The sequence below is a fragment of the Pseudomonas sp. ICMP 8385 genome (genome assembly GCF_002699915.1).
Taxonomy (GTDB): domain Bacteria; phylum Pseudomonadota; class Gammaproteobacteria; order Pseudomonadales; family Pseudomonadaceae; genus Aquipseudomonas; species Aquipseudomonas gessardii.
In genome coordinates this window covers 55,986-113,656 of the sequence record NZ_LKBY01000001.1, presented here as the reverse complement: position 1 = coordinate 113,656, position 57,671 = coordinate 55,986, and the positions used below count along the sequence as shown (strand labels likewise).

Annotated in this window: 48 protein-coding genes and 1 pseudogene (2 of these 49 cut by a window edge); 26 read left to right on the top strand and 23 right to left on the bottom strand. The window is 60.9% G+C overall.

Translation table 11 applies throughout. From position 1 onward, the window contains the following. Positions 1-29, top strand: the 3' end of a protein-coding gene (locus tag AO268_RS00565; RefSeq protein ID WP_076964022.1) for a carboxymuconolactone decarboxylase family protein. The gene continues 355 nt to the left of window position 1, outside the view; 29 of the gene's 384 nt are visible here — the last part of the coding sequence; its start codon lies beyond the left edge, outside the window; it ends in the stop codon at positions 27-29. Between the two features lie 110 nt (positions 30-139). Here AO268_RS00565 and AO268_RS00560 read toward each other — a convergent pair whose 3' ends face one another. Continuing rightward, positions 140-1,081 carry an AEC family transporter gene (locus AO268_RS00560; protein WP_076964023.1) on the bottom strand — a complete coding sequence of 314 codons (942 nt, stop codon included), beginning with the start codon at positions 1,079-1,081 and terminating at the stop codon, positions 140-142. Between the two features lie 261 nt (positions 1,082-1,342). Between AO268_RS00560 and AO268_RS00555 the strand changes: the two genes are divergently transcribed. Together AO268_RS00555 and AO268_RS00550 are read left to right on the top strand one after the other, a co-directional pair. Then, the gene (locus tag AO268_RS00555; RefSeq protein WP_099167571.1) at positions 1,343-2,500 is read left to right on the top strand and encodes a phospholipase; all 1,158 of its coding nucleotides are present in this window, start codon (positions 1,343-1,345) and stop codon (positions 2,498-2,500) included. Positions 2,501-2,689: 189 nt separating this feature from the next. Next, the gene (locus AO268_RS00550) at positions 2,690-2,902 is read left to right on the top strand and encodes a hypothetical protein (RefSeq protein ID WP_076964025.1); all 213 of its coding nucleotides are present in this window, start codon (positions 2,690-2,692) and stop codon (positions 2,900-2,902) included. Between the two features lie 16 nt (positions 2,903-2,918). On the opposite strand, the pseudogene AO268_RS00545 reads toward AO268_RS00550, so the two are convergent. The 8 genes and pseudogenes from AO268_RS00545 to rplM all read right to left on the bottom strand — a co-directional run. Beyond that, positions 2,919-3,101 (bottom strand): annotated as a pseudogene (locus tag AO268_RS00545) (GntR family transcriptional regulator); the annotation flags it as partial. Between the two features lie 105 nt (positions 3,102-3,206). Next, entirely contained in the window at positions 3,207-3,620 is a 414-nt protein-coding gene (locus AO268_RS00540; protein ID WP_057438071.1) for a ClpXP protease specificity-enhancing factor, read from the bottom strand. 17 nt (positions 3,621-3,637) lie between these two features. Continuing rightward, positions 3,638-4,255 (bottom strand): glutathione S-transferase N-terminal domain-containing protein, encoded by a 618-nt coding sequence (locus AO268_RS00535; RefSeq protein ID WP_027604841.1) that lies wholly within the window; start codon positions 4,253-4,255, stop codon positions 3,638-3,640. A gap of 150 nt (positions 4,256-4,405) precedes the next feature. Further along, positions 4,406-5,185: a cytochrome c1 gene (locus tag AO268_RS00530; RefSeq protein ID WP_076964027.1), complete on the bottom strand. Its 780-nt coding sequence runs from the start codon at positions 5,183-5,185 to the stop codon at positions 4,406-4,408. Next, positions 5,185-6,396 carry a cytochrome b gene (locus tag AO268_RS00525; RefSeq protein ID WP_076964028.1) on the bottom strand — a complete coding sequence of 404 codons (1,212 nt, stop codon included), beginning with the start codon at positions 6,394-6,396 and terminating at the stop codon, positions 5,185-5,187. Before AO268_RS00525 ends, AO268_RS00530 begins: the two co-directional genes overlap by 1 nt. Continuing rightward, the gene (gene petA / locus AO268_RS00520) at positions 6,396-6,989 is read right to left on the bottom strand and encodes a ubiquinol-cytochrome c reductase iron-sulfur subunit (protein ID WP_076964029.1); all 594 of its coding nucleotides are present in this window, start codon (positions 6,987-6,989) and stop codon (positions 6,396-6,398) included. The genes AO268_RS00525 and petA overlap by 1 nt, the downstream gene beginning before the upstream one ends. Before the next feature lie 267 nt (positions 6,990-7,256). After that, positions 7,257-7,649 carry a 30S ribosomal protein S9 gene (gene rpsI, locus AO268_RS00515; protein ID WP_003171743.1) on the bottom strand — a complete coding sequence of 131 codons (393 nt, stop codon included), beginning with the start codon at positions 7,647-7,649 and terminating at the stop codon, positions 7,257-7,259. Positions 7,650-7,663: 14 nt separating this feature from the next. After that, positions 7,664-8,092, bottom strand: coding sequence for a 50S ribosomal protein L13 (gene rplM / locus AO268_RS00510; protein ID WP_029291908.1), 429 nt, complete (start codon positions 8,090-8,092; stop codon positions 7,664-7,666). A gap of 248 nt (positions 8,093-8,340) precedes the next feature. On the opposite strand from rplM, the gene AO268_RS00505 reads away from it, so the two are divergent. Beyond that, a complete protein-coding gene (locus AO268_RS00505) occupies positions 8,341-9,381 on the top strand; it encodes an NADP(H)-dependent aldo-keto reductase (protein WP_099167569.1) in 1,041 nt (346 codons plus the stop codon). A 112-nt stretch (positions 9,382-9,493) separates the two neighbouring features. Here AO268_RS00505 and AO268_RS00500 read toward each other — a convergent pair whose 3' ends face one another. Next, positions 9,494-10,630 (bottom strand): acyl-CoA dehydrogenase family protein, encoded by a 1,137-nt coding sequence (locus tag AO268_RS00500; RefSeq protein WP_076964031.1) that lies wholly within the window; start codon positions 10,628-10,630, stop codon positions 9,494-9,496. A gap of 220 nt (positions 10,631-10,850) precedes the next feature. Here AO268_RS00500 and AO268_RS00495 point away from each other — a divergent pair, with 220 nt between their 5' ends. Continuing rightward, positions 10,851-11,771 carry a GlxA family transcriptional regulator gene (locus AO268_RS00495; RefSeq protein WP_169866093.1) on the top strand — a complete coding sequence of 307 codons (921 nt, stop codon included), beginning with the start codon at positions 10,851-10,853 and terminating at the stop codon, positions 11,769-11,771. 129 nt (positions 11,772-11,900) lie between these two features. On the opposite strand, the gene zapE is transcribed toward AO268_RS00495, so the two are convergent. From zapE to AO268_RS00480, 3 genes are all read right to left on the bottom strand, one after another. Then, positions 11,901-12,995 (bottom strand): cell division protein ZapE, encoded by a 1,095-nt coding sequence (gene zapE / locus AO268_RS00490; protein WP_099167567.1) that lies wholly within the window; start codon positions 12,993-12,995, stop codon positions 11,901-11,903. A 79-nt stretch (positions 12,996-13,074) separates the two neighbouring features. After that, positions 13,075-14,430 carry a tryptophan--tRNA ligase gene (locus AO268_RS00485; protein ID WP_099167565.1) on the bottom strand — a complete coding sequence of 452 codons (1,356 nt, stop codon included), beginning with the start codon at positions 14,428-14,430 and terminating at the stop codon, positions 13,075-13,077. 24 nt (positions 14,431-14,454) lie between these two features. Beyond that, positions 14,455-15,084, bottom strand: coding sequence for an alpha/beta hydrolase (locus AO268_RS00480; protein WP_076964035.1), 630 nt, complete (start codon positions 15,082-15,084; stop codon positions 14,455-14,457). Positions 15,085-15,231: 147 nt separating this feature from the next. Here AO268_RS00480 and AO268_RS00475 point away from each other — a divergent pair, with 147 nt between their 5' ends. Next, on the top strand, positions 15,232-15,669 hold the full coding sequence (locus AO268_RS00475) for a YhcB family protein (RefSeq protein ID WP_076964036.1): 438 nt from the start codon (positions 15,232-15,234) through the stop codon (positions 15,667-15,669). 212 nt (positions 15,670-15,881) lie between these two features. Here the strand turns inward: AO268_RS00475 and AO268_RS00465 are convergent, their stop codons facing one another. Together AO268_RS00465 and AO268_RS00460 are read right to left on the bottom strand one after the other, a co-directional pair. Further along, complete coding sequence (locus tag AO268_RS00465; protein ID WP_029291924.1) at positions 15,882-16,442, bottom strand: response regulator transcription factor; 561 nt, start codon at positions 16,440-16,442, stop codon at positions 15,882-15,884. Further along, a complete protein-coding gene (locus tag AO268_RS00460) occupies positions 16,435-17,697 on the bottom strand; it encodes an ATP-binding protein (RefSeq protein WP_076964037.1) in 1,263 nt (420 codons plus the stop codon). The genes AO268_RS00465 and AO268_RS00460 overlap by 8 nt, the downstream gene beginning before the upstream one ends. A 226-nt stretch (positions 17,698-17,923) precedes the next feature. Between AO268_RS00460 and AO268_RS00455 the strand changes: the two genes are divergently transcribed. From AO268_RS00455 to AO268_RS00410, 10 genes are all read left to right on the top strand, one after another. Next, complete coding sequence (locus AO268_RS00455; protein WP_099167563.1) at positions 17,924-18,640, top strand: SIMPL domain-containing protein; 717 nt, start codon at positions 17,924-17,926, stop codon at positions 18,638-18,640. Positions 18,641-18,726: 86 nt separating this feature from the next. Then, positions 18,727-20,328 (top strand): ABC transporter substrate-binding protein, encoded by a 1,602-nt coding sequence (locus AO268_RS00450; protein ID WP_076964039.1) that lies wholly within the window; start codon positions 18,727-18,729, stop codon positions 20,326-20,328. A 258-nt stretch (positions 20,329-20,586) separates the two neighbouring features. Further along, positions 20,587-22,212, top strand: coding sequence for an ABC transporter substrate-binding protein (locus AO268_RS00445; protein ID WP_076964040.1), 1,626 nt, complete (start codon positions 20,587-20,589; stop codon positions 22,210-22,212). Between the two features lie 365 nt (positions 22,213-22,577). Beyond that, positions 22,578-24,122: an ABC transporter substrate-binding protein gene (locus AO268_RS00440; protein ID WP_373562104.1), complete on the top strand. Its 1,545-nt coding sequence runs from the start codon at positions 22,578-22,580 to the stop codon at positions 24,120-24,122. 170 nt (positions 24,123-24,292) lie between these two features. Then, positions 24,293-25,696 (top strand): OprD family outer membrane porin, encoded by a 1,404-nt coding sequence (locus AO268_RS00435; protein WP_099167561.1) that lies wholly within the window; start codon positions 24,293-24,295, stop codon positions 25,694-25,696. 80 nt (positions 25,697-25,776) lie between these two features. Further along, positions 25,777-27,372, top strand: coding sequence for an ABC transporter substrate-binding protein (locus tag AO268_RS00430; protein WP_099167559.1), 1,596 nt, complete (start codon positions 25,777-25,779; stop codon positions 27,370-27,372). Between the two features lie 72 nt (positions 27,373-27,444). Next, positions 27,445-28,455: an ABC transporter permease subunit gene (locus AO268_RS00425; RefSeq protein WP_076964044.1), complete on the top strand. Its 1,011-nt coding sequence runs from the start codon at positions 27,445-27,447 to the stop codon at positions 28,453-28,455. A gap of 10 nt (positions 28,456-28,465) precedes the next feature. After that, on the top strand, positions 28,466-29,377 hold the full coding sequence (locus AO268_RS00420) for an ABC transporter permease subunit (RefSeq protein WP_038443398.1): 912 nt from the start codon (positions 28,466-28,468) through the stop codon (positions 29,375-29,377). A gap of 10 nt (positions 29,378-29,387) precedes the next feature. After that, positions 29,388-30,356 carry an ABC transporter ATP-binding protein gene (locus tag AO268_RS00415; protein ID WP_099167557.1) on the top strand — a complete coding sequence of 323 codons (969 nt, stop codon included), beginning with the start codon at positions 29,388-29,390 and terminating at the stop codon, positions 30,354-30,356. Further along, the gene (locus tag AO268_RS00410; protein WP_076964046.1) at positions 30,356-31,327 is read left to right on the top strand and encodes a peptide ABC transporter ATP-binding protein; all 972 of its coding nucleotides are present in this window, start codon (positions 30,356-30,358) and stop codon (positions 31,325-31,327) included. The genes AO268_RS00415 and AO268_RS00410 overlap by 1 nt, the downstream gene beginning before the upstream one ends. A gap of 412 nt (positions 31,328-31,739) precedes the next feature. Here AO268_RS00410 and AO268_RS00400 read toward each other — a convergent pair whose 3' ends face one another. Next, positions 31,740-32,198 (bottom strand): hypothetical protein, encoded by a 459-nt coding sequence (locus AO268_RS00400; protein ID WP_099167553.1) that lies wholly within the window; start codon positions 32,196-32,198, stop codon positions 31,740-31,742. Positions 32,199-32,554: 356 nt separating this feature from the next. Here AO268_RS00400 and AO268_RS00395 point away from each other — a divergent pair, with 356 nt between their 5' ends. Continuing rightward, on the top strand, positions 32,555-34,813 hold the full coding sequence (locus tag AO268_RS00395; RefSeq protein WP_099167551.1) for a TonB-dependent siderophore receptor: 2,259 nt from the start codon (positions 32,555-32,557) through the stop codon (positions 34,811-34,813). 79 nt (positions 34,814-34,892) lie between these two features. Here AO268_RS00395 and AO268_RS00390 read toward each other — a convergent pair whose 3' ends face one another. Next, the gene (locus AO268_RS00390; RefSeq protein WP_076964048.1) at positions 34,893-36,476 is read right to left on the bottom strand and encodes a peptide chain release factor 3; all 1,584 of its coding nucleotides are present in this window, start codon (positions 36,474-36,476) and stop codon (positions 34,893-34,895) included. Positions 36,477-36,805: 329 nt separating this feature from the next. Here AO268_RS00390 and AO268_RS00385 point away from each other — a divergent pair, with 329 nt between their 5' ends. The 5 genes from AO268_RS00385 (at position 36,806) to AO268_RS00365 (ending at position 41,847) form a co-directional block, all read left to right on the top strand. Then, on the top strand, positions 36,806-37,522 hold the full coding sequence (locus AO268_RS00385; RefSeq protein ID WP_076964049.1) for an ABC transporter permease: 717 nt from the start codon (positions 36,806-36,808) through the stop codon (positions 37,520-37,522). A gap of 20 nt (positions 37,523-37,542) precedes the next feature. Then, positions 37,543-38,436 carry a glycine betaine ABC transporter substrate-binding protein gene (locus AO268_RS00380; protein WP_076964050.1) on the top strand — a complete coding sequence of 298 codons (894 nt, stop codon included), beginning with the start codon at positions 37,543-37,545 and terminating at the stop codon, positions 38,434-38,436. Between the two features lie 13 nt (positions 38,437-38,449). After that, a complete protein-coding gene (locus AO268_RS00375) occupies positions 38,450-39,103 on the top strand; it encodes an ABC transporter permease (RefSeq protein WP_076964051.1) in 654 nt (217 codons plus the stop codon). Next, positions 39,100-40,257 (top strand): osmoprotectant ABC transporter ATP-binding protein OsmV, encoded by a 1,158-nt coding sequence (locus tag AO268_RS00370; RefSeq protein ID WP_076964052.1) that lies wholly within the window; start codon positions 39,100-39,102, stop codon positions 40,255-40,257. Before AO268_RS00375 ends, AO268_RS00370 begins: the two co-directional genes overlap by 4 nt. 426 nt (positions 40,258-40,683) lie before the next feature. Then, complete coding sequence (locus AO268_RS00365) at positions 40,684-41,847, top strand: type III PLP-dependent enzyme (protein WP_032861941.1); 1,164 nt, start codon at positions 40,684-40,686, stop codon at positions 41,845-41,847. A gap of 27 nt (positions 41,848-41,874) precedes the next feature. On the opposite strand, the gene AO268_RS00360 is transcribed toward AO268_RS00365, so the two are convergent. Continuing rightward, complete coding sequence (locus AO268_RS00360; protein ID WP_099167549.1) at positions 41,875-42,621, bottom strand: tetratricopeptide repeat protein; 747 nt, start codon at positions 42,619-42,621, stop codon at positions 41,875-41,877. 2 nt (positions 42,622-42,623) lie between these two features. Further along, a complete protein-coding gene (locus tag AO268_RS00355; RefSeq protein ID WP_099167547.1) occupies positions 42,624-43,304 on the bottom strand; it encodes a Fe2+-dependent dioxygenase in 681 nt (226 codons plus the stop codon). Between the two features lie 216 nt (positions 43,305-43,520). Between AO268_RS00355 and AO268_RS00350 the strand changes: the two genes are divergently transcribed. Both AO268_RS00350 and AO268_RS00345 read left to right on the top strand, forming a co-directional pair. Beyond that, the gene (locus tag AO268_RS00350; RefSeq protein ID WP_099167545.1) at positions 43,521-45,800 is read left to right on the top strand and encodes a TonB-dependent receptor; all 2,280 of its coding nucleotides are present in this window, start codon (positions 43,521-43,523) and stop codon (positions 45,798-45,800) included. A 136-nt stretch (positions 45,801-45,936) separates the two neighbouring features. Beyond that, positions 45,937-48,459 carry a PepSY domain-containing protein gene (locus AO268_RS00345; RefSeq protein WP_099167543.1) on the top strand — a complete coding sequence of 841 codons (2,523 nt, stop codon included), beginning with the start codon at positions 45,937-45,939 and terminating at the stop codon, positions 48,457-48,459. A gap of 321 nt (positions 48,460-48,780) precedes the next feature. Here AO268_RS00345 and AO268_RS00340 read toward each other — a convergent pair whose 3' ends face one another. From AO268_RS00340 to ptsP, 4 genes are all read right to left on the bottom strand, one after another. Beyond that, the gene (locus AO268_RS00340) at positions 48,781-50,322 is read right to left on the bottom strand and encodes an alkaline phosphatase D family protein (protein WP_099167541.1); all 1,542 of its coding nucleotides are present in this window, start codon (positions 50,320-50,322) and stop codon (positions 48,781-48,783) included. Between the two features lie 78 nt (positions 50,323-50,400). Further along, positions 50,401-52,107, bottom strand: coding sequence for a PTS fructose-like transporter subunit IIB (locus AO268_RS00335; protein ID WP_099167539.1), 1,707 nt, complete (start codon positions 52,105-52,107; stop codon positions 50,401-50,403). 11 nt (positions 52,108-52,118) lie between these two features. Next, complete coding sequence (pfkB, locus tag AO268_RS00330) at positions 52,119-53,060, bottom strand: 1-phosphofructokinase (RefSeq protein ID WP_099167537.1); 942 nt, start codon at positions 53,058-53,060, stop codon at positions 52,119-52,121. Beyond that, positions 53,061-55,919 (bottom strand): phosphoenolpyruvate--protein phosphotransferase, encoded by a 2,859-nt coding sequence (gene ptsP, locus AO268_RS00325; protein ID WP_099167535.1) that lies wholly within the window; start codon positions 55,917-55,919, stop codon positions 53,061-53,063. 283 nt (positions 55,920-56,202) lie between these two features. Between ptsP and cra the strand changes: the two genes are divergently transcribed. Both cra and AO268_RS00315 read left to right on the top strand, forming a co-directional pair. Beyond that, positions 56,203-57,198, top strand: coding sequence for a catabolite repressor/activator (gene cra / locus AO268_RS00320; protein WP_099167533.1), 996 nt, complete (start codon positions 56,203-56,205; stop codon positions 57,196-57,198). A gap of 2 nt (positions 57,199-57,200) precedes the next feature. After that, on the top strand, positions 57,201-57,671 hold the 5' portion of the coding sequence (locus tag AO268_RS00315) for a TatD family hydrolase (RefSeq protein ID WP_099167531.1). Its footprint extends 333 nt past the window's final position; only the first 471 of its 804 coding nucleotides appear in the window; its start codon is at positions 57,201-57,203; its stop codon lies off the right edge, out of view.

Here is a 57,671-nt window from a genome sequence, read left to right as displayed (position 1 = left end):
TTGAGGCGTATCAGCCGGCCCCGCAGTGACTGTTAGATTGCTATCGCGGGCAAGCCCGCTCCCACACTTGAAGGTGTTCACCGCTCAAAAATGTGGGAGCGGGCTTGCCCGCGATTGGCCCTGAAGAACACTACTGATTTCAGATCCAGCCACCCGCCTGCAACACGAAAATCCCGATATTGGTGGTCAGCGCCGCCATCAGTGTGGTGATCACGATAATCGCCGCCGCCAACTCATGGTTGCCCTGGGCCGCACGGGCCATGACAAAACTGGCAGCGGCCGTCGGCGCGCCGAAATACAAAAACAGGATCCCCAATTCCGGCCCGCGGAACCCGTACAGCCAAGCGCCGGCAGTCGCCAACAGGGGCAGCCAGATCATCTTCATCAGGCTGGCGCTCAGGGCAATGTCGCCGCTTTTACGCAGGGCAGCCATGGACAAGGTGCCGCCGATGCAGATCAACGCCAATGGCAATGTGGTATCTGCCAGGTATTGCCCGGACTTTTCCAGCCAGCCGGGCAAGCCAATCTGGAAATACGCGAAGGGCGTGGCCGCAATCACGCTGATGATCAATGGGTTGGCCAGCACGCTTTTGCAGATACTCCACGGATCGGACTTGATCACCGGGCTGTAGACCGCCAGCACGATGGTCGACAAGGTGTTGTAGAACAGGATCACCAGGGCGGCGAGGATCGCGCCAAGGGAAATCCCGTAGTCGCCGTACATACTGGCCGCCAGTGCCAGGCCAATCACCCCGTTGTTACCGCGAAACGCACCCTGGGCATAAATGCCCCGGTCCTCACGCGGGCAACGGAAAATCGCCCAGCCCCAGGCCAGGGCAAAGCCGACCAACGTCGCAACAGAGAAATAGATCAGCAGGGCGGGCTTGAGCGCCGAATGCAGGTCGGCGTGCAGAATTCCCAGAAACAGCAACGCCGGCATGGTGACGTTGAACACCAGGGCCGATGCAGTGTGGATAAAGTTGTCGTTGATCCAGTTGATGCGCTTGAGCAAGGCCCCCAGGAACAGCATGGCAAACACCGGGGCGGTGATGGTCAGGGTTTGCAGGAAGATTGCCAGCATGCCGGGGAGAACCTTGGGTGAGCGTCGGTAGGTGGCTAATGATAAGCCATACAGCCAAGCGCCGCCTGAGAGAGCGCTTTCGCGAGCAAGCCCGCACACATTTTGACCGTATTCCTACAGGGTAGACGCGGTCGAATGCAGGCATCTCGAAGTCATTTTTAGCAAGCGCCTTGACGTAGGAAATTATTCCTCTACTCTCTCAATAACTGTATATACATACAGTTATCAAGGAAGATTCCTACGACATAGCAAGGAGCTAACATGTCAGAACTTGAATCGGTCATTACCCGCAAAACCCTCCCCTCCCTGCGCTTTGAAGGCGGCGAGCACACCGCCATTGGCGATGACACCCAGCTGCGTTTCGTGCAGGGCGCGCCCGCTATTCCGGGCGCGCAAGTCCAGCTTCACCTGCCCAACGGCCTGGCCCTGACCTATGGCCAGATCATCTCCCTGGGCGGTGACTTCTACGGGATTCCCGGCCAACCCATCAGTGACGGTGCATCACCCGCCGAGCGCGTGCAGCGTTTCACCGCCGCCTTCAACTCGCTGGCAACTTTGCCTGCGTCGCGCGAGGAAGCGGGCAAAATCCTCGCGGTGATGCAAAAGGAGATCAACGCGGTGAAGCAGGCCATCCAGGAGGGCAAGCAGCCTCATGAGGCCTATGACGCCCTAGGAGATACGTTGTCCGAAGAGTGGAACCGCATCACCGGCGGCGGTAGCGTCGTTTCCGCGATGGTTCCGTTGGGGCGCTACCTGAAGCTGGCGGCCGACAATGCCGACCATTTTGGCGAATGGGCACTGTCTGCCTATCTGGCCGGGCATACCGCCGCCCTGCAACAAGCGGTGGTAGCTCACCAAAGCGGCAGTGGCCAGCAACTGGAGCTGGCTTATGCCATGAACAGCTTTGCTGATCACTTCTTGACCGACCTGTTTTCCGCCGGGCACCTGCGCGTGCCGCGCAAGCAACTGGCCGCGGTGGTGACACCGGGTGAACTGGGGTCGTTGATCAGTCGCTTTATGCATGATGAAGACAGCAAGTTCGGGCTCAATGTACGCAATGCCCTGGGCGACCAATGGCATGCCTATGGCGACAAGCGCTATTTCGATAGCAACGACGCCGCCAACCGCACCCAGGTCAAACGTGCGGTGCAGGCTTCGGCTGATGAGATTTTCGAGGCGTATACCAGCGGTATCGCGCCCTCCCCGGCCACGTTCAAGGCACCGCTGCATGTGCCGGACCTGAATGCAGCGAACAATCCGGCGAATAACTTTTCGCCGCTGTTCAAGGCCGAGGGCGACAAGGTGTTGCGGCGCAAGGACGTCAACAACCTGAATGACAAGCAGTGGACCAATGATTGGTGGGGGTGGAGTACGTATTTGTTGCTTAAGGATTACACGCCAAACAAGCCGCAGCCCTAACTAAACAACAGGAAAACAGGCGCGACGAACTCCATACCGTTCGTCGCTACTGTTAATTCTGACAGTAGCCCATTTTTGCCCCCCCTCCTACCGTGCAGTTGATCCCCAGAAACCAGCTGAGCCTGCATCCAGGTGCGCTGGCAGGCCGGGAATCCCGCTACAACTTTTTAATTTTTATTGAGGTGCACTATGGCGAACAAAGTAAAAGTTGGAATTGCCCACAAGAAGGGGGAAAAGCGTCATTTCGAGAGCGATTGTAGCTGCCTTCCCAATATTGGTGACGAAATAGTGGATCCTATCGCGGGCTTGGTAATCGTCCGGCGCAAGATTTGGAATTTCGACGACCCGGATGCCAACCTTGTTACTTTTGATACAGAAGCGTCCCCATATCCCCCCATTTAAATAATCTGGTCCCTGCTTACCCCCGCTGCGCCTGCGCCTCTTCATGAGCCTGGCGTAGCCGCTCCCGACTATTGGTCAAATGCAGCTGCATCGCCGCCCGCGCCACCTCCGAATCCTGGCAGGCAATCGCCTCATCAATCTCTTCGTGCTCGCGGCTCAGGCGGCTTATGTAATGCTGCAGGTCAGCATGGGCCAGTTGTACAACCATCGTTCTGCCGGCCTTTCCCGTGCTTTAAATCGCGCAAAAAAATACCCCGGCCAAGGCCGAGGCATTTTCAACACTCACCCGTAGGCTTGTGTTCCGTTACTTCACCACTTTCAAGCTCGGCCGGCCGCTAGGGCGCGGTGGCTCGGAATCAGGTGGCGGCAGATCATCTTCAATTTCAATCGCTTCGTCGTCTTCAAGGGACGACTCCAGATCAAACACCATGCCCTGGCCATTCTCCCGGGCATAAATGCCCAGGATCGCGCCGATGGGCACATAGAGCGTATGGGGTACCCCACCAAAACGCCCTTCAAAGCTGACCGCTTCATTGTCCATGTGCAGTTGACGCACGGCACTGGGCGAAACGTTCAGGACAATCTGCCCGTCACTGGCAAAACCTTGTGGCACCTGTACCGCAGGGAACTCGGAATTGACCAGCATGTGCGGGGTGCAATCGTTGTCCACAATCCACTCGTAGAGCGCGCGGACCAGGTAAGGTCGACTGGAGTTCATCAACGGCTCCTTAAGCCTTAGCGCATATCGCGTTCGACGCCAGACAGACTTGCCTGGAAAGCCTCACGCGCAAACTGGCGCTCCATGTAATCAAGCAGCGGCTTGGCAGGCCGCGGCAGTTCAATGCCCAGAATCGGCAAACGCCAGAGTATGGGTAATAGGCAGCAATCCACCAGGCTTTGTTCCTCGCTGAGGAAAAAAGGTTTATCGGCGAACAATGGAGAAACGCCGGTCAGGCTCTCGCGCAATTCCTTACGCGCCTGCACACGGGCAGCTTCTTTGCTGCGTGTATCCAGAATCAGATCCACCAGCCCACACCAGTCGCGCTGGATCCGATGGATCAGCAGGCGGCTGTTGGCACGCGCCACCGGATACACCGGCAGCAAAGGTGGATGGGGGTAACGCTCATCCAGGTATTCCATCACCACGGTTGACTCCCACAACGCCAGGTCACGATCGACCAGGGTGGGCAAGCTGCCGTAAGGGTTCACTTCGATCAGTTTCGGTGGATGACGCCCCACCTCCACACTGATGATCTCGGCGCTGACACCCTTCTCTGCGAGCACGATGCGTACTCGGTGGGAATAGTGGTCGGCGGGGTCGGAGTAACAGGCCAACCGGTTGGTCACGCCCATGGCGGTCCTCCTCGCTTGTTGAAATTATCGAAAGCTCAAAAACGAGCGCGCCCAGAGGGCATCTCTCGTAACACCTGGATCAACCAGAGCGTTACCCGTTCAGAGACGTCGCTGGGCGCGCAAGATTAACAGCAATTGCCTAAGGTTGGATCAATGCACATCCTTCCAGTATTCACGCTTGAGCAAATAAGCGAATACGAAGAAGAAAGCCAGGTACAACAACACATAGGTGCCGATGCGCTGGTGTTCCAGTTTGACCGGGTTGGCGGAGTACGCCAGGAAGGTCACCAGGTTCTTGACCTTCTCGTCGAACTGCTCCTCGTTCAGCGCGCCGCTCTTGGGCACGATGGTCAGTTGATCACAGGCCTCATGGGTCAACGGCGTGCCGGTCAGTGGGTCGTATTGCTTCTTGCCGTTTTCAACGACTTGAACCTGTTTGCAGCCTACCACCTGGCGCCCTTGCAGGCCGACCAGCACGTTAGGCATACCCACGTTAGGGAAGACCTTGTTGTTCACGCCCCAGGGGCGCGTAGGGTCTTCGTAGAACGACTTCAGGTAGCCATACAGCCAGTCGGTGCCACGGACGCGCGCCACCAGGGTCAGGTCAGGCGGTGCAGCCCCGAACCAGGCCTTGGCATCGGCCGGTTGCATGCCGATGTTCATGTGGTCGCCAATCTTGGCACCGGTGAACACCAGGTTGCTGAGCATCAGGTCGTGAGGGATGCCCAGGTCATCGGCAACGCGCTCGTAACGCTGGAACTTGGCGCTGTGGCAGCCCATGCAGTAGTTGGCGAACGTACGGGCGCCGTCTTGCATGGCAGCCTTGTCAGAAACGTCAATGTCGACTTTTTCCAGCTCGGCGCCTGCACCGGACGCCAGGGACAGGGCCGGCAGGGCAGCAAGAATCAATGCAGCGAATAATTTTTTCATCAGCCAGTCACCCTTTCCGGAACCGGTTTTGTCTTCTCGAGCCGGGTGTAGAACGGCATCAGAATGAAGTAGGCGAAGTACAGGAAGGTGCAGACCTGCGACAGCAACGTACGGCCAGGGGTCGGCGCCAGTACGCCCAGCACGCCCAGGATCACGAACGAAATGCAGAACACCCACAGCCAGATCTTGCTCAGCCAGCCCTTGTAGCGCATGGACTTGACCGGGCTACGATCGAGCCACGGCAGCACAAACAGCACGGCAATGGCTGCCCCCATGGCAATGACGCCCATGAGCTTGTCGGGGATCGCCCGCAAAATGGCGTAGAACGGCGTGAAGTACCAGACCGGGGCAATGTGTTCCGGGGTCTTGAACGCGTTGGCCTGCTCGAAGTTAGGTTTTTCGAGGAAATAGCCACCCATTTCCGGGAAGAAGAACACGATCGAGCAGAAGACGAACAGGAACACCACAACGCCGACGATATCTTTCACGGTGTAGTAAGGGTGGAATGGAATGCCGTCCAGCGGAATGCCGTTCTCGTCCTTGTGTTTCTTGATGTCCACGCCGTCCGGGTTGTTTGAACCCACTTCGTGCAGCGCCAGGATGTGCAGCACCACCAGGCCGAGAATCACGATCGGCAAGGCCACCACATGCAAGGCAAAGAAGCGGTTCAGGGTGATGCCCGAAATCAGGTAGTCACCACGGATCCACTGGGTCAGGTCGTTACCGATGACCGGGATCGCACCAAACAGCGAGATGATCACCTGGGCGCCCCAGTAGGACATCTGGCCCCACGGCAGCAGGTAGCCCATGAAGGCCTCTGCCATCAGCGCCAGGTAGATCAGCATGCCGAACACCCATACCAGCTCACGCGGCTTCTGGTACGAGCCGTAGAGCAAGCCACGGAACATGTGCAGATAGACCACGATAAAGAACGCCGAAGCGCCGGTGGAGTGCAGCAGGCGCAGGATCGAGCCGTACTCGACGTCGCGCATGATGTATTCGACGGAGGCAAACGCTTCTTCCGCCGACGGGGTGTAGCTCATGGTCAGCCAGACACCGGTAACGATCTGGTTGACCAGAACCAGCAATGCCAGGGAGCCAAAGAAATAGAAGAAGTTGAAGTTCTTCGGCGCGTAATACTTGCTGAGATGGTCTTCCCACATTTTGGTGGCGGGGAAGCGCGCATCCACCCAATCCATGAACTTGCTCATTACGCGCTCTCCTTATCGACACCAATGACAATAACGTCGTCAGATTCGTAGTTGTGCGGCGGAACCGGCAGGTTCAACGGGGCAGGCTGGGACTTGTAGACGCGACCGGCCAGGTCGTAGTGGGAACCGTGGCAAGGGCAGAAATAGCCGCCAACCCAGTCCTTGCCCAAGTCCACAGGCGCGACTTCCGGGCGGAAGGTCGGCGAGCAGCCCAGGTGGGTGCAAAGACCGACCAGCAGCAGAATCTCTGGCTTGATCGAACGCGCTTCGTTTTGGGCGTAGGCGGGCTGGTCGGAATTCTTGGACTCGGGGTCAGACAACTGGCCCTCGATCTTCTTCAGATTCCCCAGGATTTCCTCGGTACGACGAACGATGAATACTGGCTGGCCGCGCCACTCAGCAATCATCTGCTGGCCTGGCTCGATCTTGCTGACATTCACCTTCACCGGTGCACCTGCGGCTTTCGCCTTGGCACTGGGAAACCATGACCCCACGAACGGGACCGCAGCCCCCACCGCTCCTGCAGCACCCACCACGGATGTGGCTGCTACCAAGAAGCGACGCCGGCCTGCATTCACGCCGTCATTGCTCATTCAGTCCTCTCCCATCAGCTTTTTGGCCTGTTAAATCAGGCGTCTACTAAGTATTAAATCTGAACTTATAAAAATTTTGCCGAATGGTAATGAAAAGCCCCACCTCTGACAAGGTAATTACCCGCAGCCTAGCCTCCAAGCCTTGTAGTATAGGGGGTCTACGGATGTGGCAAGTTGTCACACAGAAAAAACCTACATAAAACACGGACCATAAAAAACGCCCAGCTCCGTGAGGAGGCTGGGCGTTTTTGTGGAACGTAAAACGAATTAACGCTTCGAGTACTGCGGACGCTTACGCGCTTTACGCAGACCGACTTTCTTACGTTCAACTTCACGGGCATCACGAGTCACGAAGCCAGCTTTGCGCAGAGCGCCGCGCAGGGTTTCGTCGTACTGCATCAGAGCGCGAGTGATACCGTGGCGGATTGCGCCAGCCTGACCACTTACACCGCCACCGATAACGGTGACGTAGATGTCGAACTTTTCAACGGTCTCGGTCAGTTCCAGCGGCTGACGAACTACCATGCGGGCAGTTTCGCGGCCGAAGAAGTTGTCCAGAGTGCGGTTGTTGATCGAGATGTTACCAGTGCCCGGACGCAGGAAAACGCGTGCGGTTGCGGTTTTGCGACGGCCAGTGCCGTAATTTTGAGTCGCCGACATAATGAACTATTCCGTTAAAACTTCAGTTCTTGGGGCTGCTGAGCAGCATGAGGGTGAGCAGCGCCCGCATAGACTTTCAGCTTGCGATACATGTCGCGACCCAGTGGGCCCTTCGGCAGCATACCTTTAACCGCGATCTCGATCGGGGCTTCAGGCTTCTTGGCAATCAGGCCTTCAAAGTTCGAAGACTTGATACCGCCTGGGAAACCGGAGTGACGGTAGTACATTTTGTCGCTTGCTTTGTTGCCGGTTACACGAACCTGCTCGGCGTTGATGATTACGATGTAGTCACCGGTATCAACGTGAGGGGTGTACTCAGGCTTGTGCTTGCCACGCAGACGGCTGGCGACTTCAGTGGCCAGACGACCCAGGGTCTGACCAGCGGCGTCGACGACAAACCAGTCGCGCTGAACTGTTTCCGGTTTTGCAGTAAAAGTTGTCATTCTTTAATAGCCTCAGGGGCCGCCCTGTAAATTAGACGGCGGATCTTACTGAATAGTGCGTACTTTGACAAGTCAAAGGCAGCCGGATACAGACGCTATCGGGGGCTCGGGTCAGCGCGTCCGTTCAACGGCAAGATTCTTCGGCAGGCGGCGCATCACTTCCACTGCAGAAAGAGGTGGGCAATTATGCAGATTGCGAAAAAAAATTCAACCTGCTTTTATGATTGTTTTCCCCAAAGGAGTACCCGATGGATTATCGAAAGCTGGGCCGGACCGATCTGAACGTGAGCGCGATCTGCCTCGGGACCATGACCTGGGGCGAGCAAAACACCGAGGCAGAGGCCTTCGCCCAGATTGAGCGGGCCAAAGGCGCAGGGATCAACTTCCTCGATACCGCAGAAATGTACCCGGTGCCGCCCAAGGCCGACACCTACGCCACCACCGAGCGCTACATCGGCAATTACTTCAAGAGCCGTGGCGACCGCGCCGACTGGATCCTCGCCAGCAAGGTCGCAGGGCCCGGCAACACCATCGACTATATCCGCGACGGCCAGCTCAAGCACAACCGCAAGCACATCGTCGACGCGCTGGACGCCAGCCTCAAGCGCCTGCAGACCGACTGGATCGACCTGTACCAGTTGCACTGGCCGGAGCGCAGCACCAACTTCTTCGGGCAACTGAGCTACAAGCACCAGGAAGAGCCCGACCTGACGCCGCTGGAAGAAACCCTCGAAGCCCTCGACGAGCAGGTCAGGGCCGGCAAGATCCGCCATATCGGCCTGTCCAATGAAACGCCGTGGGGCACCATGAAGTTCCTGGCGCTGGCCGAGGCCCGTGGCTGGACCCGCGCGGTGTCGATCCAGAACCCCTACAACCTGCTCAACCGCAGCTTTGAAGTGGGCCTGGCAGAGATCGCCATCCGTGAGCAGTGTGGCTTGCTGGCCTATTCACCCCTGGCGTTCGGCATGCTCAGCGGCAAGTACGAAGGCGGCGCACGGCCGGCCAAGGGGCGCCTGAGCCTGTACAGCCGCTTCAGTCGCTACTTCAACCCGCAATCGGAAGCCGCGTGCAGCCGCTATGTGGCCCTGGCCCGCGAGCACAACCTGGACCCGGCGCAGATGGCCCTGGCGTTTGTGACGCAACAGCCATTCGTGACCAGCAATATCATCGGGGCGACGACGCTTGCGCAGCTGGACAGCAATATCGCCAGTGCCGGGCTGAAGCTGTCGAAAGAGGTGTTGGAGGGGATTGAGGCGATTCAGAAGGATCATCCGAACCCTGCGCCTTGATTGACCTTTAGGCCGCCATCGCGGGCAAGCCCGCTCCCACATTTGAATGTATTCACAGATCAAAGGTGGGAGCGGGCTTGCCCGCGATGGGGCCCTCAAAAGCACCAGAGATTCAAAGCGCCCGCGCAATGATCTCCTTCATGATCTCATTGGTCCCCGCATAAATGCGCTGCACCCGCGCATCCGCCCAGGCCCGGGCGATCGGGTATTCCCACATATAGCCGTAGCCGCCGTGCAACTGCACACACTCGTCGAGCACCTTGCATTGCAGGTCAGTGGTCCAGTATTTGGCCATCGCCGCCGTGGGCACATCCAGCTTGCCTTGCAGGTGCTGCTCCAGGCACTTGTCGACAAAGACCCGGCCGATCTGCACCTCGGTGGCAATCTCCGCCAGCTTGAAGCGGGTGTTCTGGAAGTCGGCAATCGCCTTGCCAAACGCTTTGCGCTCGCGGGTGTAGTCCAGGGTCCATTGCAACGCCGCTTCGGCCGAGGCCAGGGCGCCAATCGCCACGGTCAGGCGCTCCTGGGGCAGCTCCTGCATCAGGTAGGCAAAGCCCATCCCGGCCTGGCCCAGCAGGTTCTCCTTGGGCACCCGCACGTCCTGGAAGAACAGCTCGGAGGTGTCCTGGGCCTTCATCCCCACCTTCTCCAGGCGCTTGCCCTTATCAAAGCCCGGCGTATCGGCCTCGACCAGGAACAGGCTGGTGCCCTTGGCGCCGGCCTTGGGGTCGGTCTTGGCGACCACGATCACCAGGTCCGCCAGGAAACCATTGGTAATAAAAGTCTTGGAGCCGTTGATCACGTACTCATCGCCATCCAGCACGGCGGTGGTCTTGACCCCTTGCAGGTCCGACCCGGCCCCCGGCTCGGTCATGGCAATGGCCGTGACCATCTCCCCGGAAACGAGCTTGGGCAGGTACTTGTGCTTCAGCGTCTCGCTGCCGTAATGCAGGATATACGGCGCAACAATGTCCGAATGCAGGGAGAAGCCGATCCCGGTCAGGCCCAGGCGGCCGATCTCTTCGATCACCACGGTGCTATAGAGAAAGTCCGCACCCAGGCCACCGTATTCTTCCGGCAGGTGCGAGCACAGCATCCCCGCCTCCCCCGCCTTGCTCCACAGGGCACGATCAATATGGCCCTGCTTTTCCCATTGCGCATGGAACGGCACCGCGTCTTTTTCGAGGAAGGTGCGCACGCTCTGGCGGAAGAGTTCGTGCTCGGAGCTGAACAAGGTTCTGGGAATCATGGGGCACCTGCGTCGATGGTCAGACAAAAACAAGATCACAGAGCCTAAGCTGCACGGCTGTCACAGGACACTGGACACATGCGACAAAAAATAAGACGATCCAGCCGTTAGTTGACCACTTTCCCCTATAAGAATAATCGAAATTATGTCTAGCCTTGTCTCCACGCCCCTGCGGCGCGTCAGCATTTTGGCCATTGATCGGGTGTTTGCCTCCACCCTCATGCAAGCCAAGGATTTTTTCCACCTCGCCAGCCTGCGTTACGGCAAACAGCAAGGCCTGGGCCTCACGCCGGCCTTTGAAACCCGCCTGGTGAGCCCCGACGGGCAATCGGTCTGCAGCTTCAGCGATGTGATCATGCCGGTGGACGGCGGCCTGGAAAACGCCGACATCATCGTGTTGCCGGCCTTCTGGGATGACTTCGACGCCCTGAGCAAGCGCTACCCGCAGATCCTGCCATGGCTGCGCGAGCAACATGCGCGCGGCGCGGTGCTATGCGGCGAGGCCACTGGTGTCTTTTGGCTCGCCGAAGCCGGCCTGCTCGATGGCAAGGAGGCGACCACGTACTGGCGCTTCTTCAATGCGTTCAGCGAGCGCTTCCCCAAGGTCCAGCTCAACCAGGACAAACACCTGACCGACGCCGACAACCTGTACTGCGCCGGCGGCACCACGTCGGCCTGCGACCTCTATATCTATCTGATCGAGCGTTTCTGCGGCGCCAATATCGCCCAGGCCGTGGCCCGCGACATTCTCTACGAAGTGCAGCGCAGCTACGCGCCGGGACGCATCGGCTTTGGTGGGCAGAAGCTGCACCAGGACGTGATCATCCTGCAGATCCAGCATTGGCTTGAGGAGCACTTCGCCGACAAATTCCGCTTTGAAGACGTGGCCCGCGAACACGGGATGAGCATCCGCAACTTTATGCGGCGCTTCCAGACGGCGACCGGCGACAAGCCGCTGCATTACCTGCAACGGCTGCGGATCGAGACGGCCAAGGGCTTGCTGTCGGGCAGCCGCAAGAGCATCAAGACCATCAGCTATGAGGTGGGGTATGACGATGCGAGCTTCTTTGCGCGGCTGTTCAGGCAGCACACGGAGTTATCGCCGAACCAGTATCGCCAGCAGTTCCAGCAGGCCGCCTAACTAAAGCCGGGCACAATCAAATGTGGGAGCGGGCTTGCTCGCGAATGCGGTGTGTCAGTTAACGAATAAGTCGACTGATACACCGCATTCGCGAGCAAGCCCGCTCCCACATTTTGGTTCGGTGTTTGCCTAAGGCTTGTGCGCTCGCGCCAGGAACTCGTGGGACTGCATCTCCAGCAAGCGGCTCAGGGTTCGTTGGAACTCGAAGTTCAAGCGCCCCCCGGTGTAGAGGTCCTTGAGTTCGACTTCGGCCGAGATGATCAGCTTGACGTTACGGTCATAGAACTCATCGACCATGTTGATAAAGCGCCGGGCGATGTCGTCGGTGGTGACACTCATCTGCTCGACACCGCTGAGGATCACGGCATGGAAGATCTTGCCCAGTTCGATGTAGTCGTTCTGGCTGCGCGGGCCGTCGCACAGTTCGCGGAAGTCGAACCAGGCCACGTCGTCACAGGTACGCAGGGCCATGATCTGGCGATTTTCGATCATCAACTTATCGTTTTCCACGGCCTGGGTGCATTCCGGCGTCAGCGCGCGGAAGCTCTTGCGCAGGCTTTCGTGGGCCGCTTCATCAAGGGGAAAGTGGAACAGCTCCGCCTGTTCGAGGTGGCGCAGGCGGTAATCGACGCCGCTGTCGACGTTGACAATATCGGTGTGCTGCTTGATCAGGGCAATGGCCGGCAGGAAACGCGCACGCTGCAGGCCGTCCTTGTACAGGCCGTCGGGCACGATGTTCGAGGTGGCGACCAGGGTCACGCCGTTCTTGAACAACTCTTCCATCAGGGTGCCGAGAATCATCGCGTCGGTGATATCGGACACGAAAAACTCATCGAAACAGATCACCCGCGCTTCCTGGGAAAAACGCTTGGCGATGATGGTCAGCGGGTTCTTCTCGCCGTGCAGGGTCTTCATCTCTTCGTGCACGCGCTTCATGAAGCGGTGGAAGTGCGTGCGCGACTTTTCCTTGAACGGCAGCGCTTCAAAGAAGGTATCGACCAGGTAGGTCTTGCCGCGACCCACGCCGCCCCAGAAGTACAGGCCCTTGACCGGCACCTGGTCTTTCTTGCCAAACAGCTTGCTGAGCATCCCTGGCTTGCTCTGGGAGGCGGCGACCAGGTCTTCGTACAGGCGCTGCAAGTGACGCACTGCCGTTTCCTGGGCAGCATCATGAAAGAAGTCGGGGCGCTTCAGATCAGCTTGATATCGTTCTAGGGGCGTCATAATTTCGTTAGCAAGGCAACAAAAACGGGCCGTCACTGTAACGACGGCCCCGGATAATGGCAATCAACCCTTGGTCGGGTCAGTCCTCGATGGGCGTCAATGCCACGCGCACAGCGTCGATAGCCGCATCCCGCGCGGCACTGTCGGCAAAGGCCGGGCTGTCGGCGACACAGGCGCCTTCAAGCCACACGCTGAAGCCCAGGGCTTCACTGCGCACATCCAGCGCCTGGCCGGACTGCAACTGCTTGGTGACAGCACCCGCTGCCTTGCCGTCGGCAAAGTTGCGCGACAGCAACAGTTGCTCACCATCGGCCGCCAGCAGGCGGAAGCGGAAGCTGCCGTCGTCTTCACGGAAGCTGACAAAGCGCGCGGCCTTGACGGCCTTCTTCTTGGTGCTGGCCACCTCGGTGGACGGGTTGACGAACGAGCGCAGGCCCACGGCTTCGCGCAGCTCTTGCAGGAATGGCGCGGCGACGGCACGGGCTTTATTGGCACCGACCAGCAGTAGGTCTTCCATATCCGAAGGGCGCGCCATCAATTGATGGTAACGCTCGCGGGCTTCGCCCAACTGGCCATCCAGCAGTTGGAACAGACGGTTCTTCGCCTCGCCCCAGCCCAGGCCATCGAGCAGTTCGCTGCGCAGCTGTTGTTCCTGCTCAGGGGTGGCGAACGCCTGGTACAGAGTGAACAGGTGCGAGTTGTCTGGGTCCTTGGCCTCACCGGGCGCGCGGGAGTCGGTGACGATCCGCGAGATCGCGTCCTTCATGTCCTTGGCGGTGGTGAACAACGGGATGGTGTTGTCGTAGCTTTTCGACATCTTGCGCCCATCCAGGCCCGGCAAGGTGGCAACGCTTTCTTCGATCAACGCCTCGGGCATGGTGAAGAACTCTTTGCCCTTGCCGAACAGGTGGTTGAAGCGCTGGCCGATATCCCGGGCCATTTCCACGTGCTGGATCTGGTCGCGGCCGACCGGCACCTTGTGGGCGTTGAACATCAGGATGTCCGCCGCCATCAATACCGGATAGCTGTACAGGCCCATGCTGATCCCGGCATCCGGGTCTTCGCCGTTTTCCAGGTTCTTGTCCACCGAGGCCTTGTAGGCGTGGGCGCGGTTGAGCAGGCCCTTGGCGGCAACGCAGGTCAGCAGCCAGGTCAGCTCGGGAATTTGCGGGATGTCGGACTGGCGGTAGAAAGTCACCCGGTCGACATCCAGGCCACCGGCCAGCCAGGTCGCGGCGATTTCCATGCGCGAGCGCTGGATGCGCTGCGGGTCATCGCACTTGATCAGGGAATGGTAGTCGGCCAGGAAGTAGAACGAATCGGCATTGGCATCCTGGCTGGCGAGGATCGCCGGGCGGATGGCCCCCGCGTAGTTGCCCAGGTGCGGGGTGCCGGTGGTGGTGATGCCGGTGAGGATACGGGTACGAGTCGTCATGGGTAATCGCTTATCAGACTGCTATCAATTTGAAAGGCGCGGCAGCACCAGATCCTTGAGATCGGTGAGCTTGCCATGAAAAAAGTGTCCACATTCTGCCACTTTCAGCAGTTCATGGGGGCGTTTGAGGGCCGCGGACCAGTCGTAGACGGTCTGCGGGTCGACCACTTCGTCGGTTTCCGGCTGGATAAGGGTCAACGGGCAGTCCTGTGGCAGCACGTCCTCATCCCGCAAACGCATGACCGCCGCCGCCACCATGAACAGATGCGCGAGTTTTTCGCCCTTGGCCTCCAGGCGCCCGCCCAGGCTTGCGGCCACAAATCCACCGAACGAGAAACCCAGCAACGTGATGGGCAGGCCCGGGTGTTTTTCACGCAGCCAACTGGCGGCGGCTTCGGCATCGTCCACTTCACCGGTGGCCATATCGTGGGTACCCGCGCTGGCACCGACGCCACGGTAATTGAAACGCAAAGTAATCAAACCGGCATCACGGGCGGTGCGTTGCAGGGTCGAGACGACTTTATTGAGCATGGTCCCACCCTGCACCGGGTTGGGGTGGCAGATCAGCGCCAGGCCACGTGGCTCGGGGTGATCCAGGTACAAGGCTTCCAATTGGCCTACCGGGCCATCGATCAAAACAGGGGTTTCACGCATGAGCAAGGAATGAACTCCGTGACCTCTCAAGGGGTCGACTCGTCTAGCTAAAAGTCTGTGCATGGCATCATTGCGAGCTTAATCGCGGTATACAGCGCAGGTCCGAGCCGTTAACGTAAAGCAAAGCCGTTTATAGAGGAAGGACTCGTGGAACACTCGCTCTTAGTTTGGTTGTTGCCGACTCTTGCCCTGGTTGCCGGTGTCGCCATTGGATTCCTGGTTGCTCGCCTGCTGCCGAATGCCGCGCCTAACCGCACGCAGCGTCAGTTGGATGACATCCAGGAACGTTTTGACAGTTATCAGAACGAGGTTGTTACCCACTTCAACAGCACCGCGTCCCTGGTCAAGAAACTCACCCAAAGCTACCAGGAAGTACAGGATCACCTCGCCGATGGCGCCAACCGCCTGGCCCTGGATGACATCACCCGCCAGCGTCTGCTGGCCGCGCTGCATTCCGATGCCACGCAAGCCCCACGAGAACGCCTGACCCCGCCCCGGGAAAACCAGGAGCCACCCCGGGACTACGCGCCAAAGACGCCGAACGCCCCCGGCATGCTGGATGAGCATTACGGCTTGAAGAAGTAAGTCGTTTTCAAGCCCTACAAAAAGCCCGGCTGATTGATGATCAGCCGGGCTTTTTGTTGGAACTGGACCGGCAGAACAATGGAGATCCAATGTGGGAGCGGGCTTGCTCGCGATAGCGGTGGGTCAGTCAGCACATTTGGCACCTGATACACCGCCATCGCGAGCAAGCCCGCTCCCACACAAGCCCACTCACCGGACCACCCAAGTCCAGTTCAGCGGCGTACCGGGCGCTTCTGCAACTTGCGCTGCAAGGTCCGGCGGTGCATGCCCAGGGCGCGGGCGGTAGCCGAGATATTGCCTTCGTGCTCAGTCAACACGCGCTGGATGTGTTCCCACTGCAGGCGGTCCACCGACATCGGGTTTTCCGGCACCAGAGTGTCGAGGTCGGCGTGCTCGGAAAGCAGCGCGGCCAGCACGTCATCGGCGTCGGCCGGCTTGCACAGGTAGTTGCAGGCGCCGCGCTTGATCGCCTCGACAGCGGTGGCGATGCTGGAATACCCGGTGAGGATCAGCACGCGCATTTCCGGGTCCAGCTCCAGCAACTTGGGCAACAGCACCAGGCCCGAGTCCCCGTCCATTTTCAGGTCCAGTGCCGCGTAGTCCGGCAGGTCGGCCTGGGCGATGGTCAGGCCTTCTTCGGCGGAACCTGCGGTGCTGACGCGAAACCCGCGACGGCTCATGGCTCGCGCCATCACGCGGGTAAAGGTGGCATCGTCATCTACCAGCAACAGGTGCGGCAGTTCTTCGCCTTCGACTTGGATCTCGTCACTCATCGATGTCTCCTCGTGCAGCACGGGGCAGGCGCAGCTCGGTGAGCGTGCCGCCTTCCTCATGGGGGTAAAGTTTCACCGAGCCGCCAGCGCGGGTTACGCTGGCCTTGCTCAAGAACAGGCCCAGGCCGAAGCCCTTGCCCTTGGTGGTAAAGAATGGCTTGCCGATCTGCTCGGCAATGGCCAACGGCACACCCGCGCCGTGGTCGCGAATGCTGATGGTGAGGTTTTCCCAATCCCAGTCCAGTTGCACTTCCAACCCTTCCGGGCAGGCGTCAGCTGCATTGTTCAACAGGTTCAGCAGCGCCTGGGTCAGATCCGGCGGTGGCGCCATGCGTGGCACTGTGCCCTGCCCCAGCAGGTGAAAACGGTAACTGGCTTCGGGCCGCATCAAGTGCCAGCGGTTCAGGGCTTCGTCCAGCCACTGGGTGACGTCTTGCATATCCACCGCCAGGCGCCGGTTGGCTTCAGCGGCGCGCACCAGTTGTTGCAAGGTCTGCTTGCACTGCTTGACCTGTTCCTGCAACACACCGAGGTCGTCTTGCAACGCCGGATCGTGATGGTCCTGGCGCATTTCCTTGATCAGCACGCTCATGGTCGCCAACGGTGTGCCCAACTCATGGGCCGCGCCAGCGGCCTGGGTGGCCACGGCCAGCAGTTGCTGGTCGCGCAGGCCTTCTTCGCGGCGGATGGCGCGCAGCTCTTCCTGGCGCCGCAGCTCTTCAGCCATGCGCGCGGCGAAAAAGGTGATCACCGCCGCCGACAGCGCGAAGCTCAGCCACATGCCGTAGATCTGCAGGTTTTCCCGGGCGATCGGGAAGGTTTCCAGGGGGTAGAACTGCGCCAGCAACAAGGTGTACAGCGCCAGGGCGATACCCGACAGGATCACCGAATAGCGCCATGGCAAGGTCACGGCGGCGATGGTCAGCGGTACCAGGTAATAGGAGACGAAGGGGTTGGTGGAGCCCCCGGAGAAATACAGCAACACACTGTGGATAAACAGGTCGCAGGCCAGTTGCAGGGCGTACTCCAACTCGGTCACCGGCCAGGTGGTGCGCAGGCGGATGGCCGTGAACACACACAGCACCGTGGAAAAGGCCAGGGTCACCCACAGTTGCAGCCAAGGCAGCGGCAGCAGTTCAAACCAGTAGGCGAGCCCGACGGAACCGGCCTGTGCGGCCAGCACCAGGGTGCGGATAAACGTCAGGCGCCAGAGGTTCTGGCGAGTGGCGGAAGTCAGTTTTACGGGGGCGAGCATGAGCTCTCCTGATGAGCGCTCCAGGCGGATCGCAGCAAGTATAAACGAAGCGACGGTACAGGCAGCGCGTCTGTGGCCCTTTGACGCAGGTCATGGCTTTATGACGGGGCGTGGCGACTTTGACCGTTCGTCGGCATCCTACCCAGATGTAGAGATTTTGTAACCCGCCGAACCCGAATCGCCCGTCTACAGTCTTACCGAATACGATCACCCTCAAGGAGCTTCCATGTCACGTTTCACTCGCAGTGCCGCCCTTATTGCCCTCAGCGTTGGCAGTGTTGCCAGCCTGCCTGCGCTGGCCGCCGATCAACTGCACTACAACCAGATTTCCCTGCGGGCCGAAGTCAGCCAGGAAGTGGCCCGTGACAAGATGATCGTCACTCTCTACACCGAGTCGCAAAACACCGACCCGGCTAAGCTCGCCGCCGAAGTCACGACCATCATGAACAAGGCGTTGGGCGAGGCTCGCGAAGTAAAAGGCGTGACCCTGCGCCAGGGCAGCCGCAACAGCTATCCGATCTACGACAACAAGAACCAGAAGATCACCGGCTGGCGCGAGCGCGCCGAACTGCGCCTGGAAAGCGCGGACTTCCCGGCGCTGTCCAAGCTCACCGGCGAGCTGCTCAACACCCTGAAAATGGACAATATGGACTTCGCCATTGCCGACCCAACCCGCAAGGCTAGCGAAGATGCCCTGCTCAAGGATGCGGTCGCCGCGTTCAAGGCCCGCGCCCAACTTGCCACCGATGCACTCGGCGGCAAGGGCTACAAGATCGTCAACCTGAACTTCAACACCAACGGCTACCCAATGCCGTACGCGCGAAATGGCGGCATGATGATGAAGGCGGCGGCAATGGATTCGGCGCCGACACCTGAAGTCGAAGCCGGCACCAGCCAGGTCAGCATGAGCGCCGATGGCGTGATTGAAGTACAGATGCCATAAGCCTTACCTGATGACCCACAACGGCGGTAACCTCGGTGACCGCCGTTTTTTTTGGCCGTTGTTTACCTGCCATCTCAGGGGGCACCATGGATAGAACTGTCTTCAAGCCGCTCCTTCTCGCTGCCAGCCTGCTGGCGTGCATGCCCACGGCCCAGGCGGCAAGCACCCTGGTCTACTGCTCCGAAGCCAGCCCCGCCGGGTTCGATCCGAGCCAGTACACCAGCGGCACCGATTTTGATGCCTCGGCCGAAACCGTGTTCAACCGCCTGACCCAGTTCAAGCGCGGCGGGACCGAAGTCGAGCCGGGCCTGGCGACCCGTTGGGAGGTTTCCAAGGACGGCCTGGCCTACACCTTTCACCTGCGCGACGGGGTCAAGTTCCACAGCACCGAGTACTTCACCCCGACCCGCGACTTCAATGCCGACGATGTACTGTTCACTTTCCAGCGCCTGCTGGACGCCAACCATCCATTCCGCCAGGCCTACCCGTCCGAGTCGCCGTACTTCACCGATATGGGCCTGAACACCACGATCAAAAGCGTGGAAAAGCTCGACGAGCACAGCGTGCGCTTCAACCTCAATAACGTCGATGCCGCTTTCGTGCAGAACCTGGCCATGAGCTTTGCGTCCGTACAATCGGCCGAGTACGCGGCGCAGTTGCTTAAAGACGGCAAGGCCGCCGATATCAACCAGAAACCGATCGGCACCGGGCCGTTTGTGTTCAAGCGCTACCAGAAGGACTCGCAGATTCGCTACGTCGCCAATAAAGACTATTGGAAGCCTGAGGATGTGAAACTCGACAGCCTGGTGTTTGCGATCACCCCGGACGCCGCGTCGCGCCTGCAAAAGCTCAAGGCCGGCGAATGCCAGGTCAGCGGCTATCCGCGCCCCTCGGATATCGAAGTGATGAAGCAGGATCCAAACCTGCGTGTGCTGCAGCAGGCGGGCTTCAACCTGGGCTTTCTGGCCTACAACGTGACCCATCCGCCGCTGGACCAGCTCAAGGTGCGCCAGGCCCTGGACATGGCCATCGATAAGCCAGCGATTATCCAGGCGGTGTACCAAAGTGCCGGGCAATTGGCGCAGAACGCACTGCCGCCGGCCCAGTGGTCTTATGACCCCAGCATCAAGGACGCACCGCACGACCCTGCCAAGGCCCGGGCGCTACTAAAAGAAGCAGGGGTTGCACCAGGTACCACCATCAATCTGTGGGCGATGACTGTGCAGCGCGCCTCCAATCCCAACGCGCGAATGTCGGCGCAGATGATCCAGCAGGATTGGGCCAAAGTCGGGATCACTGCCAATATCGTCAGCTATGAGTGGGGCGAATACATCAAGCGCGCAAAAAACGGCGAGCACGATGTGATGATCTACGGCTGGACCGGCGACAACGGCGACCCGGATAACTGGCTGGGCGTGCTCTACAGTTGTGCCGCGGTCAAGGGCAGCAACTATGCAAAATGGTGTAACCCGCAGTACGACCAACTGGTGCAGAAGGCCAAGCTCAGCAGTGACCGTGACGAACGCATCAAGTGGTATCAGCAGGCGCAAAAAATACTTAAGGATCAAGTACCTATAACACCTATTGCGAACTCGACGGTTTTCCAGCCGCTGCGCAAGGAAGTCCAGGACTTTAAGATCAGCCCGTTTGGCCTGACACCGTTCTACGGCGTAAGTCTGAATAAGTAACAATCATGCCCCAACCGGGTGCGCCAGACACCTCGTTTGGGCTTATTCGGTGCACTCCACGCACCGAAAAAAGCCCTCAAAAATACAGTTTCGTGTCGAAAATTATATGAATGCGACATTCCTGTACGTTCGTACCACTCTTTGGCGGTTGTAGCCTCTCAACATCTTGCATTGGGTATGGGGCCTGCATAAGTATCCGCAGGCCGACTCACGAGGTCGCCCTCAATTCCAAAAATGACAACAAATCATGAGGCCAACATGCTTAAACACGCAGTCATTCCGTTTTTAGTCAGCGCCGGTTTAATGGCCGCTGCACCTTTCGCCCAGGCGGCGACTAATCTGGTGTTCTGCTCCGAAGGGAGCCCGGCGGGTTTCGACCCAGGCCAGTACACCACCGGAACAGACTTCGATGCTTCGGCCGAAACCATGTTCAACCGGCTCAGCCAGTTCGAGCGCGGCGGCACCGCCGTGATTCCTGGCCTGGCCACCAAGTGGGATGTTTCCGAAGATGGCCTGACCTACACCTTCCACCTGCGCGAAGGGGTCAAGTTCCACACCACGCCGTACTTCAAGCCGACTCGTGAATTCAACGCCGACGACGTGCTCTTCACCTTCAACCGGATGATCAATAAAGACGATCCGTTCCGTAAGGCCTACCCCACCGAGTTCCCGTATTTCACGGACATGGGGATGGACACCAACATCAAGAACATCGAGAAAATCGACGACCACACCGTCAAGTTCACCCTTGGCACCGTGGACGCCGCGTTTATCCAGAACCTGGCCATGAGCTTCGCCTCGCTGCAGTCGGCTGAATACGCAGCCCAACTGTTGAAGGACGGCAAGCCCCAGGACATCAACCAGAAGCCGGTCGGCACTGGTCCGTTCGTGTTCAAGAGCTACCAGAAAGACTCCAACATCCGCTTCACCGGCAACAAGGATTACTGGAAGCCTGAAGACGTGAAGATCGACAACCTGATCTTCGCCATCACCACCGACCCGTCGGTACGTGTACAAAAGCTCAAGAAGAACGAATGCCAGGTCACCCTCTTCCCGCGTCCGGCCGACCTCAAGGCCCTGGGCGAGGACAAGACCCTGAAACTGCCGCACCAGGCCGGTTTCAACCTGGGCTATATCGCCTACAACGTCATGCCGGTGCTCAAGGGCCAGACGGCCGCCAACCCATTGGCCGACCTGCGCGTACGCCAGGCCCTGGACATGTCGGTCAACAAGCAGCAGATCATCGACTCGGTGTACCAGGGCGCAGGCCAACTGGCGGTCAACGCCATGCCGCCGACCCAGTGGTCCTATGACGACACCATCAAGGATGTCCCGCACGACGTGACCAAGGCCAAGGCACTGCTCAAGGAGGCCGGCGTCAAGGAGGGCACCGAGATCACCTTGTGGGCCATGCCCGTCCAGCGTCCGTATAACCCCAACGCCAAGCTGATGGCCGAGATGCTGCAGAACGACTGGAAGCAGATCGGCTTGAAGGTCAACATCGTCAGCTACGAGTGGGGCGAGTACATCAAGCGCTCCAAGGGCGGCGAGAACCAGGCCATGATCATCGGCTGGAGCGGTGACAATGGTGACCCGGACAACTGGCTGAACGTGCTGTTCGGCTGCGACTCCCTGGCCGGCAACAACTTCTCCAAATGGTGTGACAAGAAATTCGACGGCATCGTGAAAGAAGCCAAGGCCACCTCGGACGTCGCCAAGCGCACCGAACTGTACAAACAGGCGCAACACGTCCTCAAAGATGCAGTCCCCATGACACCTATCGCGCACTCGACGGTGTACCAACCCATGCGCAACAACGTACAGGACTTCAAGATCAGCCCATTTGGCTTGAATTCCTTCTACGGGGTGAGCGTCAGCAAGTAGTGATCTCTGGCGGCGACGTTTCATAACGTCGCCGTTATTGCATCCGCCCAGATCCTAGGAATCGAACTACCCCCGCACGGGCTGCCGTCCTACAGCAGCTAACTGCGCAGGTTCCGTCCGATACCTACAAGGTCTGTCCGGTTCTGCGCATTTACCGCCCTGCCCTCGTTCCCTAACGTCGAGGTAGGCAAACGCTCAGTTCCGATACGGCATTTGCTGTGGATGGGAGCAGTGCTTTCTCCATGCCAGGTAAGGCATGGCGATTGTTCACTGACGAAAACGATAAACATGGATTGGGGACCGTCATGCGCCATACCACCGTTCTATCCGCGATATTCGGCACCAGCCTGTTGGCCGTCGCTTCGATGGGCCAGGCAGCCGAGAAGAAAAGCCTGGTGTTCTGCTCTGAAGGCAGCCCGGCCGGGTTCGATACCGCGCAATACACCACCGCCACCGACAACGATGCGGCCGAGCCGATCTACAACCGCCTGGTTGAGTTTGAAAAGGGTGAAACCGGCGTCATACCAGCGCTGGCGACCCAGTGGGATATCTCGCCAGACGGCCTGACCTATACCTTCCACTTGCGCCAAGGGGTGAAATTCCACAGCAACAAGGAATTCAAGCCGACACGGGATTTCAACGCCGATGACGTGCTGTTCACCTTCAACCGCATGCTTGATCCCGACCACCCGTTTCGCAAGGCCTACCCCACCGAGTTTCCGTACTTCAACGGGATGAGCCTGAACAAGAACATCGCCAAGGTCGAGAAAACCGACCCGCACACCGTGGTGATGACCCTGAACACGGTCGACGCCGCGTTTATCCAGAACATCGCCATGAGCTTCGCCGCAATCCTCTCGGCCGAGTACGCCGAGCAACTGCTCAAGGCCGGCAAGCCCAGTGATATCAACCAGAAGCCGATCGGCACCGGGCCGTTTGTGTTCCAGCGTTACCAGAAGGATTCGCAGATCCGTTTCGCCGGCAACAAACACTACTGGGACCCGGGCAAGGTCAAGCTCGACCAACTGATCTTCGCCATCAACACCGACGCCTCGGTGCGGGTGCAGAAGCTCAAGGCCAATGAATGCCAGGTCACCCTGCATCCACGCCCCGCCGATGTCGAGGCCCTCAAGGCCGACCCGAACCTGCAACTGCTGACCAAGCCCGGCTTCAACCTCGGCTACATCTCCTACAACGTGCGGCACAAGCCCTTCGACCAGCTCGAAGTGCGCCAGGCCCTGGACATGGCGGTGAACAAGCAGAGCATTCTCAATGCCGTGTACCAGGGCGCGGGGCAACTGGCGGTCAACGGCATGCCGCCGACCCAGTGGTCTTATGACGACAGCATCAAGGACGCCGCCTACAACCCGGAAAAAGCCAAGGAACTGCTCAAGGCCGCCGGCGTCAAGGAGGGCACCGAGGTCACGCTGTGGGCCATGCCCGTCCAGCGCCCGTACAACCCCAACGCCAAGCTGATGGCCGAGATGCTGCAAAACGACTGGGCCAAGATCGGCCTCAAGGTCAAGATCGTCAGCTATGAATGGGGCGAGTACATCAAGCGCACCAAGAACGGCGAACACGATATCAGCCTGATTGGCTGGACCGGCGACAACGGCGACCCGGACAACTGGCTGGGCACCCTCTACAGCTGCGACGCCATCGGCGGGAACAACTACTCGATGTGGTGTGACCCGGCGTACGACAAGCTGATCAAGCAAGCCAAGGTCGTCACCGACCGTGAACAACGGACTGTTCTGTACAAACAGGCGCAGCAACTGCTCAAACAGCAGGTGCCGATCACGCCTGTCGCCCACTCGACGGTCAACCAGCCGTTAAGCACCAAGGTCGAAGGTTTCAAAGTGAGCCCCTTCGGCCGCAACGTGTTCTCGGGCGTCAGCGTCACCCCATAAGAAAATAACCGGATGCGCAGAGCGAAGTTGGCTCTGCCGCAAACGTGTAGCTGTAATTCGCGAAATCTCCTACAGCAAACGTTTGCAAAGGCTTGAAGAGTTACACACCCAATAACCGGCTCACCTAATAAGGCCGGTATTAAAAAAAGAGAACCAAAGGAGCTCCACCCATGAAACTAAGCAGCAAAGTGCTACTGGCCATGGCCATCAGCAGCATCACGGCTACCGCCTATGCGGAATCCGTAAGCCAGGACTTTGTTCCAACCACACTGGCCGGCACCAGCGCCCAAAGCGAAGCCAAGGGCTTTATCGAAGACTTCAGCCTGGGCGGCCAGACGCGTAACTGGTACTCCCACGAAAGCCTGTACCGCGGAGGCAAGTTCAAATACAAAGAGCACGGTGTAACGAAGACCGACCGCAACCGTACCAACTGGATCCAGGGCACCATCCTCAACGCCAGCTCGGGTTTCACCCAGGGCACTGTTGGTGTGAAGACCGAAGTAGCGGTGTACAACGCTCTGGTTCTGGACCGCAGCAAACGCGATATCAAGGGCGGCTCTAACCGTACCCTGGCTGACTCTGACGGCAATGCCGTAGACCAGTGGAGCAAACTGGGCCTGGCCAACGTGCAGTTCCGTGTGTCCAACACCACCTTGACTGCCGGTCGCCAGAACTTCAGCAGCGGCATCGTCGACACCATCGGCAACCGTCCCCTGCCATCGAGCTTCCAAGGTGTGAGTTTCAACAGCGAAGAGTTCAGCAACCTGTCGTTCCAGGGCGGCGTGTTTGACCGCGTTTCCCCACGTACCGAACAGAGCCTGTCGAAGTTCCGCAGCGAGTACAGCCAACAAGGTGCCAACAGTGCGACAACCGACAAGGTCTACACCCTGGGCGCCAACTACCAGCCGTTCAAGAGCCTGAAAACCAGCTTCTTCGGCGCCAACGTCAAGGACTTCTGGAACCAGTACTACTTCGGTGCAACCCACGAACTGGGTGACAGCCAAGTCCTGGCCTTGACCACCGGCCTGAACTACTACAAAACCGTCGATGAAGGCAAAAAGCTGATGGGGGAAATCGACAACGATACCTACTCCCTGTCCCTTGGATTGGCTCACCAGGCTCACAGCCTGACCTTCTCCTACCAGCAAGTGAACGGTAACGAGTACTTCGACTACCTGCACGAAACCAACGGCATCTACCTGGCCAACTCCCTGACGTCGGACTTCAACGGCCCGAACGAGAAATCCTTCCAGGTCGCCTACGCCATCAACATGGCCGAATACGGCGTTCCGGGCCTGAAGTTCAACATCTACTCCGCACGCGGCTGGGGCATCGACGGTACTCACTACACGGGTAACCGCAACGGCGCTTACGCCTACACCGGCATCGAGACCCAGGACGGCGAAAAACACCAGGAATACGGCGTGGGCGCGGCCTACGCAGTCCAGAGCGGCCCGCTCAAGGCCACCGCGATTCGTGCCACCTACGTCGAACACCGTGGCAGCGCCAACCAGTACGACGGCAGCGTCAAGGAATTCCGTCTGGTTACCACCGTCCCGTTCAACATTCTTTAAATCGCACCAGGTAGACGGCGGGCTCAGGACGAGCCCGCCGTCTACGCTTGCCTGGTCCCATCGATTGCAGAGGGCTCTGAATGAAAATGCTCCCGCTACAAGCTGCCGTTGCCGCTGCGCTATTAAGCGTCGCTATCGGCGTATCGGCCAAACCCCTGGTGGTCTGCACCGAAGCCAGCCCGGAAGGCTTCGACCCGGTCGTGTACACCACGGCTGTCACCGCCGATGCCGCCGCCGAAACCATGTTCAACCGCCTGGTGGACTTCAAGCCCGGCACCACTGAAATCCAACCCTCACTCGCCAAATCGTGGGACATCAGTGAGGACGGCCTGACCTATACCTTCCACCTGCGCGATGACGTGAAGTTCCACACCACCGACTACTTCAAGCCCACGCGCAACCTGAATGCCGACGACGTGCTCTGGAGCTTCCAGCGTCAACTGGACCCGAAACACCCATGGCACAACAAGTCCACCACCGGCTTCCCCTATTTTGAAAGCATGGGTTTCAAGGAACTGCTCAAAAGCGTCGAGAAGACCGATGACCACACCGTGGTCTTCACCCTGACCCGCCCCGAAGCACCGTTCCTGGCCGATGTCGCCATGCCGTTCACCGCCATTCACTCCGCCGAATACGCCGACAAGCTGCTGGCCGCCAACAAGACCGGCGAGCTCAACAGCAAGCCGATCGGCACCGGCCCGTTTATTTTTACCCGCTACCAGAAGGACGCCCAGGTGCGCTTCAAGGCCAACCCGGAGTACTTCCGTGGCAAGCCGCCCGCCGACCCGCTGATCCTGGCCATCGCGGTGGATAACAACGTGCGCCTGCAAAAGCTCAAGGCCAATGAGTGCCAGATCGCGCTGTATCCAAAACCTGACGACCTGCCGAGTATCAAGGCCGATCCAAACCTGAAGGTCGCGGAACTCGCGGCGATGACCACCGCCTACACCGCCCTGAACACCACCCACAAGTACATGAGCGACGCGCGGGTGCGCCACGCGATCAACATCGCGTTCGACAAACAAGGCTATAACGAATCCCTGTACGGCAAAGGCAATGCCGTCGACGCCACCGGCCCGTACCCGCCGACCCTGCTGGGCTTCAACGACCAGCTGAAAAACCCGGCCCGCGACCTGGACAAGGCCCGTGCCCTGCTCAAGGAAGCCGGCGTGCCGCAAGGCACCGAGTTCAGCCTGTTCACCCGCAACGGCGGCGGCCCGACCAACCCCAACCCGATGCTTGGCGCCCAGCGCATGCAGGCGGACCTGGCGCAGATCGGCCTGAAGGTCAATATCAAGGTCATGGAATGGGGCGAAATGCTCAAGCGCGCCAAGGCTGGCGAGCACGACATGGTCTCCGCCGGCTGGGCCGGGGATAACGGCGACCCAGACAACTTCCTCACGCCCAACCTGAGTTGCGATGCGGCCAAAAACGGCGAAAACTACGCCCGCTGGTGTAACGAAGAATTTCAGGGTTTGATCGACAAGGCCCGCGCCGTGGCTGAACCCGCTGAACGCGCTGCACTCTATGAACAGGCGCTGGCCGTTTTCGACAAGGACCAACCGTGGATCCCCATGGCTTACCCGAAAATGTTCACCGCCATGCGTAAGAACGTCGAGGGATATACCCAAAGCCCCCTGACCAACAATAACTTCGCCACCACCCAGGTGAAGTAAAAAAGACGCCCGGCCCCGTCGAGGTTGACGGAGCCGGGCCTGCCTAACCGGCTGATTGAGGTAGAGACCACGATGTTTAGTTTTATTGCCCGCCGATTGGGGTTATTGATCCCAACGTTTTTCGGCATCACGTTGCTGACTTTTGCGTTGATTCGCATGATCCCTGGCGACCCCGTAGAAGTCATGATGGGTGAGAGGCGGGTTGACCCCGAGATGCACGCCCAGGCAATGGAACGCCTTGGCTTGAACAAACCCTTGTATGCGCAATACCTGGACTACATCGGCAAGCTCGCCCAGGGCGACCTCGGCGAATCCCTGCGTACCCGCACCAGCGTTTGGACCGAGTTCAGCGCCCTGTTCCCCGCGACCCTGGAACTGTCCATGGCCGCCCTGTTGTTCGCCGGCATCCTCGGGCTATTGGCCGGGGTGATCGCGGCCTTGAAACGAGGATCCCTGTTCGACCATGGGGTGATGGGCATCTCCCTGGCGGGATATTCGATGCCGATCTTCTGGTGGGGCCTGATCCTGATCATGTTCTTCTCGGTAAGCCTGGGCTGGACCCCGGTTTCCGGGCGTATCGACCTGCTCTACGACATCGAGCCGCGCACCGGCTTCATGCTGATCGACACCCTGCTGGCCGACGAGCCGGACGCATTCTGGGACGCCCTGCACCACCTGATCCTGCCGGCCATCGTACTGGGCACCATCCCGCTGGCGGTGATTGCGCGGATGACCCGTTCCTCGATGCTGGAAGTGCTGCGCGAAGACTACATCCGCACCGCCAAGGCCAAGGGCCTGTCGCCGGCGCGCGTGGTGTTCGTGCATGGCCTGCGTAACGCGCTGATCCCGGTGCTGACGGTGGTCGGCCTGCAAGTCGGCACCCTGCTGGCCGGTGCGGTCTTGACCGAGACCATCTTCTCCTGGCCCGGCATCGGCAAATGGCTGATCGAAGCCATTGGCGCACGGGACTACCCGGTGGTGCAAAACGGCATCCTGCTGATCGCCTGCCTGGTGATCCTGGTGAACTTCGTGGTGGATATCCTCTACGGCTTCGCCAACCCACGCATCCGTCACCAGCGCTGAGATCATGACCATGACCACACCAACTCCCGTGTCAGCAGTCGATCAGAGCCTGCTGTACCCGTCGCCGTACAAAGAATTCTGGCAAGCCTTCTCCAAGAACAAGGGCGCGGTTGCCGGCCTGCTGTTTATGCTGCTGATCGTGTTCTGCGCGATCTTCGCCCCCTGGGTGGCCCCCCATAACCCCAGCGAGCAATACCGCGACTTCCTGCTGACCCCGCCGTCGTGGCTCGAAGGCGGGCAGATGCAGTTTTTGCTGGGCACCGACGAACTGGGCCGTGACTTGTTGTCGCGCCTGATCCAGGGCTCGCGCCTGTCGCTGCTGATCGGTTTGTCATCGGTGGTGATGTCGCTGATCCCGGGGATCCTGCTGGGCCTGTTCGCCGGGTTCTTCCCGCGCCTGCTCGGCCCGACCATCATGCGTCTGATGGACATCATGCTGGCCCTGCCCTCGCTGCTGCTGGCCGTGGCGATTGTCGCCATCCTCGGCCCTGGCCTGATCAACACCGTGATCGCGATTGCCATTGTGTCGCTGCCCTCCTATGTGCGCCTGACCCGCGCAGCGGTGATGGGCGAGCTCAACCGTGACTACGTGACGGCCGCGCGCCTGGCCGGGGCCGGCCTGCCGCGCCTGATGTTCGTCACCGTGCTGCCCAACTGCATGGCGCCGCTGATCGTGCAGGCCACCTTGAGCTTCTCCTCGGCGATTCTCGATGCCGCCGCCCTGGGCTTCCTCGGCCTTGGCGTCCAGCCGCCCACCCCAGAGTGGGGCACCATGCTGGCTTCGGCCCGTGACTATATCGAACGTGCCTGGTGGGTCGTGAGCCTGCCTGGCTTGACCATTTTGCTCAGCGTGCTGGCAATCAACCTGATGGGCGACGGACTGCGCGATGCGCTGGACCCGAAACTCAAGAATGCCGCGTGAGGAGATTCCCATGTCACTGCTAGAAATCAAGAATCTCAATGTACGCTTCGGCGACAAGACTGCCGTACCCGTGGTCGACGGGCTCGACCTGGCCGTGGACAAAGGCGAAGTACTGGCCATCGTTGGCGAGTCGGGTTCGGGTAAATCCGTGACCATGATGGCGCTGATGGGCCTGATCGAGCATCCCGGCATCGTCACCGCCGATTCGCTGACCTTCGACGGCAAAGACATGCTCAAGCTGAGCAACCGTCAACGCCGGCAGATCGTCGGCAAAGACCTGGCGATGGTGTTCCAGGACCCGATGACCGCGCTGAACCCCAGCTATACCGTGGGTTTCCAGATTGAAGAAGTGCTGCGCCTGCACCTGAAAATGTCCGGCAAACAAGCGCGCAAGCGGGCCATCGAACTGCTGGAAAAGGTCGAGATCCCTGGCGCCGCCAGCCGCATGGATGCCTACCCGCACCAACTGTCCGGCGGTATGAGCCAGCGTGTGGCAATTGCCATGGCGATTGCCGGCGAGCCGAAACTGCTGATCGCCGACGAGCCGACCACCGCCCTGGACGTGACCATCCAGGCGCAGATCATGGAACTGCTGCTGGCTCTGCAAAAAGAACAGAACATGGGCCTGGTGCTGATCACCCACGACCTCGCAGTCGTCGCGGAAACCGCCCAGCGCGTGTGCGTGATGTACGCCGGCCAAGCCGTGGAAGTCGGCCAGGTGCCCGGCCTGTTCGACGTACCGGCCCACCCGTACAGCGAAGCGTTGCTGGCGGCGATCCCGGAACACAGCATGGGCGCGGCGCGTCTGTCGACCTTGCCGGGCATCGTCCCCGGCCGTTATGACCGCCCGCAAGGCTGCCTGTTGTCGCCACGCTGCCCGTATGTGCAGGACAGCTGCCGCCAGACCCGTCCGACCCTGGACCCGCAAGCCCACAGCCTTGTGCGCTGCTTCTACCCCTTGAACCAGGAGGTGGCGTAATGGCCGTCGTTCTTACTGCCCGCGACCTGACCCGTCACTACGAAGTGTCCCGTGGCCTGTTCAAGGGCCACGCCACGGTGCGCGCCCTCAATGGCGTGTCGTTCGAGCTGGAAGCCGGCAAGACCCTGGCTGTGGTGGGTGAGTCGGGGTGTGGCAAGTCCACCCTGGCCCGCGCGCTGACGCTGATTGAAGAGCCGTCGTCCGGCTCGTTGAAAATCGCCGGCCAGGAAGTCGCCGGCGCCGACAAGGCCCAGCGCAAGCAACTGCGTAAAGACGTGCAGATGGTGTTCCAGAGCCCCTATGCCTCGTTGAACCCCCGGCAGAAAGTCGGTGATCAACTGGGCGAGCCGCTGTTGATCAACACCAACCTGTCCGCCGCCGAACGCCGCGAGAAAGTGCAGGCGATGATGAAGCAAGTGGGCCTGCGCCCTGAGCATTATCAGCGCTACCCGCACATGTTCTCCGGTGGCCAGCGCCAGCGCATCGCCCTGGCCCGGGCCATGATGCTGCAACCCAAGGTGCTGGTGGCGGATGAACCGACCTCGGCGCTGGACGTGTCGATCCAGGCCCAGGTGCTCAACCTGTTCATGGATTTGCAGCAGCAGTACAACACCGCCTATGTGTTTATTTCCCACAACCTGGCGGTGGTGCAACACGTCGCGGATGACGTGATGGTGATGTACCTCGGCCGCCCGGTGGAAGTGGGCCCCAAGGAAGACATCTACGCCCGCCCCCTGCACCCGTACACCCAGGCGCTGCTGTCGGCCACCCCGACCATCCACCCGGACCCGAACAAGCCGAAGATCAAGATCGTCGGCGAACTGCCCAACCCGCTGAACCCGCCCTCCGGCTGCGCCTTCCACAAGCGCTGCCCGTATGCGACCGAGCGCTGCAGCAGTGAAGAGCCGTTGTTGCGCGAACTGGACAAGCGCCAGGTGGCTTGCCATCACGCGGAGCAGTTCGTCGCCTGACCCCACCCTGTGGAGCGGGTTTGTGTGGGAGCGGGCTTGCCCTAATGCCAGTCAGTTAAGCCTTTTTGTAGGAGCGAGCTTGCTCGCGAAGAACTTGAGAGCGCCGCGTTTACCTAGCAAACACGCGTTATCGTTGACGTCCTTCGCGAGCAAGCTCGCTCCTACAGAAAGCAGAATCCGCTTAACTGACTGGCATTAGGGCTTGCCCGCGATAGCATCACCGCGGTTTAACTGACAGCACGAGGTGCCTGCATCGCGGGCAAGCCCGCTCCCACACAAGCCCGCTCCCACAGGGCGATACAGCGTTGTACAGCCTCTCCCGCCAGATTGCGCATCAGTCTGGCGGGAGGGGCTTTTTTCGAGTGTGCCGGCGACAGAACTCCACCTTTGAGCTCAGGTTTGACTAACTGCATTACCTTTCGGGGTTGTCTTCACCTGCTGCGTCCTGCAAAAGCCCTTCATACCGGTTGCAGAACAAGGCCCCCTCAAGGTCACGATACAGAGACGGTGCGGAGTCCATGCTCACTTTCACCTTGAATGTCAGCATAGCCAACGTATTCGACACATCTTCAGCGTCCAACAAGATAGTTGCGGTGCCACTTCTACCAAACCATGTACGCTGCAGCGAGTCACTATTCAATGTGTACTCAAAGCGCCAGACTGAGCGGATAGGACTCTCGAATAACCATAATTTCCTGCCTTCGAGAAAAACTTTCAGCCTCCCTGCCGCAGGATGGCTGCTGCTAGCCACAAGAACAACGCTTTGCGAGCTTTGGCCCCAGAGTCTGGCTTCCCCCTGGAAATTCGTATCAGAAATATTGTTGTCCCTGAATATGACTCTGCCAGGGTCAGTATTTTTTTTGCCTACCATGATCTTTCTCCTTATCACATCAACATGAGCCGAGAGATAGTTCTTTGCCAATCCAAACTAGAGCGCCTTAACCCAAACGTCTACTGTCAGTAATGACAGTAGAAAGCCGTACATTTATTCGAAAAAACCAGCGTCGACCAAGCCCATTGCTGTACCTGACCAGCCTGGCGTGAGGCGTTTTTTGTGTTTTTACGGAGCCTGCATCCAGGAGGACCAAAGCGTAAAATTTGTAAATGATATTTACTTGTATTTGATAATCAATACCATTCCGGCGCACAGAGCGCGCCGAATCCTGCTGGAAGGCAATTCTGGTGCATCTCGCTCAGTTGCCACCTTCCCTAAAGGATTCTGCGGACATGTCACCTCGATTCAGGCTCAGCCATTTCTCCCTCGCGTTTATCGCCGCCCTCTCATCGCCCACGCTGCTGGCGGAGACCCAGGAAAGAGAACGCGGCAAAGTGCCGATAGAGGCAACCGACCTGCCCGTCGATGGCACCTCCCAAGCCCTGGAGCTGAGTGAAACGCGCATCTTGGGCACCGCCGCCGAAGAGCTCAAGCAAGCTCCCGGCGTGTCGATCATCACCGCCGAAGACATCAAGAAGCGCCCACCGACCAACGACCTGTCGGACATCATCCGCCGTGAGCCAGGCGTCAACCTGAGCGGCAACAGTTCCAGCGGCAGCCGTGGCAACAACCGCCAGATCGACCTGCGCGGCATGGGCCCGGAAAACACCCTGATCCTGATCGATGGCAAGCCCTCGACCTCACGCAACGCCGTGCGTTACGGCTGGAGCGGCGACCGCGATACCCGTGGCGAAACCAACTGGGTGCCGGCCGAAGAAGTCGAGCGCATTGAAATCCTGCGTGGCCCGGCCGCTGCGCGCTACGGCTCCGGGGCCATGGGCGGGGTGATCAATATCATCACCAAGCGCCCCACCGACCAGTTGCACGGCTCGCTGACCACCTACGTGTCGCTACCCGAAGACGATGCCGAGGGCATGAGCAAGCGCACCAACTTCAACCTCAGCGGCCCCTTGAGCGACACCTTGGCCTTCCGCGTCTACGGCGGCCTGAACAAGACCGATGCCGACGACTCCACCATCAACCAGGCCGAGCAGGCCAGCGCCGACTCCCTGGTAGCGGGCCGCGAAGGTGTGCGCAACAAGGACGTCAACGGCTTGCTCAGTTGGCAATTCACCCCCGAGCAAACCCTGGACCTGGAAGCCAGCTACAGCCGCCAGGGCAATATCTTCGCCGGCGATACCATGCTCAACGGCGGCGGCACATTCGTGAACAGCCTGGTCGGCAAGGAAACCAGCGTGATCCAGCGCAGCAGTTTCTCGGCCACCCACCGTGGCGAATTCGACTGGGGCTCGACCCTGGCGTCCCTGAGCCACGACCTGACCCGCAACGCACGCCTCAACGAAGGCCTGGCCGGCTCCGGCGAAGGCGCACCTTCCGCCACTGCTGGCCGCTTCGAGTCGCGTTTGCGCAACACCCGCGCCACCGCCGAGGTCAACCTGCCGCTGAGTTTCGGCACCGAGCAGGTGCTGACCCTGGGCAGCGAATACCTCTACGAATCGATGAACGACCCAGGCTCATTGCGCCCACAAAGCTACGATCCCGGCACCGGTGGCGTACCAAGCATTCCAGGGATGAGCCGCAGCAGCACCAAGACCACGGCCTCGAGCTACGCGCTGTTCGCCGAGGACAATATCGAGCTGGGCAGCAAGACCATCGTCACCCCTGGCCTGCGCTACGATCACCATGAAGAGTACGGTGGCAACTGGAGCCCAAGCCTCAACGCCTCGCACCAGTTGACCGATGAACTGAGCCTCAAGGGCGGGATTGCCCGGGCCTACAAGACGCCCAACCTGTACCAGTCCAACCCCAACTACTTGCTGTACAGCCGTGGCAATGGCTGCAACGCCAGCGAAGCCAACGCCGGCGGCTGCTACCTGGTGGGCAACCCGGACCTGAAACCGGAAATCAGCGTCAACAAGGAAATCGGCCTGGCCTATGACAAAGGCACCTGGCGCACCAGCGCGACGTACTTTCGTAATGACTACAAGAACAAGATCAACGCCAGCAACACCGCCGCCTACCGCCTGGACGGCGGGCGCCGCGTGCTGGAATGGGAAAACAGCGGCGCCGCGCTGGTGCAGGGGGTCGAAGGCAACCTGTTCATGACCCTGCGCGATGACCTGGACTGGAACACCAACCTGACCTACATGATCGACTCCAAGGACAAGGATACCGGCGAGCCTTTGAGCGTCATTCCCAAGTACACGGTCAACACCACCCTGGACTGGCAGGCCACCGACAAGCTGTCGTTCCAGGTCAGCGGCACCTACTACGGCAAGCAGGAGGCGCCGACCCTCAACTCCCGCAGCGCCAACCGCTATGATCGCAGCGCCCAGCAGGACGTGGACCCGTACGGCTTGATGGGCTTGAGCAGCGGCTACGAGTTCAACAAGAACCTGAGCGTGCGCGTGGGCATCGAAAACCTGCTGGACAAGCGCCTGTACCGCAAAGGCAATGCTGATGATGCCGGTGCCCAGACGTATAACGAACCGGGGCGCGCTTATTTTGCGTCGGTAACTGCATCGTTCTAAACAGGCCCCGCGCCTACCATGTGGCTACAAAAAAGGGCGAAGCCATCACGGCTTCGCCCTTTTTTGTACCGTTCAGACCTTAGTGGTGTTCACGGGTCGCCCGGAACTTCACATCCGGCCAACGTTCTTCCATCAGCGCCAGGTTGACCCGCGTCGGCGCCAGGTAGGTCAGGTGACCGCCGCCGTCGATGGCGAGGTTTTCCACGGCCTTGTTGGAAAACTCTTCGAGTTTCTTCTTATCGCTGCAATCAATCCAGCGCGCGGAGTACACGGTGATCGGCTCATAGGAGCATTCAACCTTGTATTCCTCTTTCAAGCGGCTGGCCACCACATCGAACTGCAGCACACCCACGGCACCGAGGATGATGTCGTTGCTGCGCTCGGGGAAGAACACCTGGGTGGCGCCCTCTTCCGCCAACTGCTGCAAGCCTTGGCGCAGTTGCTTGGATTTGAGCGGGTCGCGCAGGCGTACGCGGCGGAACAGTTCCGGGGCGAAGTGCGGGATACCGGTAAAGCTCAGGGCTTCGCCTTCGGTGAAGGTGTCGCCGATCTGGATGGTGCCGTGGTTGTGCAGGCCGATGATGTCGCCGGCAAACGCCTCTTCCAACTGCTCACGCTCCGAGGAGAAGAACGTCAGGGCGTCGCCGATGCGCACGTCCTTGCCGGTGCGGACGTGGCGCATCTTCATGCCTTTTTCGTATTTGCCGGAGCAGATGCGCATAAAGGCGATACGGTCGCGGTGCTTGGGGTCCATGTTCGCCTGGATCTTGAACACAAAGCCGCTGAATTTCTCTTCCACCGGCTCCACAGTCCGTTCGTTGGCCACCCGGGCCAGCGGCTTGGGAGCCCAGTTGACCACCGCATCCAGTACGTGATCGACGCCGAAGTTGCCCAGGGCCGTCCCGAAGAACACCGGGGTCAGTTGGCCGTCGAGGAACTCCTGCTGGTTGAATTCGTGGCAGGCGCCCTGCACCAGTTCCAGTTGGTCGACGAAGCGGTCGTACTCGTCGCCCAAGTGGGCGCGGGCTTCATCGGAGTCGAGTTTCTCGATGATTTTCACATCGGTGCGTTCATGCCCATGACCGGCGGTGTAGACAATGATGTAGTCGTCGGCCAGGTGGTACACGCCCTTGAAGTCGCGGTAGCAGCCAATCGGCCAGGTGATCGGCGCGGCCTTGATCTTCAGGACCGCTTCGATTTCATCGAGCAGTTCGATCGGGTCGCGGATGTCACGGTCGAGTTTGTTGATAAAGCTGACAATCGGCGTGTCACGCAGGCGGCACACGTCCATCAGCGCAATGGTCCGTGGCTCGACGCCCTTACCACCGTCGAGGACCATCAAGGCCGAGTCCACTGCGGTCAGGGTGCGGTAGGTGTCTTCGGAGAAGTCTTCGTGGCCCGGGGTGTCGAGCAGGTTGACCATGTGTTCGCGATAGGGGAACTGCATGACCGACGTGGTAATGGAAATACCCCGTTGCTTCTCCATCTCCATCCAGTCGGAGGTGGCATGGCGATCAGACTTGCGGGATTTCACCGTGCCGGCCACCGCGATCGCCTTGCCCATCAGCAGGAGCTTTTCGGTGATGGTGGTTTTACCGGCATCGGGGTGGGAAATAATGGCGAAAGTGCGGCGTTTCGCGACTTCGGCGGCCTGGTGGGTCATGGGAAATCGCCTGGCAGGTGAGTCAAAAAAGGGCGGCGAGTATAGCGTAAACCAAGGCTCCCGAACCACCGCTCACCCGATGGGGGGTGGCTAAATGCTGCCAAGTATGGAACCTTTTAAAAGGTAGAGACGTCCACTCCCCTGTTACCGCACTCGTAACAGGGGCTGAAAAATCAGCAAGTTAGCCTGACGAGGCTGCGCTCATGGCTCGACCTCATGCCGTTTTGCCGGCATTGGCGAGCTGCTTTTCGCGACCACATTTATTGGCAGCCAGGAATGGCAATGCCACACGAGAATGTGCTCGCCGACTGAAATAAAGGAGTCCGCCTGTGGCTATTCGCTATGGCAAAGGGCTGATAGGAGGCGCGGTTGTCGTCGCGCTCCTGGCCCTGCTGGTCCACTGGATCGGCATCAACACGATCGAACTGTACCGCGACGATTTGTTGTTTTACCTGCAAGCTCACCTGATTCTTGTACTTGTCTCCATGCTGGCTGCCCTGATCGTAGGGATCCCCGCCGGTATCCTGCTCAGCCGACCGAACAGGGTCGAGCACGCAGAACGTTTCATGCAGATCTTCAACATCGGCAACACCGTCCCTCCCCTGGCCGTACTGGCCATCGCCCTCGGCGTCCTCGGCATCGGCAGTGGCCCGGCGATCTTCGCCCTGTTCCTCGCCTCCTTGCTGCCTATCGTGCGCAATACCTATGAAGGCCTGAAAAACGTTCAAGGCTCGCTCAAGGAAGCCGCCGTCGGCATCGGCATGACCCCGCGCCAGGTGCTGTTTCGCGTCGAGTTGCCCAACGCCGTGCCGATCATCATCGGTGGCGTGCGTGTGGCCCTGGCGATCAACGTCGGCACCGCACCGCTGGCGTTCCTGATTGGCGCCAACAGCCTGGGCAGCCTGATCTTCCCCGGCATCGCCCTGAACAACCAGCCGCAATTGCTGCTCGGGGCCGCGTGTACCGCGCTGCTGGCGTTGCTGCTTGACGGCCTGGTGACCATGGCCAGCCGCCTCTGGCTGGAACGCGGGTTGCGTGCGTCTTAAGGCTGGGTAAAGGAATCGACATGAAAAAACTGACTTTGCTACTGAGCTGCGTCCTGCTGTTTGCCGGCATTGCGCAAGCCGCTGAAAAACCGGTGATTCGCATCGGCGCCCGGGTCTTCACCGAACAGACCCTGCTCGCCGAAATCACCTCCCAGTACCTGCGCACCAAGGGCTACGACACCCGCGTAACCGGCGGCCTGGGCAGCAACCTGGCGCGCAGTGCCCAGGAAAGCGGGCAACTGGACCTGATCTGGGAATACACCGGTGTATCCCTGGTGGCCTACAACCATGTGGACGAAAAGCTCGACAGCGAACAGTCCTACGCCAGGGTTAAAGAACTCGACGCGAAAAAAGGCCTGGTCTGGCTCTCGCCGTCGAAATTCAGCAACACCTACGCCCTGTCCCTGCCGGAAAACGTGGCCAAGGAGTATCCGCAGATCAACACCATCAGCGACCTGACCCAGGCGCTGGCCGAGCCGACCCGTGAGAACCGCCTGGTGGCCCTGGACACCGAGTTCGCCAACCGTTCCGACGGTATGGCCGGCATGGTCAAGCTGTACGGCATGAACCTCACCCGCAAGAACTCCCGGCAGATGGACGCCGGCCTGGTCTACACCGCCCTGCGCAATGGCCAGGTGTTTGCCGGCCTGGTGTACACCACCGACGGTCGCCTCAACGCGTTCAAGTTGAAGCTGCTGGAAGATGACCTGCACTACTTCCCGGACTACACCGCAGCCCCGGTGGTACGCCAGGTTTATCTGGATGCCCACCCGCAATTGGCCGCCGACCTCAAGCCACTGGCGGCGCTGTTCGACGATGAAACCATGCGCCAGCTGAACGCGCGGGTCGACGTCGACCATGAAAGCCCATCGGCCGTGGCCGCTGATTTCCTGCGCCAGCACCCACTCAACTAAAAGAGGAGAAGACATGGAATTTCTGAACGCCTTTTCCCATCTTGATTGGGCCCAAGTCCTGCACCTGACCTGGCAGCACATCACCCTGGTCGGGATCGCCGTGATCCTCGCGATTGTCGTCGGCGTGCCCCTGGGCGTGCTGATGACGCGCTTCCCGACCCTGGCCGGCCCGTTGCAAGCCAGCGCCACGGTGCTGCTGACCGTGCCGTCGATTGCCCTGTTCGGCCTGCTGCTGCCGTTCTACTCCAAGTTCGGCCAGGGCCTGGGGCCGATGCCGGCGATCACCGCTGTATTTCTCTACTCCCTGCTGCCAATCATGCGTAACACCTACCTGGCCCTGACCGGCGTCGAGCCGGGCATCCGCGAAGCGGCCAAAGGCATCGGCATGACCTTCGGCCAGCGCCTGCGCATGGTCGAGCTGCCCATCGCCGTACCGGTGATCCTCGCCGGGGTGCGCACCGCCGTGGTGATGAATATCGGGGTGATGACCATTGCCGCCACCATCGGTGCCGGTGGTCTGGGTGTACTTATTCTGGCTTCCATCAGCCGCAGCGACATGTCGATGCTGATTGTTGGCGCCGTACTGGTCAGTCTCCTGGCCATCTGCGCCGACCTGCTTCTGCAATGGCTGCAACGCTCGCTGACTCCAAAAGGATTGCTCAAATGATCGAACTTCAAAACCTGTCCAAGACCTTCCAAAGCAACGGCAAGACTGTCACCGCCGTTAACGACGTGAGCCTGACTGTCAATGAAGGCGAGATTTGCGTATTCCTCGGCCCCTCGGGCTGCGGCAAGAGCACCACGCTGAAGATGATCAACCGCCTGATCAAGCCCACCTCGGGCAAGATCCTGATCAACGGCGAAGACACCACCGACCTCGACGAAGTGACCCTGCGTCGCAATATCGGCTACGTGATCCAGCAGATCGGCCTGTTCCCCAACATGACCATCGAGGAAAACATCGTGGTGGTGCCCAAGCTGCTGGGCTGGGACAAGCAGAAGTGCCATGACCGCGCCCGCGAGTTGATGAGCATGATCAAGCTCGAACCCAAGCAGTACCTGCACCGCTACCCCCGTGAATTGTCCGGTGGCCAGCAACAGCGTATCGGCGTGATCCGCGCCCTGGCGGCCGACGCGCCATTGCTGCTGATGGATGAGCCATTCGGCGCGGTCGACCCGATCAACCGCGAGATGATCCAGAACGAGTTCTTCGAGATGCAACGCGCGCTGAACAAGACGGTGATCATGGTCAGCCATGACATCGACGAGGCGATCAAGCTGGGCGACAAAATTGCCATCTTCCGCGCCGGCAAGCTGTTGCAGATCGACCACCCGGACACCCTGCTGGCCCATCCTGCCGACGAGTTTGTCAGCAACTTTGTCGGCCAGGACAGCACCCTCAAGCGCCTGCTGCTGGTCAAGGCCGAAGACGCGGCGGACAACGCCCCGTCGGTCAGCCCGCAAACCCCGGTGGCCGATGCCCTGGAGCTGATGGACGAGCATGACCGGCGCTATGTGGTGGTCACCTGCGCCGAGAACAAGGCGCTGGGGTATGTACGCCGTCGCGACCTGCATCGTCAGACGGGTACCTGCGCCCAATACCTGCGCGAGTTCAACGCCACGGCGGCGTTTGACGAGCACTTGCGCATCCTGTTGTCACGCATGTACGAGTTCAACCGCTCGTGGCTGCCGGTGATGGATGCCGAGCGGGTGTTTTTGGGTGAAGTGACCCAGGAGTCGATTGCCGAGTACCTGAGCTCTGGTAAGTCCCGTGGAGGCAAGACCAGTATCGTGTCGCCAGCCGAAACCGCGCAGGCCTGATAGACCGCTATCGCGGGCAAGCCCGGCTCCCACAGGGGAATACAATTCCATGTGGGAGCCGGGCTTGCCCGCGATAAAGGCGCCGCAAATCCTTCTGAATGCCCCCTGCGGGGAACATCAATCCGTCACACCGGTCGGTTACATAAGTAGCTGCACTGCGCCTGGCGACGAACGCGTGTAAAAACGCGACATTTTTAGTTGATCTCAAGCCCCTCACGCCCTAAAGTTCGCGCCGAACGTCCATGCTGGAAACGATCCATCCGGCTCAAGTACTGACGACGAGACAGCAAGGCCAAGGGCAGCTTACCCCATGGCCTTTTTGCTTTCGGCGACATGCCTTGGGAAGTAGGCGAACCAAAGTGGGGATACGGAGGACGTTCATTTGCACCCATTGATCAATTTAGTTTGCCCTTAGGAGTTCCCAGCATGTCGATCAACGTCGAAGACTATTTCGCGCGCGCCACCTTTGACAAAATGAAGGCGTTCGCCGACAAGCAAGAAACCCCATTCGTGGTGATCGACACCGCGATGATCAGCCAGGCCTACGATGACCTGCGCGCCGGTTTCGAATTCGCCAAGGTGTACTACGCCGTCAAGGCCAACCCGGCTGTCGAGATCATCGACCTGTTGAAAGACAAGGGTTCGAGCTTCGACATCGCCTCGATCTACGAGCTGGACAAGGTCATGGACCGCGGCGTCAGCGCCGACCGTATCAGCTACGGCAACACCATCAAGAAATCCAAGGACATCCGCTACTTCTACGAGAAGGGCGTGCGCCTGTTCTCCACCGACTCCGAAGCCGACCTGCGCAACATCGCCAAGGCCGCGCCGGGCTCGAAAGTCTATGTGCGTATCCTCACCGAAGGCTCGACCACCGCAGACTGGCCTTTGTCGCGCAAATTCGGCTGCCAAACCGACATGGCCATGGACCTGCTGATCCTCGCCCGCGACCTGGGCCTGGTGCCGTACGGCATCTCGTTCCACGTCGGTTCGCAGCAGCGTGATATCAGCGTGTGGGACGCCGCCATCGCCAAGGTCAAGGTGATCTTCGAGCGCCTGAAAGAAGAAGACGGCATCCACCTCAAGCTGATCAACATGGGCGGTGGCTTCCCGGCCAACTACATCACCCGCACCAACAGCCTGGAAACCTACGCCGAGGAAATCATCCGCTTCCTCAAGGAAGACTTCGGTGACGAGCTGCCGGAAATCATCCTGGAGCCGGGCCGTTCGTTGATCGCCAACGCCGGGATCCTGGTCAGTGAAGTGGTGTTGGTGGCCCGTAAATCGCGCACCGCCGTCGAGCGTTGGGTGTACACGGATGTGGGCAAGTTCTCCGGCCTGATCGAAACCATGGACGAAGCCATCAAGTTCCCGATCTGGACCGAGAAAAAGGGCGAGATGGAAGAAGTGGTGATCGCCGGTCCTACCTGCGACAGCGCCGATATCATGTACGAAAACTACAAGTACGGCCTGCCGCTGAACCTGGCCATTGGCGACCGCCTGTACTGGCTGTCCACCGGTGCGTACACCACCAGCTACAGCGCCGTTGAATTCAACGGTTTCCCACCGCTCAAATCCTTCTACGTCTGAGCCGTGTAGGGGCCGGTTTGCCGGCCCCTACCCTTGTTCTATGCGCTGTTGGTAAGCGTCGGCCATTGCGCGAACCTGCGGTTGGCTGGCGCTTTGCAAAGCCTGCTGCGCGACCCGCAAGAACTTCAGATTGCCACCCTCAAGCGCCTTGTGCAGCCACTCCAGGGCCGCCTCGACCTGGCCTTGATCCGCCAGCACTGCGGCATAACTGAACTGCCCGCGAAAATCCCCACCTTCGGCCGAGCGGCGATACCACTCAAGCGCTGCGGGCAGGTCTTGCGCGCAGAATTGCCCTTCTTCCAGGTACCGCCCCAACAGGTTCATCGACTTGGCATGCCCCAGCTCGGCAGCCTGGCGATAACAGGCCAGTGCCTGCTGCGGGTCTTGCCTCACCCCGCGCCCGGTGGCCAGCAGGTTGGCGTAGTTGTACAACCCCCAATCCAACCCGGCCTCTGCGGCCTGGCGGTATTCCCCGGCGGCCGCCCGCTCATTGGCGGCGCAGCCCCAGCCATGTTCCAGGCAGCGCCCCACCATATTGCGGGCCATCCGGTGGCCGCCCTGTGCCGCAATCTGGAACCAGCGCAGGGCCAGTGCTGCATCGCGCTCGATCCCGCGCCCCTCCAGGAGGATTTGCCCCAGTAGCGCCTGGGCATCGAGCACGCCCTCCTTGGCCGCCATCAGGATCGCCTGGGCCGCACGGGCCGGTGATTCGTCGAGCATGGCCCGCAGTTGCTCGCCGTCGAGGACTTCTTCGCGGCGCAGGTGAAAAGCCATGCTCAGACCTCGACCCAGCGGCGCAACAGGTTGTGATAAGTGCCGGTGAGCTGGATCAGCGCCGGGTGGTCCGGCACATCGCGGGTCAATTGCTGGATCGCGCCGTCCATTTCAAACAGCAAGGTGCGCTGGCTGTCTTCACGCACCAGGCTCTGGGTCCAGAAAAATGCGGCATAACGCGCGCCACGGGTCACGGCGTTGACTTTGTGCAGGCTGGAGCCGGGGTACAGCACCATGTCGCCGGCGGGCAGCTTGACCCGCTGCAGGCCGAAGGTGTCCTGGATCTCCAGTTCGCCGCCGTCGTACTCGTGCGGGTCGCTGAAAAACAGCGTGGAAGACAGGTCGGTACGCACCCGCTCGGGGCTGCCCTTGGGCTGGCGCACGGCGTTATCGATATGAAAGTCGAAGCTGCCACCGGCGGTGTAGCAATTGAGCAATGGCGGGAAGACTTTATGCGGCAGGGCCGCCGACATGAATTGCGGGTTTTGCCACAGGCGCTCGAGCATGGCCGCGCCGATTTCCTTGGCCAGTGGATGGCCTTCGGGCAATTGCAGGTTGTGCTTGGCCTTGGCCGACTGGTGCCCGGCGGTGATCTTGCCGTCGGCCCAGTCCGCCTGCTCCAGGGCTTCGCGGATGCGCAATACCTCGTCGCGGGAGAACAGGCCTGGAATATGCAGCAGCATGGGGCGTTACCTGAGGGCAGAGGGGCGCCAATGGTATTGATTACTATTGACGCTGTAAAACCCTGATCCGACGGGCAGACGTATAAGCCGGCAAAAACCGTAACCCCCGAAGTGTAAATTTTGTAAATTGAATGCGAATAGCAATGCATCTCAATTGCTATGCATAATTGTTTACAATATATTTCGCGCCCTAACATCCTTGGGGTAGGGAATTTCATGTCGCGCCACATTACAAAAACACCAAACAGTTCACCGCGCTTGCTGGCCTCGGCCATTGGCATGGCCATCAGCGCCAGCTCTGTCGCCCATCTGGCGCAAGCGGCCGAAGAGACCGAACACAAAGGCGAGCGCAACAGCATCTCCCTGGGCGCCACCAGCATCACCGGCCAGGAACAGGACGCGACCTCCTACCAGACTGAAAAAGCCTCTTCGCAGAAATACACCGCGCCCCTGGTCGACACCCCACGCTCCGTCACCGTAGTGCCGGCGCAGGTGCTCAAGGACACCGCCGCCACCTCGCTGCAAGACGCCTTGCGCACCGTACCGGGGATTACCTTTGGCGCCGGTGAAGGCGGCAACCCCCAGGGCGACCGTCCGTTTATCCGTGGCTTCGATGCCCAGGGCGACACCTACCTGGACGGCGTGCGTGATACCGGCGGCCAGAGCCGGGAAATTTTCGATATCGAGTCCATCGAAGTCAGCAAGGGCCCCAACTCCTCGTTCGGTGGCCGTGGCTCGGCCGGTGGCAGCCTCAACCTGGTGAGCAAGACCCCACAAGCGCGGGACTTCCTCAACGGCGGCTTTACCTACGGCTCCGACCAGACCCGTCGCTATGCCCTCGACGTCAACCGCCAGTTCCTCGACAGCGCCGCGTTCCGCCTGAACCTGATGAGCCACGAACAGAACGTGGCCGGCCGCGACGCAGTCAACTACGACCGTTGGGGCGTGGCACCGTCGCTGACCTTTGGCCTGGGCACCCCGACCCGCGTCAACCTCAGCTACTACCATATGGAAAGCAATGACCTGCCGGATTCGGGCATTCCTTATGGCTATAGCTCCGCCGCAGCCACCGCCCACGGTCACGACAAGCCGACCGATGGCGGCGACAGCAATAATTTCTATGGCCTGAAAGATCGCGACTTCCGCAAGACCCGCGCCGATATCAGTACGTTCTCCATCGAGCACGACCTGAACGACAACATGACGATCAAGAACACCCTGCGTCATGGCAGCACCGGCCAGGATTACGTCCTCACTCAGCCGGACGACAGCAAGCTCAACGTCAACCAGTTCGGCACCGTCTGGCGCCGCGCCAACAGCCGCGTGTCGACCACCACGACCACCACCAACCAGACCGATCTGTTTGGCAGCTTCCAGGCCCTGGGCTTCAAGCACAGCTACTCCACCGGCCTGGAATTTACCGGTGAAGAAACCCGTGTCAGTGGTTATACCGTCAGCCCTAACGGCAACCCTAGCGGCGGCTGCACACCTGGCAAGGTCGGCAACAGCGGCGGCCAATGCACCTCGCTGGGCAACCCGAACCCGGACGACGCCTGGACCGGCAGCGTCGCCCGCAACTACATGGGCACCAACACCAAGGCCACCAGTCGCGCCGCCTATGTATTCGACACCATCGAGCTCGATCCGCAATGGCTGCTGAATGTCGGCCTGCGCTATGACACCTTCGACACCGAGGCCAACACCAACGCAACCACTGGCCGCACCAAGCTCAAGGATGACAGCCAGTTCTTCAACTGGCAGGCCGGCCTGGTCTGGAAGCCGATGGAAAACGGCAGCATCTACACCTCCTATGCCACTTCGGCCTCGCCCGCTGGCGGCCTGGTGGGTGAAGGTGTCGACTCCAACGCCATCACCAGCGACCTGAAGCCGGAAGAAACCGTCAACTACGAGCTGGGCACCAAGTGGGACCTGTTCCACGACCGCCTGTCCCTGACCGCTGCCGTGTTCCGCACCGAGAAGAAAAACGCGCGCATTCTGGTGAACTCCAACACCTATGAAAACGCCGGTGAATCCCGGGTCGATGGCCTGGAGCTTTCCGCCAGCGGCAAGCTCACCGAGCAATGGCAGGTATTCGCCGGCTACAGCTACCTGAAAAGCGAGCTGGTGGACCCAGGCAAAAACGGCAACCGCCAGGGCGTGGTGACTGCCGGCTCCAACAAGGGCAACGAAATGCCCAACACGCCGAAGCATTCCTTCAGCCTGTGGACCACCTACGACATCACCTCGAAGCTGACCGTCGGCGGCGGCGCATTCTATGTCGATGACGTCTATGGCGATGCCGCCAACACCGTCTACGTGCCGTCCTACACCCGCTACGACGCCATGGCCAGCTACAAGCTGACCAAGAATGTCGACCTGCAATTGAACGTGCAGAACCTGACCGACAAGACCTACTACGACAAGGCCTACGGCGCGCACTTCGCCAACCAGGCCGCCGGTCGTACCGCCCTGTTGACCACCAGCTTCCACTTCTAAGGCGCTAGACGTTTCATGCAAAAGCCCCGCGCATTGGCTGCCCGGGGCTTTCGTCTGTAAAAAAGAAAGTTTCTCGACCACCCACGGCATAATGCCCGCCGTAAAAATCATATCCAGCTCAGCGAGGCCGTCCGACGTGTTGAAGAAAACCCTGTTCCAGTTGCACTGGTTTTTCGGCATTAGCGCCGGGCTGGTGTTGGCCTTGATGGGGATTACCGGGGCCGCGTACTCGTTCCAGGATGAAATCCTGCGGGCGCTCAACCCCACGGTACTGACCGTGCAAAAACAACCCGCCGGGGTGCTGCCACCCGCTGAACTGGTGCGCAAACTCGAAGCCACCGAAGGCAAGGCCGTGGCCATGCTGTGGGTGGAAAGCGAAAGCGGCAACGCCGCCCGCGTGTTCTTCACCCCGCCACCGGGCGAGCGCCGGGGGCAGATGCGCTACTTCGACCCGTACACCGGCGACTACCTGGGCGATGCCGTCGGCCAGAACTTTTTCGGCCTGATGCTGCAACTGCACCGCTTCCTCGCCATGGGTGACATCGGTCGGCAAATCACCGGTGCCTGTACGCTGATCCTGATTTTCTTCTGCCTCTCTGGCCTGTACCTGCGCTGGCCGCGCCAGGTGGCGAGCTGGCGCGCCTGGCTGACCCTGGACTGGCGCAAGAAAGGCCGCAGTTTCAACTGGGACCTGCACTCGGTGTTCGGCACCTGGTGCCTGCTGTTTTACCTGTTGGCCGCACTCACCGGTTTGTCATGGTCCTACGAGTGGTACAACAAGGGCCTGACCCGGTTGCTGTCCGATGCCCCGCAGAACGAGCGGGTGCGCAATCGCGGTCCGGCGCCGGCGGGCCCGGCGCCCATCGCCAATTACGAGGCGATCTGGAGCAGCATCTACAGCACCGCCGGCCCGGGCCTGAGTGCCTACAACATCCGTATGCCAGCCGTCGCCGGGCAACCGGCCACGGTCTACTACCTGTTGCAGAGCTCGCCCCATGACCGCGCGCTGAACCAGATCAACCTCGACCCGGCCACCGGCGTGGTCAAAAGTGTCGAACGCTATGGCGATAAAAGCCTCAAGGCGCAATTGCTGACCAGCCTCTATGCGCTGCATGTGGGCAGTTATTTCGGCCTGGTGGGGCGGATCATTCTTACCGTCACTGCGCTGTGCATGCCGCTGTTCTTTATTACCGGCTGGTTGCTGTACCTGGACCGCCGCCGCAAAAAACGCCAGGTGCGCGATGCCCGTAAAGGCCTGGGCGACAATCACAGCGATGCACCGGCCTGGCTGATCGGTTTCGCCAGCCAGAGCGGCTTTGCCGAGCAACTGGCCTGGCAGACCGCCGGCCAGTTGCAGGCCGCCGGGGTGCCCGTGAAGGTGCAGCCCCTGGGCAGCGTCAGCGAAGACGACTTGCGCCAGTCGGAACATGCACTGTTTGTGGTCAGCACCTTCGGCGATGGCGAAGCACCGGACAGCGCACGCGGCTTTGAACGCCGCGTACTGGGGCGCGACCTTGCCCTCCAGGGCCTGAACTACTCGGTACTGGCCCTGGGCGATCGTCAATACCCGCACTTCTGCGGCTTTGCCCGGCGCCTGCACTTCTGGCTGACCCACCAGGGTGGCAGCGCCTTGTTCGCCCCGGTCGAAGTCGACAGCGGCGACCAGGAGGCCCTGCGGCACTGGCAACAACAACTGGGCCAGATCACCGGCCATGCACCGGCCGCCTGGGCCAGTGCCCCCTATGAAAGCTGGACCCTGGGCCAGCGCACTCTGCTCAACCCTGGCAGCAGCGGTTCGGGGGTCTACCTGCTGGGCCTCACCCCGCCGGCACCGCGCGACTGGCTGGCCGGCGACCTGGTGGAAATCCTGCCACGCCATTGCCCGTGGGCCGTCGAACATTTCCTCGCCGGGTTGGGCATTGCCGGCACGGACGAAGTGCTGATCGATGGCTTGGCACGGCCCCTGGAACAGGTGCTTGCCAGCCGCCAGTTGCCGGACAATCGCGCCCATCTGGTCGGCCTGCACGCCCAGGCCCTGGTGGAGGCGCTGGTGCCGATGGGCATGCGCGAATACTCTATCGCCTCGATTGCCAGCGATGGCGTGCTGGAGCTGATCGTGCGCCAGGAACGCCATGCCGACGGCAGCCTGGGCCTGGGTTCGGGCTGGCTGACCGAGCACGCGCCACTGGGCACGGCGATCAGCCTGCGGGTGCGGCGCAACAGCGGTTTCCACCTGCCGACAGACCCGGTGCCGCTGATCCTGCTGGGCAACGGCACGGGCCTGGCCGGCTTGCGCAGCCTGCTCAAGGCGCGCATCGCCGACGGCCAGCAGCGTAACTGGTTGCTGTTCGGCGAGCGCAACATCGCCCATGACTATCACTGCCGGGATGAGCTGCAAGGCTGGCAGGCCAGTGGCGACCTGGCGTTGCTGGACCTGGCATTTTCGCGGGATCAACAAGAGAAAATCTACGTCCAGGACCGCCTGCGCGAGTCTGCCGATGTACTGCGTAAATGGCTGGCCGAGGGCGCGGCGATTTATGTCTGCGGGAGTTTGCAGGGCATGGCGGCCGGTGTGGATCAGGTGTTGGTGGATGTCCTGGGCAGCGAGGCGGTGCAACGCCTTATCGAACAGGGCCGCTACCGCCGGGATGTCTACTGACCTACACCCATCAAAATGTGGGAGCGGGCTTGTGTGGGAGCGGGCTTGCCCTAATGCCAGTCAGTTAAGCGGATTCTGCTTTCTGTAGGAGCGAGCTTGCTCGCGAAGGACGTCAACGGTAACGCGTGTTTGCTAGGTAAACGCGGCGCTCTCAAGTTCTTCGCGAGCAAGCTCGCTCCTACAAAAAGGCTTAACTGACTGGCATTAGGGCTTGCCCGCGATGGCGGTCTGTCGGTAACCCATAGGCTGGCTGATCCACCGCAATCGCGGCGATGCGGCGACCCGACAAGCCCGCTCCCACAGGTTTAATCGTATTTCAGGTCAGGTGGGTTGGAGTTTTTGTTCAAATACCGACACGCCATCGAGGTCGCGTAGCGTGACTGTCAACTCCGCCGTCTGCCCATCAATCTGCACCTCGCCAAAAAACTGGAAACCGGCAAACGGCGATGTGTTTTGCACCGGTGGGGCTTTTTCAAATATCACTTGCGGGCCAAAGGTCTTATCCAGCGGATTGGGCCCAAAGCTCCCGGCATTCAGCGGCCCCGCGACGAATTCCCAGAACGGCTCGAAATCCTGGAACGCCGCCCGGTCCGGGTGGTAGTGGTGTGCCGCGCAGTAGTGCACATCGGCGGTCAGCCACACATGGTTACGCACCTGTTGTGCGCGCAGGAAGCCCAGCAATTCGGCAATTTCCAGCTCACGGCCCTGGGCCGCGCCCGGGTCGCCGTTGGCCACCGCTTCCCAGCGCGGTACGCCGGGGCTGACTTCGCCGTCGGGCACGCCGAGGCCGATGGGCATGTCGGCGGCGATCACCTTCCACTGCGCTTTCGACGCCTTGAGTCCGCCCTTGAGCCAGTCCAGTTGCGCCCGCCCCAGAAACGGTTTGGCCCCGCCCAGGTTGTCATCGTTGGCCCCGCGATAGCTGCGCATATCCAGCACAAACACATCGAGCAACGGCCCGTAGCTGAGCTTGCGGTAGATGCGCCCCCCCTGGTCGGCGCCCTGCAGGCGCATCGGCGCATATTCCAGCCAGGCCTGGCGTGCGCGGCCCACCAGGGTGGTGATGTCCTGGGTCTGGTAACGCCCGTCCAGTTGCTTGCCGGGCGACCAATTGTTGACCACTTCGTGATCGTCCCATTGCCAGATCTGCGGCACCTGGGCATTGAAGCGGCGCACGTTTTCGTCCATCAGGTTGTAGCGGTAATTGCCACGGTATTCATCCAGGGTTTCGGCAACTTTGCTCTTGGCCTCGGTGGTGAGGTTGCGCCAGATGCGTCCGCCTTCGGTGGTCAATTGCGCCGGCACCGGGCCGTCGGCGTAGATGGTGTCGCCGCTGTGGATAAAAAAATCCGGCAGGCGCAGGCGCATGGCTTCGTAGATGCGCATGCCGCCAATATCCGGGTTGATCCCGAAGCCCTGGCCAACGGTGTCGCCGCTCCACACAAAGCGGATATCGCGCCGTTGTTGCGGCACGCTGCGCAGGTGACCGAACCAGGGCTCGCTGGCCACGCCGGTCTGCGCATCCTCAAAGTGCACACGGTAGAAAATCGCCTGGTCGGCCGGTAGCCCGGTCAGCTCGACGCGGGCGGTGAAGTCGCTGCGGCTGTCGGCCAAAGGCGAGATGAATCGGCGCGGGTTGCTGAACAGGCTGCGGGTGTCCCACTCGACCACCATCCGTGCCGGGCGGTCGCAGCGGCTCCAGATCATGGCGCGGTCGCCCAGCAAGTCGCCAGACTGCACGCCATCGGTCAATTGCGGTCGGTCCTTGACCGAAGCAATCACCGCCGGCGCCAGCCCCGGCAGCAACAGGCCGGCGCCGACGCCCTGGATCACCCGGCGGCGGCCGGGGTTGAAGTGGCTCATAGGTGTTCCTCTGCACAGCAAAAGGAAAACTAAAGCATGGCCGTATGAAACACAGATGACAGGTGTCGATACCTACATTCAGGCAACGGCCAGTTCGACGGCCTCCGGGCGTTTGATCACGGCGTACAGCAACCCGGTGAGCACGCTGCCGGCCACGATCGCCAGCAGGTACAACAGCGCATGGTTGATCGTATTCGGAATCAGCATCACAAACAGCCCGCCGTGAGGCGCCATCAACTTGCAGCCGAAGTACATCGACAGGGCACCGGTCACTGCGCCACCGGCAATGCTGGCCGGGATCACGCGCAACGGGTCCTTGGCAGCAAACGGGATCGCCCCTTCCGAGATAAAACACAGCCCCAGAATCAACGCCGCCTTGCCAGCTTCGCGCTCAGTCTGGGCGAACTTGCGCCGGGCCAGGAACGTGGCGATGGCCATGCCAATCGGCGGCACCATACCGGCCGCCATGGCGGCGGCCATCGGCGCGCCGCTCTGGGAGGCCAGCAGGCCGATGGAGAACGCATAGGCCGCCTTGTTGATCGGCCCGCCGAGGTCGGCGCACATCATCGCGCCCAACAGGATGCCCAGCAGCACCGCATTGGTGGTGCCCATGGTGCTGAGGAAGTCCGTCAGGCCAACCAGCATCTGCGCCACGGGTGGGCCGATCAGGTAGATCATCGCCAGGCCAGTGACCAGGCTTGCCAGCAACGGGATGATCAGGATCGGCTTGAGCGACGCCAGGCCTTGCGGCAACGGCACCGCGCGGGTGATCAATTTGACGCTGTAGCCGGCGAGGAAACCGGCGAAGATCCCGCCGATAAACCCCGCGCCCAGGGTACTGGCCAACAGGCCGCCGATCATCCCCGGCGCAAGGCCCGGACGGTCGGCAATCGAGTAGGCGATATAACCGGCGAGCAGCGGCACCATCAGGGTGAAGGCATGGTCACCGACCGCCCTCAGCGCCGCCGCCAGGGTGCCGGGCTGTTCGTAGGCGTGGATACCGAAGACGTAGGACAGGGCAATCAACAAGCCCCCCGCCACCACCATCGGCAACATGAACGACACGCCGGTCAGCAGGTGTTTATAGACCCCGGTGTTCTCCGGCTTGGCCACCGCGCCACTGGCGGCGCTTTCCTGTTGGCCTTCGGCCAGGGCTTTGTCGAGGATCGCGGCGGATTGCTTGAGGGCAATGCCGGTGCCACAACGGTAGATTTTCTTGCCGGCAAAGCGCTCGGTGGCCACTTCGATATCGGCGGCCAGCAGCACCACGTCGGCGTCGCGAATAGCCTGCTCGCTCAGGGGCGTACGCGCCCCTACCGAACCCTGGGTTTCCACCTGCAGGTCATACCCCTTGGCCTTGGCGGCCTGCTGCAACGCTTCGGCGGCCATAAAGGTGTGGGCCACGCCGGTGGGGCAGGCAGTGATGGCGACAATGCGCGGTGCGTGTCTGGCCGTTGGCACTGCGCTGCTGGCAACGTACAACCGGGCCTCTTGCGCGCCCCGTTGCAGCAGCGCGTCCACGTCCTGCAACGCCTGGGCCGGGGTGCTCTGGTACACGCGCTTGCCGACAAAGCGCTGCATGTCCACCGGGGTGCTGGCAACCAGCAACACCCATTCGGCCGCGTCTAGAGTGGCCTGGGAAAGGGCGCGCTCGGGGTGGTTCGCGTCCACCACCTCCACGCCGGTGCTCCAGCCCTGGCGCTGGGCGGCAGCCTCCAGCAAGCGGGCGCACAACACACTGGTGACCCTGCCGTTGGGGCAGGCGGTAACAATGGCTAACTTCATGAAAAACCCTCTTATTGTTCTGTCAGCGGGTGTACCTGCACGCCACTTTCGAGGCACGCCAGGTGCGCGCCGTCGCTGATGCCGAAACCGATCTGCGTGACGGCCATGGCGGCAATCGCGGTGGCGCGGCGCAGGGTCTGCTCGGGCGCTTCGCCGCTGAGCAGACCGTGCAGCATGCCCGCCAGCAAGGAGTCGCCGGCCCCCACGGTACTGGCGACGCTGACCTTGGGCGCCGTGGCGTGCAACGCTCGGTGGGGGCTGAACCAGTTCACACCGTCGGCCCCATGGGACACCACCACATGTTCCACGCCCTGGGCGTGCAAACGCTCAGCCGCCCGGGCTTGCTCGGCGACGGTTTGCGTGGGGCAGTCGAGTGCTTCGGCAAGTTCTTCAGTGTTGGGCTTGATCAACCACGGAGCGGTCTTCAAGCCTGCGCGCAACGCTTGGCCACTGGTGTCCAGGGCGACTTTCAAACCAAGGTCCTTGAGGCACGCCAGCAAGCCCTGAAACCACTGCGGGCTGACGCCACGCGGCAAGCTGCCGGCGACCACCACCGCATCGAACTCGGGGCCGATCGATGCGATCAGCTTAAGCAACTGTTCTTGCGCCTGCTCGCTCACCAGCGGCCCCGGGGCATTGATGTCGGTGACCCGGCCATCCGCCTCGGCAATCTTGATGTTGCTGCGGGTTTCGCCCGGCACACGAATAAACGCATCGCCAAACCCTCGGCTGGCGATCAGGGCATCGAAAGCCTCGGGGTTTTGCGCACCGAGAAATCCCCCCACGCTCACGCAATGGCCCAGATCAGCCAACACCTGCGCCACATTCACGCCCTTGCCGGCGGCATGGGTGAGCAGGGTTTCGCTGCGGTTGACTGCCCCAGGTTCCAAGTGCGCCAAACGCACCGTCAGGTCCAACGCCGGGTTCAACGTCAGAGTCAGAATGTTCGCCATTTACACGGCCTCCACAAGGGCACGCACTTGAGCAGGGGACCCCACTGCCAGTGCTTGTTGCGCCAGGCTCCGGGCCTCGCTCAGGCTGAATTCACGCACCCGCGCCTTCACTTCGGGAATGCTGCGCGCCGACACACTCAACTCATCCACCCCCAGGCCCACCAGCACCGGCACCGCCAGCGGATCGGCCGCCAACTCGCCGCACACCCCGACCCATTTGCCATGGGCGTGGGCCGCGCGCACCGTGATGTCGATCAGTTGCAACACCGCCGGGTGCAGGCCGTCAGCCTGGGCCGACAGGGTTGGGTGACCGCGGTCGATGGCCAGGGTGTACTGGGTCAGGTCATTGGTGCCAATGCTGAAGAAGTCCACTTCCTTGGCCAATACCGGCGCCAGCAGGGCCGCCGAGGGTACTTCGATCATGATGCCCAATTGCAAGTCAGCCACCGGGATTTCCAGGCGCAGGCGCTCAGTCATGTCGCGGGCCGCACGCCACTCATCAACGCTGCCGACCATGGGGAACATGATGCGCAACGGTCGGCTGTCCGCCGAACGCAGCAGTGCGCGCAGTTGCGCCTCCATGATCGGCGGGCGCTGCAGGGTCAGGCGGATGCCGCGCACGCCGAGAAACGGGTTTTCCTCCTTGGCAATCGGCCAGTAAGGCAACGGTTTGTCCCCGCCCACATCCAGGGTGCGCACCACCAGCGGCCGGCCGCCCAGGCCATCGAGCACACGGCGGTATTCGGCTTCCTGGGTGGCTTCATCCGGCGCTTGCGGATGGGCCATGAAAATCAGTTCGGTACGCAGCAAGCCAATGCCTTCGGCACCCTGCTCGACAGCGAGCGCTACACCGGCGCTTTCGCCGATATTGGCGAATACTTCGACAGCGTGCCCGTCGCGGGTCAAGGCCGGCTCATGGCGTTGCGCGGCGGCAGCCTGGAGACGTTGCTCGCGGTTATCACGCTCTTGGGTGGCGCGCTGCAAGGTTGCAGCATCGGCATCCACATGCAGGCGCCCGCGTTGGCCGTCGAGCAACAGCGGCGTGCCCGAAGCCAGCAGCAGCACCGCCGGGCCCGCGCCGACCAGCGCCGGGATCCCCAGGGCACGGGCCACGATGGCGCTGTGGGCGGTGGCGCCGCCGCGTGCGGTGAGGATCCCGGCGACACGCGCCGGATCCAGCCGGGCAACGTCCGAAGGGCCGACTTCCTCCATGACCAGAATGTAGGGTTCGCTTGGCTCTTGTGGGGTTTGGACCCCACACAGTTGGGCCAGCACCCGCCGGCCAATGTCCCGCAGGTCGGCGGCGCGCTCGGCGAGCAACGTGTCCTGCAAGGATGCCTGCTGCTTGGCGGCGGCTTCGATCACGCTCATCCATGCGGCTTCGGCGCTTTCGCCTTGTTTGAGGCGGGTGTCGACTTCATCGCTCAGTTCCGGGTCGTCGAGCATTTCCTGGTGGGTGATGAAAATCTCGCGGATCGCCTTGGACGTGCTGCGCTCGACCAGGCCCTGGATATCGCGGCGCACCTCCCGCAGCGCGGTGGATAGGCGCTCGCGCTCGGCGTTGGCCGACTCGCCGCGCAGTGGATAGTCGAACGGCTGCAATACCTGGAGATGGGCCGGGCCGATGGCGATCCCCGGCGCGGCAGGGATTGCCTGGATCAGGCTGCCGGAGAGCGGCACGCTGATTGGTGGTTCAACCTCAAGGGCTTCAAGCCGTGCACTGACGGCCGGCAGCGGCTCGACGTCTTCACCAAGCCCCGCTTGCACCGCCGCCAACAGCGCCGGCAGGGCATCGTCGGCAATGCCCGGCTCGGCAACAAACTCCAGCTCCTGGCCACGCCGGGCGCCGAGGCTGAGCAGCTTGCTCAAACTCTTGACCGACACCGCACCGCCCTGCCCGTCGACGATGCGCACGCGGATCTCGCCGTCGAAGCCCTTCGCCAGTTGGGCCAGAGCCTTGGCCGGCCGCGCATGCAGGCCGTGGGCGTTGGCCAGGGCGATACGGGCACTGGGCCAGTCGGCAGGCAGTTCGCCCCCCAGCACTTCGAGCACCGCACGGCGGCTGGTGGCGCGCCCCAGTTCCTGGCCGCGCCCTTCAATCAGCAAGGCACACAAACGCTCAAGCAAGGCCTGGTGGGCCTCGCCGAGGCTGGCCAGGCAGAACAGGCCGTTCAAGGGCTGGCCCAGGTAGCGCATGGGCTTGTCCGGGGTGACAAAGGCCAGGCCCGGGCGCTTGACCGTTTGTTCGCTGTGCAGCCACCACAGGCCATCGCCCAGGGGCAGTGCATCGACTTGCTGCAGCACGGCGGCGAAACCATTGCTCACACAATCGGCCTGGCGCAGCAGACGGGCGCCACGCCACACCAGTTCTTCAAAATCGTCGGCGGACACCCCCAGGCCGATCATCTGCGCATCCAGCGCCAGCTCCTGGGGCGCGCCTTGTAGCAATTTGAGCAAGGCCTCGGCCGAGGTGGCGCGGCGCAGCGCCTGGCCCAGGTCGGTTTCACCGAGGGCGCGGGTCAGCAGTTGCAGCAGGCGCAGGTGCTCATCAGACTTGGCGGCAATGCCAATCGCCAGGTAGACGATCTGGCCATCGCCCCAATCCACACCGTGGGGAAATTGCAGCAGGCGCACGCCGGTGGCGAACACCTGGTCGCGGGTTTCCGGGGTGCCGTGGGGGATCGCAATACCTTGGCCGAGAAAGGTCGAACCTTGCGCTTCACGGGCTTGCAGGCCGCTCAGGTAGCCCTCGGCGACCAGGCCATCGGCCACCAGCTGTTGGGCGAGCAGTTGCAGGGCCGCAGACTTATCCACAGCCCCCTGGCCCATGGATATCTGCTCTACGGTGAGCTCAAGCATGCCTTTCTCCTAGTTAGTGCGGGGTGTGCACTAGGTATTGTTTTGATTAAACCGTGCAAAAATAACTGACTGAGTGGTCAATTGGCAGTGGTTACTCAGCGGCGATCGTCGTAAAAATACGCTTGCTGAAACGTTTAATCTAGATTTTATGGCAGATTACTGGGTAATTCTTCATCCTTGAAGCACCACTCGGCGCTTGAGCTGCGACAATGGTCGTGTGCAGGAATCGGTTAGGATTGGACAAAATGTCGGGGCAAGCTCTAAAAAACAAGGAAATCCCGGTTTGAAACTCAGTGATATTGCACGCATAGCCGGTGTGTCCGTGACCACCGCCAGCTACGTCATCAACGGCAAGGCCCAACAGCAACGGATCAGCACCGCCACCGTCGAACGGGTGCGGGCGGTGGTCCAGGAGCATGGCTTTACCCCCAATCCCCAGGCCGCCGGGTTGCGCAGCCGGCATACCCGCACCCTGGGCTTTATCCTGCCGGACCTGGAAAACCCCAGTTACGCACGGATCGCCAAGCTGCTGGAACAAGGCGCACGGGCCCGTGGCTATCAGTTGCTGATCGCCAGCTCCGACGATGATGCCAACAGTGAGCGCCAATTGCTGCAACTGTTCCGCGCGCGGCGTTGCGATGCGTTGTTCGTTGCCAGTTGCCTGCCCGCCAGCGACGACAGTTATCGCGAGCTGCAAGCCAAGGGCCTGCCGGTGATTGCCATTGACCGGGTGATGGCGCCTGAGCAGTTCTGCTCGGTGGTCAGCGATGACCGACGGGCCTGCCAGCAATTGACCAGCAGCCTGCTGCACCCGCTGCCCCGGCAAATCGCGTTGATTGGCGCCCACCCTGAGCTGAGTATCAGCCAGGAACGCGCAGCGGGTTTCCGCCAGGCGCTGCAAGGCTTTGAAGGTGAGGTCCTGGTCGAGCACGGCGACGCGTTCAGCCGCGACTGTGGCCGCCAGTTGATGGAAGAACTCCTGCAACGCCTGGGGCATTTACCCGATGCGCTGGTCACCACTTCCTACGTTCTGCTGCAAGGGGTATTTGACGCGCTGCACGACTTCCCGCTCAAGTCGCGGCCGCTGCGCCTGGGCACTTTTGGTGACACCCAGTTGCTGGACTTCCTGCCGCTGCCGGTCAACGCCATGGCCCAGCAACACGCGCTGATTGCCGAGACAGCCCTGCGCCTGGCGCTGGCGGCGATTGAAGAACAGCACTACCAGCCGGGCGTGCATGCCATTGGCCGGACCTTCAAGCAGCGGATTCACGAGGCGTAGGCGTGGAGCTGATCGACAGCCACACCCACCTCGACTTCGAGGACTTCGATGCTGACCGCGACGAAGTGCTCAGGCACAGCCGCCAGCTCGGTGTGCGACGCATGGTGCTGCTGGGGGTGTACCAGCGCAATTGGCAGCGGCTCTGGGACCTGGCGCAACAGGACCCGGACCTGCATGGGGCCTTCGGCCTGCACCCGGTGTACCTGGATGAGCATCGCCCCGCCGACCTGATCGAATTGGGCGACTGGCTGACCCGCCTCCAGGGCCATCGCCAACTGTGCGCCGTGGGGGAAATCGGCCTGGATTACTTTCTTGAGCACCTGGACCGCGAGCGCCAGCAAGCGTTGTTTGAAGCCCAATTGCAGTTGGCCGTGGACTTCCGCTTGCCGGCGCTGCTGCATGTGCGGCGCAGCCATGCGGCGGTTATCGCCACCCTCAAGCGCATCCGCCTGCCCCGGGGCGGGATCATCCAT

Bases quoted from the DNA above. Each gene is read 5' to 3' on its own strand.
- AO268_RS00560 (WP_076964023.1), bottom strand. From the start codon at position 1,081: ATGCTGGCAATCTTCCTGCAAACCCTGACCATCACCGCCCCGGTGTTT.
- AO268_RS00555 (WP_099167571.1), top strand. From the start codon at position 1,343: ATGTCAGAACTTGAATCGGTCATTACCCGCAAAACCCTCCCCTCCCTG.
- AO268_RS00550 (WP_076964025.1), top strand. From the start codon at position 2,690: ATGGCGAACAAAGTAAAAGTTGGAATTGCCCACAAGAAGGGGGAAAAG.
- AO268_RS00540 (WP_057438071.1), bottom strand. From the start codon at position 3,620: ATGAACTCCAGTCGACCTTACCTGGTCCGCGCGCTCTACGAGTGGATT.
- AO268_RS00535 (WP_027604841.1), bottom strand. From the start codon at position 4,255: ATGGGCGTGACCAACCGGTTGGCCTGTTACTCCGACCCCGCCGACCAC.
- AO268_RS00530 (WP_076964027.1), bottom strand. From the start codon at position 5,185: ATGAAAAAATTATTCGCTGCATTGATTCTTGCTGCCCTGCCGGCCCTG.
- AO268_RS00525 (WP_076964028.1), bottom strand. From the start codon at position 6,396: ATGAGCAAGTTCATGGATTGGGTGGATGCGCGCTTCCCCGCCACCAAA.
- petA (WP_076964029.1), bottom strand. From the start codon at position 6,989: ATGAGCAATGACGGCGTGAATGCAGGCCGGCGTCGCTTCTTGGTAGCA.
- rpsI (WP_003171743.1), bottom strand. From the start codon at position 7,649: ATGTCGGCGACTCAAAATTACGGCACTGGCCGTCGCAAAACCGCAACC.
- rplM (WP_029291908.1), bottom strand. From the start codon at position 8,092: ATGACAACTTTTACTGCAAAACCGGAAACAGTTCAGCGCGACTGGTTT.
- AO268_RS00505 (WP_099167569.1), top strand. From the start codon at position 8,341: ATGGATTATCGAAAGCTGGGCCGGACCGATCTGAACGTGAGCGCGATC.
- AO268_RS00500 (WP_076964031.1), bottom strand. From the start codon at position 10,630: ATGATTCCCAGAACCTTGTTCAGCTCCGAGCACGAACTCTTCCGCCAG.
- AO268_RS00495 (WP_169866093.1), top strand. From the start codon at position 10,851: ATGCAAGCCAAGGATTTTTTCCACCTCGCCAGCCTGCGTTACGGCAAA.
- zapE (WP_099167567.1), bottom strand. From the start codon at position 12,995: ATGACGCCCCTAGAACGATATCAAGCTGATCTGAAGCGCCCCGACTTC.
- AO268_RS00485 (WP_099167565.1), bottom strand. From the start codon at position 14,430: ATGACGACTCGTACCCGTATCCTCACCGGCATCACCACCACCGGCACC.
- AO268_RS00480 (WP_076964035.1), bottom strand. From the start codon at position 15,084: ATGCGTGAAACCCCTGTTTTGATCGATGGCCCGGTAGGCCAATTGGAA.
- AO268_RS00465 (WP_029291924.1), bottom strand. From the start codon at position 16,442: ATGAGTGACGAGATCCAAGTCGAAGGCGAAGAACTGCCGCACCTGTTG.
- AO268_RS00460 (WP_076964037.1), bottom strand. From the start codon at position 17,697: ATGCTCGCCCCCGTAAAACTGACTTCCGCCACTCGCCAGAACCTCTGG.
- AO268_RS00455 (WP_099167563.1), top strand. From the start codon at position 17,924: ATGTCACGTTTCACTCGCAGTGCCGCCCTTATTGCCCTCAGCGTTGGC.
- AO268_RS00450 (WP_076964039.1), top strand. From the start codon at position 18,727: ATGGATAGAACTGTCTTCAAGCCGCTCCTTCTCGCTGCCAGCCTGCTG.
- AO268_RS00445 (WP_076964040.1), top strand. From the start codon at position 20,587: ATGCTTAAACACGCAGTCATTCCGTTTTTAGTCAGCGCCGGTTTAATG.
- AO268_RS00440 (WP_373562104.1), top strand. From the start codon at position 22,578: ATGGGCCAGGCAGCCGAGAAGAAAAGCCTGGTGTTCTGCTCTGAAGGC.
- AO268_RS00435 (WP_099167561.1), top strand. From the start codon at position 24,293: ATGAAACTAAGCAGCAAAGTGCTACTGGCCATGGCCATCAGCAGCATC.
- AO268_RS00430 (WP_099167559.1), top strand. From the start codon at position 25,777: ATGAAAATGCTCCCGCTACAAGCTGCCGTTGCCGCTGCGCTATTAAGC.
- AO268_RS00425 (WP_076964044.1), top strand. From the start codon at position 27,445: ATGTTTAGTTTTATTGCCCGCCGATTGGGGTTATTGATCCCAACGTTT.
- AO268_RS00420 (WP_038443398.1), top strand. From the start codon at position 28,466: ATGACCACACCAACTCCCGTGTCAGCAGTCGATCAGAGCCTGCTGTAC.
- AO268_RS00415 (WP_099167557.1), top strand. From the start codon at position 29,388: ATGTCACTGCTAGAAATCAAGAATCTCAATGTACGCTTCGGCGACAAG.
- AO268_RS00410 (WP_076964046.1), top strand. From the start codon at position 30,356: ATGGCCGTCGTTCTTACTGCCCGCGACCTGACCCGTCACTACGAAGTG.
- AO268_RS00400 (WP_099167553.1), bottom strand. From the start codon at position 32,198: ATGGTAGGCAAAAAAAATACTGACCCTGGCAGAGTCATATTCAGGGAC.
- AO268_RS00395 (WP_099167551.1), top strand. From the start codon at position 32,555: ATGTCACCTCGATTCAGGCTCAGCCATTTCTCCCTCGCGTTTATCGCC.
- AO268_RS00390 (WP_076964048.1), bottom strand. From the start codon at position 36,476: ATGACCCACCAGGCCGCCGAAGTCGCGAAACGCCGCACTTTCGCCATT.
- AO268_RS00380 (WP_076964050.1), top strand. From the start codon at position 37,543: ATGAAAAAACTGACTTTGCTACTGAGCTGCGTCCTGCTGTTTGCCGGC.
- AO268_RS00375 (WP_076964051.1), top strand. From the start codon at position 38,450: ATGGAATTTCTGAACGCCTTTTCCCATCTTGATTGGGCCCAAGTCCTG.
- AO268_RS00370 (WP_076964052.1), top strand. From the start codon at position 39,100: ATGATCGAACTTCAAAACCTGTCCAAGACCTTCCAAAGCAACGGCAAG.
- AO268_RS00365 (WP_032861941.1), top strand. From the start codon at position 40,684: ATGTCGATCAACGTCGAAGACTATTTCGCGCGCGCCACCTTTGACAAA.
- AO268_RS00360 (WP_099167549.1), bottom strand. From the start codon at position 42,621: ATGGCTTTTCACCTGCGCCGCGAAGAAGTCCTCGACGGCGAGCAACTG.
- AO268_RS00355 (WP_099167547.1), bottom strand. From the start codon at position 43,304: ATGCTGCTGCATATTCCAGGCCTGTTCTCCCGCGACGAGGTATTGCGC.
- AO268_RS00350 (WP_099167545.1), top strand. From the start codon at position 43,521: ATGTCGCGCCACATTACAAAAACACCAAACAGTTCACCGCGCTTGCTG.
- AO268_RS00340 (WP_099167541.1), bottom strand. From the start codon at position 50,322: ATGAGCCACTTCAACCCCGGCCGCCGCCGGGTGATCCAGGGCGTCGGC.
- AO268_RS00335 (WP_099167539.1), bottom strand. From the start codon at position 52,107: ATGAAGTTAGCCATTGTTACCGCCTGCCCCAACGGCAGGGTCACCAGT.
- pfkB (WP_099167537.1), bottom strand. From the start codon at position 53,060: ATGGCGAACATTCTGACTCTGACGTTGAACCCGGCGTTGGACCTGACG.
- ptsP (WP_099167535.1), bottom strand. From the start codon at position 55,919: ATGCTTGAGCTCACCGTAGAGCAGATATCCATGGGCCAGGGGGCTGTG.